Genomic DNA, 56,963 nt, shown 5'->3' with positions numbered 1-56,963 from the left:
TCTGCTAAACGCATGTTTTTGACTACGGAGTGATAATCTTGTTCATTCAAAAATCCAGTCAGTGGAGAAAATGCACCTACCGCAATTAGATCCAAATCAGATAAAGTCCAGGTGTTCACGGCAATCGCCTTATAATCACGTGCAAGCTGCAGTAATTCTTCTCTTTCTGTACCCTCTACTACACGGTTAACTAATGTTCCGCCATGCGGACGTATTGAAGTCATTATCGTCTCTCCTTCTGTGTTCTCACGGGGATAGGTCCTACTTGTGTAATCCGCACTCAGTCTTCTCTGATCCAGCCCAACGTCCAGCACGCGGATCTTCACCAGGCATAACCTGACGTGTACATTGCTCACAGCCGATACTTGGATAGTTACGGTCATGTAGAGGGTTATAAATTACATCATTTTCACGAATATAGTTCCATACATCTTCGGTTGTCCAATCCGCAATTGGATTAAACTTAACCAAACCAAATTTATAATCATACTCAACCTTTTTGGCATTAGCACGGGTAGGCGCTTGGTCACGACGAATGCCTGTAATCCAAGCTTCATATTGAGATAGGATACGAGTCAGCGGCTCTACTTTACGAATCCCACAGCATTGGTTAGGATCTACTGTCCATAACGCATCACCGTGTTGAAGTGCTTGCTCCTGCGGAGTGATTTGTGGAGACACTCGTACGAACTCCAGCCCGTATTTATCTGCCATCAAATCTCTGGTTTCATAGGTTTCCTTAAAATGATAATCTGTATCGAGATAAAAGACGTCTGTAGACGGACTAACTTTGTGAAGCATATCAACTAGCACTACATCTTCGGCACCAAAACTGCAGGCAAAAGTAATGTTAGGAAATGTTTCTACAGCCCAGCGGATAATTTCCTCGGGTGAAGCAGTTTCTAATTCTTCGGCCTTAACTTTGATTAAATCCTCTTTCTCGAGCAGGTTCATTAAGGTATTCCTCCATCCAAAATATTAATCGTATGAATAAATGAGGTAAAAGAAGTAATAAAACCAACTAATTCTATATGAAATAGTATATAACTTTTACTGAGGAAGTCAATGCGTTTCATCCGTTAGAATTAGTAAATAGATGCAAAAAAAGCCCATTTCTTGTGGAAAGAGGCAACAAAAAATAAAACCCTTGGCCATATGGCCAAGGGTTGAATTCTGTAAATATTAACGTTTCGAGAACTGAGGCGCACGACGTGCAGCCTTCAAGCCGTATTTCTTACGTTCCTTCATACGTGGGTCACGAGTCAGGAAGCCGGCTTTCTTCAATGCACCGCGATATTCAGGGTCAACTTTAAGCAATGCACGGGAGATACCGTGACGAATTGCTCCAGCTTGACCGGAAATGCCGCCACCATGTGCAAGAACGATTACATCGTAGTTGCCCAGTGTTTCAGTCAGGTTCAAAGGTTGTTTTACGATCATTTTCAGTGTTTCCACACCGAAATATTCGTCCATCTCACGTTTGTTAATGACAATGCGTCCTTCACCCGGTACAAGGCGAACACGTGCTACCGAATGTTTACGACGACCTGTCCCATAGTATTGTACTTGTGCCATGAAACTGTCCTCCTCTATTCTTATCCGCGAAGTTCGTAAACTTCAGGTTTTTGTGCTGCATGTGGATGCTCGGCGCCTGCATATACTTTCAATCTCAGCTTCATGTGGTCCCCTTGACGAGTCTTAGGAATCATACCATGAACCGCGAATTCAATTACGCGTTCTGGTTTAGTATTCAGCAGAGTTTCAGCATTAGTAACTTTCAAACCACCTGGGTGCATCGAGTGACGGTAGTATTTTTTGTTTTGCAATTTCTTACCGGTCAAGTGAATTTTCTCAGCGTTGATTACGATAACGAAATCTCCTGTATCAACGTGTGGAGTGAATTGCGGTTTGTGTTTGCCACGGATCAAAGCAGCGGCTTCGCTGGCCAAACGACCGAGTGTTTTGCCTTCGGCATCAATAATGTGCCAATTGCGTTCAACTTCGTTCGGCTTCGCCATATAGGTGGTACGCATGAATGTTTCCTCCTTGTTCTCGTACGAAAATCTTCTGTTTCGTATATCTTGTTTCTCATTGAATTACGATTATGTGAGTTAAGCAAAGCATTTTTTTGGCATTTTCTCGATCGGGGCTGTGGGATAGCCATCAAGAAAACACAACTTTTATATTACAGTATAAACATAACAAGTGCAAGTGATTTTTAAACATTTAGCCTATTAATCAGGAAGAAATTTATAGAAAAAACTATTCACTTTCAATCTCGTCATATTCAACACTCCACAAAGCTAACCCCATGGCCACAGCTGTTGGACCAGCATGTGATCGATCACATGCTGCCAATATTTCAGCAACCTTATCAGCAGGTATTTTACCTTCCCCCACATGGATCAAAGTCCCCATAATAATGCGAACCATGTGCTGAAGAAATCCACTACCCGTTATATAAGTATGGATAACTCCTTGATCTGATGAAGAGGGTCGGCACATACTGCGGTCTACTTCCATATGAGCTTCAAAGATCGTTCGTACATGAGAAGTCTTCGTAGACCGTCGTGATGCAAACGAAGTGAAGTCATGTGTCCCTATAATTTGCGTTAAGCCTTGCTGCATCGCAGGAATATCCAACTTCACTGGATGGTGAAGCTGCCAGCGCCGCTGAAACGGATCTGGAAACCTGTTGCCATTGATCGTGTATCGGTAAGTTTTACGCTTAGCCCCTCTACGAGAGTGAAACGTTAGCGGAACTTCCCTAGCCTCGGTAACCACGATGTCTTGTGGCAGCCGGGCATTAAGCGCTAGACACCAACGTTCAGTTGGGATTCGAGAGGAGGTTGTAAAGTTAAAAGGCTGGCCATAGGCATGTACTCCGGCATCTGTGCGGCCTGAAGCAGTAATCTTAAGCTTCTCACCTGTCAGATGGAGTATGGCTTGCTCCAGCCGATCCTGAATCGTATTGCCCTGAGGCTGGGTCTGAAAGCCATCATAATTCGTTCCGTCATAATTGACCTTCATCAATAGATTACGCATTCCGTTCTCCTTTTTAAACCGGTCAGCAGAACGTCGATCGAAGCACTGTCTGATCTTCTATTTGAAGAAATGGCTTCGCCGTCCCTAGAAGGACGGCATCCATTTTTCATATATAGAACTACAAGTCCTATAGGATCCTTAATTTCAAAAAAAAGAGCCCCTGCGGGAGCTCCTTCAATTGAACCAAGGTGATTCCCACGGTTATTAGTACAGCAGAGTCTTGCGCCTCTGCAGCACAATAACGCTGATATTTCCCCCATCTTTACTCCAAAGAGGGCTGGATGAAAGGGAAGCATCGGAAATCAATACTTGTGATACTACGCGCGGTCTACCAATTCAAGATAAACCATAGGCGCAGCGTCGCCACGACGAGGTCCTAGTTTAAGGATACGAGTGTATCCACCTGGACGCTCAGTGTAACGAGGAGCGATGTCAGAGAACAATTTTTGAATTGCATCTTGTTCACCATCAACAGTCTCGCGGCGAACAAATGCAGCTACTTGACGACGAGCATGAAGATCACCTTTTTTAGCTTTAGTGATCAGCTTTTCAGCGATAGAACGAACTTCTTTCGCTTTAGCTTCCGTTGTTTGGATGCGCTCGTATAAAAACAGATCCGTTACCATGTCGCGAAATAACGCTTTACGCGCACTGGAATCACGGCCCAATTTTTGGTATGCCATTGTGTTTTCCCTCCTTTACTAAAGCAATCTGCAGCTATTCTTCTGTGCGGAGACCCAAACCAAGTTCCTCAAGCTTTTCCTGAACTTCTTCCAAAGATTTGCGACCAAGGTTACGCACCTTCATCATATCTTCTTCAGTCTTCGTGGTAAGCTCTTGTACGGTATTAATACCAGCACGTTTGAGGCAGTTGTAGGAACGAACAGAAAGATCAAGCTCTTCGATTGTCATCTCAAGTACTTTTTCTTTTTTGTCTTCTTCTTTTTCAACCATAATTTCGGCGTCTTTCGCTTCGTCCGTAAGACCTACGAACAGAACGAGGTGCTCGTTCAAAATTTTGGCTCCGAGGCTTACAGCCTCTTCCGGTCTGATACTTCCATCCGTCCAAATTTCAAGCGTCAATTTGTCATAGTTAGTCACTTGACCAACACGTGTATTGTCTATGCCGTAGTTAACGCGTGAAATTGGAGTGTAGATGGAGTCAACTGGAATAACACCAATTGGCTGATCGTCACGTTTGTTCCGGTCCGCTTGGACATAGCCGCGACCACGGCCTGCAAAAATACGCATATGAAGTCTCGCACCAGGTCCCAGCGTTGCAATGTGAAGATCCGGATTGAGGATCTCAACATCGCTGTCCGCACGGATATCACCTGCGGTAACGATGCCTTCCCCTTCAGCATCAATCTCGAACACTTTTTCCTCGTCTGAATGAATCTTCAGAGACAAGGCTTTAAGGTTCAGAATGATTTCCGTCACATCTTCCATTACGCCTGGAACGGTCGAGAACTCATGCAGAACGCCGTCAATTTGGACCGAAGTCACTGCGGCTCCTGGAAGCGAAGAAAGCAATATCCGGCGAAGCGAGTTCCCCAGAGTCGTGCCATACCCACGTTCCAGCGGTTCAACTACGAATTTCCCATAGGTACCTTCATCATTAGCTTCTACGGTCTCAATCTTCGGCTTTTCGATTTCTATCACGAGTTTACCCCTCCTTCAACGTCGCTCCTATATGAAACTGTCACCCCATCAGGTGCATCATGTAGTATGCCTAAACACCTATTATTAGCAGATGCGTCAGAATTATACCACATTCACAATACTGATTTCACTATACGCGACGACGCTTAGGCGGACGGCATCCATTGTGAGGAACCGGAGTTACGTCTTTAATAAGGTTAACTTCAAGCCCTGCAGCTTGAAGGGAACGGATGGCTGCTTCGCGGCCCGCGCCCGGTCCTTTAACCATAACCTCAACCGACTTCATGCCGTGCTCCATAGCTGCTTTAGCTGCTGATTCAGCTGCCATTTGCGCTGCGAATGGAGTGGACTTACGGGAACCTTTAAATCCTTGGCCGCCGGAGCTTGCCCAGGAAATTGCATTTCCGTGAGGATCCGTGATGGTAACGATGGTGTTGTTGAACGTGGAACGAATATGTGCCACGCCGGATTCGATATTTTTACGGTCGCGACGTTTGGTACGTACGACTTTTTTCGGTTTAGCCATTGTCTCTTATCCCCCCTTATTATTTCTTTTTGTTTGCTACCGTACGACGCGGGCCTTTCCGGGTACGGGCATTCGTTTTAGTACGTTGACCGCGAACAGGCAATCCACGACGGTGGCGAACACCGCGGTAACAGCCGATCTCAGTAAGACGTTTAATATTTAAGGAAATTTCACGACGCAGGTCACCTTCAACCTTAACCGTTTTGTCGATCGTTTCACGCAGTTTGCTGACTTCATCTTCCGTCAAATCACGGACACGTGTATTAGCGCTAATGCCTGTTTCATTAAGAATTTTCTGAGAAGTCGTTTTACCGATTCCGAAAATATAAGTCAAGGCGATCTCAACGCGTTTGTCACGTGGCAAATCCACTCCAGCTATACGAGCCATTTTACGCTACACCCCCTTCTTAACCTTGTTTTTGTTTGTGTTTCGGATTTTCGCAAATCACCATAACAGTCCCTTTGCGGCGGATTACTTTACATTTCTCGCAAATGGGCTTTACAGAAGGTCTTACCTTCATGTTAATTACCTCCTCAAAGTTTTGCGAAGCAAAACTTTTTTCGTAGTTCCCATCTATTTACGGTAAGTTATACGACCTTTTGATAAATCATAAGGCGATAACTGCACGACCACTTTGTCTCCGGTCAAAATACGGATAAAGTGCATCCGCAATTTACCGGATACATGGGCAAGTATTTGATGACCGTTCTCAAGCTCAACCTTAAACGTTGCGTTTGGCAACGGTTCAAGGACAGTACCTTCTACTTCAATGACATCTTCCTTAGCCACAGTTAGTCTCCTTTCTCATCAGCACTTATTCCGGTGGGTCCAGCATACTTCATGACTGCGAATCGCAGCTTTCCGTTTGTTACCCGCCCAGTTTCCTTCAAACTGTCCACAACCTCACTGCTGATGAAGGGTATGAGCTCAAGATGAAGAATATTCTTCTTCTTTGGCCCATCAAACTTACGTTTGTCTCCATCTGCAATGTATACAAATCTGCTATCAACAACTGCGATAACAACGGCTGCCTCTCCGGCATCTTTGCCTTTGAGAATTCTCACTAATTGACCAACCTGCGGGCTGCTCACAGTATTCAAGTGGAGATCACCTACGCATTCAGTTTTGTGAAAATTTCCATGCCGTCCGGAGTAACTGCTACTGTATGCTCGAAGTGAGCACATAGTGAGCCATCAACCGTAACGACAGTCCAGTTATCTTCCAGTGTTCTGACATGTCTCTTTCCTGCGTTTACCATCGGCTCAATCGCGAGCACCATACCCGGTTTCAGACGTGGTCCGCGGTCCGCTATGCCATAATTCGGAATTTGCGGTTCTTCATGCAGTTTTGCCCCAATACCATGACCAACATACTCACGTACGACTGAGAAACCAGCCTCTTCGATGTATTGCTGAATAGCATGGGAGATTGTAAACAAGCGCACATCCGGCTTAACTAACGCCAGTCCCGCGTACAAGGAGCCTTCCGTAACGTCCAGCAAACGCTGAGCCTCTTCGGAAATGCTGCCCACACCGTAGGTCCAGGCGGAATCACCGTGATAACCGCGGTACTCTGCACCGATATCCAGCGTAACAATATCGCCTTCGATCAGTTTACGTTTACCAGGAAATCCATGCACTAATTGTTCGTTGACTGAAGCGCAAATGCTGGCAGGAAAACCGTTGTAGCCTTTGAAAGACGGCACAGCATCTTGACTGCGAATGTATTGATCGGCGATTCTGTCGAGCTCACCCGTTGTAATGCCAGGCTCAATGGCCTGAGCAATAAGACGGTGACTCTCGGCAACAATTCGACCAGCTTCCCTCATAAAGGCAAGTTCCTGTTCGGATTTACAAATGATCATTACATTAACCCCGCATTAAAGACACGATTTCAGAAGTAACGACATTAATTTCGTTTTCCCCGTTTACCTGACGCAAAAGACCTTTATTATCATAAAACGCAAGCAGCGGCGCTGTTTTATTATCATACTCATCCAGGCGCTTGCCTACACTTTCTTCGTTGTCATCCGGACGTTGATATAATTCACCGCCATCAATGTCGCAAATGCCATCTTGCTTCGGCGGGTTGAAGATTAAATGGTAGGATGCTCCGCAAACGCTGCAGATACGACGTCCAGTAAGACGCGCCATTAGCAATCCACGGTCAACATTCAAGTTGATGACATGATCCAAAGAAGTGTTCAAACGGCTAAGAATATCATCCAGCGCTTCCGCTTGCGAAAGAGTTCTTGGAAAACCATCCAATAGAAATCCTTTTTCGCAATCGGACTGCTGCAACCGTTCTTCGACTATCCCAATGGTCACATCATCTGGTACAAGCAAACCTTGATCTATAAATGATTTGGCCTTCAATCCTACCGGAGTTTCCTGTTTGATTGCCAAACGGAAAGCATCTCCTGTCGAAATATGAGGAATACCAAATTCTTTAACGATTTCTGCCGCTTGTGTTCCCTTGCCTGCCCCAGGAGGGCCCATGAATAAAATGTTCACGATTTCTCTCTCCCCCCAAAAGTTCGCCACCAAGCAAGAAACAGCATAATAGGTGCCGGGAAGAATAAAAACTTAAGCTTCACCGGAACCTATCACCTATTTATTGATGAAGCCTTTGTAATGGCGTTTGATCAATTGGCTCTCGATCTGCTTCATAGTATCCAATGCCACACCGATTACGATCAGCAGTGATGTACCGCCAATACGAACTTCTTTAGGCAATCCAGATAAAGCACCGAAGAACATCGGCAGAACAGAGATCAAAGCTAGGAACAAAGCGCCGGACATAGTCAGACGAGACATTACTCTAGTCAGATATTTCTCTGTAGCTTTACCAGGACGGATACCTGGAATGTAACCACCATTCTTCTTCATGTTATCGGCCATCTGCTGAGGATTCATCTGCACGAACGTATAGAAGAACGTGAACCCGATGATCATCACTACATACAGAAGCATACCAAGTGGAGCATCGGTTGCTAAATACTTAGCAATCCATTGAGCCCAGGCATGTGTTGACCAGAAACTGGAGAGAACAACTGGGAACTGAAGCAATGATACGGCGAAGATTACCGGAATTACACCTGCCGCATTAATTTTCAATGGGATATGTGTATTCTGTCCACCGTACATTTTATTGCCGACTACGCGTTTAGCGTATTGAACAGGAATCTTCCGAATACCTTGCTGTACGAAGATAACTGCTGTAATAATCGCTACAATCACAATCAGCACGATAACGACTTTAAGAATATTCAGGAACACCTGATCCGGCTGAATAAAACTTGAGTTAGCCGTACTTGTGATATATCCCGGAATGGCGGCGACGATTCCCGCAAAAATCAGGATCGAAATCCCGTTCCCGATTCCCTTTTCGGTAATCTGTTCACCAAGCCACATCAAGAAAGAAGTACCCGCCGTCAAGATAATGGCAACCAGCAAGTAATCAGCAAATGTCGCATTCGGCATCATTTGAGTTCCATAAATCCGGTTAAACCCTATCGACGTAGCAAAACCTTGGATCAGGGCTAATATCACTGTACCGTAACGAGTGATTTGCGCCAATTGTTTTTTCCCGTGCTCCCCTTGTTTAGCCCATTCAGCAAACTTGGGAACAACATCCATCGACAGCAATTGCACGATGATGGATGCTGTAATGTACGGGTAAATACTGATCGCAAATATCGAGAAGTTTTTGAGCGCTCCGCCCGAAAAGGTGTTCAAGAGTCCCATCAAAGCGTCACCGCTCTGATTTGCTGTTTGCAGTACATCTTTGTTCACACCAGGAACCGGAACAAACGAACCGATACGGTAGATAATCAGAATGAACAAGGTAAACAGGATCTTTTTGCGCAAATCTTCAACATGCCAGATATTCTTAAGCGTCTTGAACATTAGATCACCTCGGTTTTACCGCCGGCAGCCTCGATTTTCTCTACCGCAGATTGAGAGAACTTATTTGCTTGTACAGTCAATTTTACGGTCAACTCACCGTTGCCGAGAATCTTGATGCCGCTTTTGGAATTCTTGACAACACCAGTTTCAAGCAACAACTGCGGAGTCACTTCAGTTCCTTCTGCAAAGCTATTCAGATCTTCCAGGTTCACAATCGCATACTCTTTACGGGTAGGATTGACGAAACCACGTTTAGGCAGACGACGATAGAGCGGATTTTGTCCACCCTCGAAGCCCGGACGAACACCACCGCCAGAACGTGAGTTTTGACCTTTGTGACCGCGACCGGAAGTTTTACCATTTCCGCTACTAGGACCACGACCAACGCGATTGCGTTCTTTGCGGGAACCAGGAGCTGGAGCAAGTTCATGTAACTTCATCGTTTGCACCTCCTTATGTTTGTTAATTTATGCGAGGCGTTTAGCCTTCAATTTCAGTTACAGATAGCAAGTGACTCACTTTATTGATCATTCCGCGAATTGCAGGACTGTCATTGTGAACCACTGTCGTGTTGAGTTTACGCAGGCCGAGCGTCTTAACAGTAACACGTTGTGTTTCTGGACGTCCGATTACACTACGTACGAGGGTAATTTGCAATTTTGCCATTGACGTTCCCCTCCTTAACCGCGCAATTCTTCGACAGATTTGCCGCGAAGTTTCGCGACCTCTTCAATGCGTTTCAGACGGGAAAGTCCCTCCAAAGTTGCATTGACCATGTTCATGGAATTCGAAGAACCCAGTGATTTTGTCAAAATGTCGCCAACGCCTGCCAATTCCAATACCGCACGAACTGGACCGCCAGCGATAACGCCAGTACCCTCTGATGCTGGTTTCAACAACACGCGTCCTGCGCCGAAGTGTCCAGTAACGAGATGGGGAATCGAAGTTCCTACGATTGGGATGTGAATCAGGTTTTTCTTGGCGTCTTCAATGCCTTTACGGATGGCATCCGGAACTTCGCCGGCTTTACCGATACCAGCACCGACGTAGCCGTTGCCGTCGCCCACAACAACAAGTGCACTAAAGCTGAAACGGCGTCCGCCTTTTACAACTTTTGCAACACGGTTAATGTGTACAACTCTTTCTGTCAGTTCTAAACTGTTCGGATCTACACGCAAGTCGTTAACCTCCTTTTAAGAATTATTCTAGAATTCAAGACCAGCTTCACGAGCTGCATCAGCCAATGCTTGAATCCGTCCATGGTACAAGTAACCTCCGCGGTCGAATACGACCACTGCATATCCTTTTTCTTTGGCACGCTCAGCGACCAATTGGCCAACTTTCGCTGCAGCTTCAACGCTACCGCCATTACCGATATTAGCGCTCAGATCTTTATCAAGTGTAGAAGCGGATACGATAGTAACCCCTTTAACATCATCGATCAGTTGAGCGTAGATGTGTTTCGAAGAACGGAATACGTTCAAACGTGGACGCTCAGTAGTTCCCTGGATCTTCTTACGAACACGCAGGTGTCTTTTGAGACGAGCCTTGTTTTTATCTTCTTTTGTAATCATGACTTCCCTTTCACTCCCTTCAGTTTGCCGTAAACAGCTTCACTTTAAGATGCACGGGGTATCTTACAATTAAGTTTAAACTGGTTATTTCTTCTTACCAGCTTTACCTTCTTTGCGGATGATACGCTCGCCTTCATATTTGATACCTTTACCTTTATACGGTTCTGGTTCACGAACGGAACGGATTTTAGCAGCGTATGCGCCAACGCGTTCTTTATCGATACCTTTAACGATGATCTTCGTGTTCGCAGGAACTTCGAACTCGATACCAGCTTCCGGTGTAATTTCAACCGGGTGGGAATAACCAACGTTCAGAACGATTTTATCTCCGGATTTGCTTGCACGATATCCGACCCCAACCAGTTCCAGAGATTTCGAGAAACCTTCAGTCACACCTGCTACCATGTTGTTGACAACGGAGCGGGTTGTGCCGTGAAGTGAACGATGCAATTTGTTATCCGACGGGCGAACAACGGTAATTTCGTTATTTTCAACTGTAACCTTCATGTCTTTATGAAGCTCACGAGTCAAAGAACCTTTTGGACCTTTTACTGTAATAACGGCGTTGTCCAAAGTGACATCTACACCGCTAGGTACTGCGATTGGTTTGCGACCAATACGAGACATGTGTTGCACCTCCTTATCTTGTGACGTTTATTACCAAATGTAGCAGACAACTTCTCCGCCAGATTTTGATTGACGAGCTTCTTTGTCGGTCATAACTCCCTTAGATGTGGAGATAATCGCGATTCCTAGACCACCGAGTACACGAGGCACTTCATTGCTCTTCGTGTATACGCGAAGGCCTGGTTTACTGATTCTTTTCAAACCAGAAATAACACGCTCTTGGTTAGGGCCGTATTTCAAGAAGATACGGATAATCCCTTGTTTGCTATCTTCAACGAATTCCGCATCGCGGATGAAACCTTCACGCTTCAAAATGTCAGCGATTTGTTTCTTCATAGTAGAAGCAGGCATTTCTACCGTCTCGTGACGCACAATGTTAGCGTTACGAATACGAGTAAGCATATCTGCAATAGGATCAGACATAGTCATGTGTGTAAACCTCCTTCCCGTTTATAAACTTCTTACCAACTTGCTTTTTTCACGCCAGGGATCTGGCCTTTATAAGCTAATTCACGGAAACAAATTCTGCAAATTTTGAACTTTTGCAGTACCGAATGTGGACGACCACAACGTTCGCAACGTGTATATGCACGTACTTTAAACTTAGGCGTACGTTGTTGTTTAACTTTCATCGAAGTTTTTGCCACTTAGCCTGACACCTCCTAAACATTTTCGGAGAAAATGGATTAACCGACTTTATTTTGCGAAAGGCATTCCCAGCTGACCCAGCAGCTCGCGGGATTCCTCGTCCGTCTTAGCAGTCGTTACAATAACGATGTCCATACCGCGGACTTTATCCACTTTGTCATATTCGATCTCGGGGAAGATCAATTGTTCTTTAAGACCAAGTGTGTAGTTACCACGGCCATCAAAGGCTTTAGTGGAAACACCACGGAAGTCACGTACACGTGGAAGTGTTACGTTGAACAATTTGTCCAAGAAGTAATACATACGCTCTCCGCGCAGTGTTACTTTAACCCCAATCGGCATATTTTCGCGTAGTTTGAAACCAGCGATGGATTTTTTAGCTTTAGTGATTACTGGTTTTTGACCAGCGATCAACTGCATGTCATTAACTGCAGCATCAAGTACTTTGGAGTTTTGAACAGCGTCACCCACACCCATGTTGATGACAACCTTCTCGATCTTAGGCACTTGCATAACAGTTGTATAGTTAAACTTCTGCATCAAAGCAGGTGTAATTTCGTTAAGAAAACGTTCTTTCATTCTTGCTGCCATGAAGATTTAACCTCCTTTCTTAAGGGCTAGATTAGTCGATAATCTCTCCGGATCTTTTAGCAATCCGAACTTTTTTACCATTGTCCAAAACTTTGTAACCGATACGGGTTACTTTGCCGGTCTTCGGATCGATGTGCATTACGTTGGACACATGAATCGAAGCTTCCTGCTCAATAATTCCACCCTGTGGATTCAGCTGGTTCGGCTTTTGGTGTTTTTTCACCATATTGACGCCTTCTACCAGAACGCGGTTTTCACGAGGATAAGCAGCGATGACACGGCCTTTTTTGCCTTTGTCTTTACCACTGATCACAAGCACCACGTCATCTTTCTTCACGTGCAGTTTATTGTTATGGGATTCCAGAACTTTTTTCACTCTAGGCATTTATTACACCTCCTATAACTAACCTTCAACTTATTGGTGCCGTGTTTATTAGATAACTTCCGGTGCCAAGGAAACGATCTTCATGTAGTCTTTATCGCGAAGTTCGCGAGCAACTGGTCCAAAGATACGTGTTCCACGAGGGCTTCTGTCGTCTTTAACAACAACAGCTGCATTTTCGTCGAATGCGATGTAAGATCCATCTTTACGACGAACGGAACGTTTCGTACGAACAACTACCGCTCTAACAACATCACCTTTTTTGACAACGCCGCCTGGTGTTGCTTGTTTAACGGAACAAACGATCAAATCACCGATTGCTGCTGTACGGCGTCCAGTACCACCCAGTACGCGGATACACATCAGTTCCTTCGCACCAGAGTTGTCAGCCACATGCAAACGTGTAAATGGTTGAATCATTATAATTTCCTCCTTCCGGAAAAACTCTCTTGATTATCTTAGATGATAACCGCTGCTTCTACCACTTCAACTAGTCTCCAACGTTTGTCCTTAGACAACGGACGAGTTTCCATGAGTTTTACGGTATCGCCAATCTTTGCAACATTTCCCTCATCATGTGCTTTGAATTTCTTCGTAGACTTGATGCGTTTGTGGTACAAATTGTGTTTCTTATAGGTTTCAACAGCAACTACGATGGTTTTATCCATTTTATCACTGACCACTTTACCGATTAGCACTTTACGTGCATTACGTTCTTCACTCATTAGTTAGCCTCCTTCCTGAATACGGATCTGCGATCCGTCTCACTTAACTAATCCCAAGCACTCTTTGATGGATCACGGTTTTAGCACGAGCTATTTCCTTACGCACGTCACGAATCCGAGTTGGGTTGTCCAATTGGCCAGTTGCCAATTGAAAACGGAGATTAAAAAGTTCCTCTTTGAATCCAGCGATCTTTTGTTCAATCTCAGCAGTGGTTAAGTTGCGAAGTTCATTAGCTTTCATTTGCTTCACCACCCAATTCTTCACGTTTCACAAACTTAGTCTTTACAGGCAGCTTGTGAGCGGCAAGACGCATCGCTTCACGAGCGATTTCTTCCGACACGCCTCCGAGTTCGAACATAATCTTGCCCGGTTTAACTACGGCTACCCATTTCTCAACGTTACCTTTACCACTACCCATACGAACCTCGAGAGGCTTTTGAGTAATAGGTTTATCTGGGAAAATCTTGATCCAAACTTGACCGCCACGTTTGATATAACGTGTCATCGCGATACGAGCAGCTTCGATCTGACGGTTAGTGATCCAAGACGGTTCAAGTGCAACCAGGCCGAATTCGCCGAAGTTCAATTCAGTACCGCCTTTTGCCATACCCTTCATGTGTCCGCGTTGTTGCTTGCGGTGTTTTACGCGTTTTGGTACCAACATGATTAGTTGCCTCCTTCCTGAGCAGCTTGTTTCTTAGCTGGGGGAAGAACTTCTCCACGGTAGATCCATACTTTTACGCCGATAAGACCGTAAGTTGTATGTGCTTCAGCCGTTCCGTAATCGATATCGGCACGAAGCGTATGAAGTGGAACTGTTCCTTCGCTATAACCTTCTGAACGAGCAATCTCAGCTCCGCCAAGACGTCCGCCCACTTGAGTTTTAATCCCTTTTGCGCCAGAACGCATAGTTCTTTGAATCGCTTGTTTGAGGGCACGACGGAACGATACACGACGTTCCAATTGTTGAGCAATGCTCTCAGCTACAAGAATTGCATCCAATTCAGGGTGCTTGATTTCATTGATGTTGATGTGTACTTTTTTGCCACCAGCGATTGCTGTAACTGCGCTGCGAAGTACTTCTACTTCTGCTCCGCCTTTACCAATAACCATACCTGGTTTAGCTGTATGAATTGTAACGTTCACGCGGCTAGCCGCTCTTTCGATCTCGATATGGGAAACAGCGGAATCCTTCAATTTGCCTTTAAGGTATTCCCGGATTTTGACGTCTTCCATCAGAAGAGTACCGAAATCTTTTCCTGCATACCATTTAGATTCCCAATCGCGAATAATACCGATTCGGAGTCCGATTGGATTTACCTTTTGACCCACGTGTTATCCCTCCTTATTTCTCAGATACCACCAGTGTAATGTGGCTCGTGCGTTTATTGATCCGACTTGCGCGGCCCATGGCGCGCGGACGGAAACGTTTCATAGTAGGTCCTTGGTTAACGAAAACCTCGCTAACGAACAAACTGTTCACGTCCAAAGAATAGTTATGCTCAGCATTCGCAATTGCCGAATTAAGCAACTTTTCAACGACCGGAGAAGCGGATTTCGGAGTGTGGCGAAGAATAGCAATTGCTTCCCCCACTTGCTTACCACGAATCAAGTCAACAACCAGTTTCGCTTTACGAGCGGAAATTCGCACCGATCTTGCATGTGCTTTTGCTTCCATTGTTTAACCTCCTTTCAAACAGAGACCTTATTATTATCTTCTTGTTTTCTTATCGTCACCCGCGTGGCCTTTGTAAGTACGTGTTGGCGCGAACTCGCCCAACTTGTGACCTACCATATCTTCTGTTACGTATACAGGCACGTGTTTACGGCCGTCATATACACCAAACGTATGTCCGATAAACTGAGGGAAAATGGTTGAGCGACGGGACCAAGTTTTAACAACAACCTTTTTCTCAGCCTCGTTCAGTTCCTCAACTTTTTTAAGCAGGTAGCCATCGATAAACGGCCCCTTCTTTAAACTGCGACCCATGTGTGAATCCTCCCTTCATCCGGTTCTTCAAACCGCGAATCGACGCTTCGCGCTTTATTAACTTGCCAGAAGCGTCTTATTTAGTGCGGCGGCGAACGATATATTTATCAGATGCCTTGTTTTTCTTACGCGTTTTGTAACCAAGGGTTGGTTTGCCCCATGGAGACATTGGCGATTTACGTCCGATTGGAGCGCGACCTTCACCACCACCGTGTGGGTGATCGTTAGGGTTCATTACTACCCCGCGAACTTCAGGACGACGGCCGAGCCAGCGACTACGTCCAGCTTTACCGATTTTGATCAATTCGTGATCTTCGTTACCTACGGAACCGATAGTTGCACGGCATACGCTAAGGATTTTACGAACCTCACCGGATGACAAGCGAACGGAACAGTATTTTTCTTCTTTACCAAGCAATTGAGCTTCTGTACCAGCTGCACGAACCAATTGTCCGCCTTTACCTGGTTTCAACTCAATGTTGTGGATAACTGTACCTACTGGAATGTTCTCCAGTGGAAGACTGTTACCAATTTTGATGTCGGCCGCAGGACCGGACTCTACTTTATCCCCAACTCTTAGACCTTTAGGAGCGATGATATAACGTTTCTCTCCATCAGCATAGTGGATCAAAGCAATATTAGATGTGCGGTTCGGGTCATACTCGATTGTAGCAACGCTACCTGGTATGCCGTCTTTAGTCCGCTTGAAGTCGATAATACGGTATTTACGTTTGTGTCCGCCGCCATGGTGACGAACCGTAATTTTACCTTGGTTGTTGCGTCCCGCATGTTTGAACAGCGGAGAAAGCAACGATTTCTCTGGCTGGTTTGTTGTAATTTCTTCAAACGTAGACACGGACATAGCGCGTCTTGCCGGAGAGGTCGGTTTGTACTTTTTGATTGGCACTGTAGTTCCCTCCTTACTTCAACAGAGTATTATTCTACCGCTTCAAAAAATTCAAGCGGTTTGCTGTCCGGGCTAAGCTTAACGATGGCTTTTTTCCACTCTGGAGTGTAACCAGAATATTTACCATAACGTTTCAGTTTGCCAGGTACGCGCATTGTGTTCACATTAGTTACTTTTACTTTGAAAATAGCCTCGACAGCTTTTTTGATTTCGGTTTTGTTAGCACGGATATCCACTTCAAAAGCGTATTTCATTTCGCTCATGTAGTCGGAAGTACGTTCCGTAATCACCGGACGTTTGATAATATCACGAGGATCTTTCATTACGCGAACACCTCCTCTACCTTCAGAACTGCTTCTTTAGTGATGATCAGTTTGTCGTACGTCAGTACGTCAAGAACATTAATGCCGTCAGCCGCTACGAATTTCACCCCAGGGATGTTACGAGCGGAAAGTGCTACGTTATCATCATAGCTAGTAGCTACGATCAACGCTTTACGATCTACTTTCAGGTTGTTCAAGATTGCTGCGAATTCTTTCGTCTTCGGAGCATTCATTGTCAAGCTATCCAATACGATAATGTCATTCTCGAGTACTTTCGAGGACAAAGCGGATTTGATCGCCAAACGACGAACCTTCTTAGGCAGTTTCCAGGAATAGCTACGTGGTGTTGGTCCGAAGACAACGCCGCCGCCTTTCCATTGTGGAGAACGAATGGAGCCTTGACGAGCGCGACCTGTACCTTTTTGTTTCCAAGGTTTACGTCCACCGCCACGAACTTCAGAACGTCCTTTTACTTTGTGTGTACCACGACGTAGGGAAGCTCTTTGCATAAGCGCAGCTTCATGTAGAACGTGCTCATTCGGTTCAATACCGAATACTGTATCGCTCAGTTCCACTTCACCAACTTCGTTGCCACTAATATTAAAAAGTGTTACTTTTGGCATTTCATGTTCCTCCTTTCTTCAATAATTATTTCTTAACGGTTTGTTTAACTTTCACGAAGCTGTTTTTAGGACCTGGGATAGCGCCTTTAACCAGCAATACGTTACGTTCAACATCAACCTTGATAATTTCAAGCTTTTGAACCGTAATAGTCGTGTGACCCATATGTCCTGGAAGGCGTTTGCCCTTAGGAACACGGTTAGCTTGGATAGAACCCATGGAACCCGGTCTTCTGTGGTAACGCGATCCGTGTGCCATTGGTCCGCGGCTTTGTCCCCAACGTTTGATGTTACCTTGGAAACCTTTACCTTTAGATGTACCAGTTACGTCAACAAATTCGCCCTCAGCAAAGATATCAGCCTTCAGCTCTTGTCCAACCTCGAGAGACCCGAGATCAACACCGCGAATTTCACGAACGTAGCGCTTAGGTGTTGCATTTGCCTTTTTGGCGTGACCCTGTTCAGGCTTATTGGAACGTTTTTCTTTTTTATCAGAAAAGCCCAATTGCACTGCTTCATATCCGTCGATATTCAGGTCTTTCTTTTGCAGTACTACACAAGGTCCTGCTTCGATAACAGTAACAGGAATTACGTTACCTTCTGGAGTAAACACTTGAGTCATACCGAGTTTTTTTCCTAAGATACCTTTCAATGTTGACACCTCTTTTCTTTTCCTAAATTACTTAAAATAGAATTACAATTTGATTTCGATATCTACACCGGACGGTAGATCCAAGCGCATCAAGGCATCCACAGTTTGTGGTGTTGGGTTCACAATATCGATCAAACGTTTGTGAGTCCGTTGTTCAAACTGTTCACGGGAATCCTTGTACTTGTGTACCGCACGGAGAATAGTAATGATTTGCTTCTCAGTTGGTAACGGAATCGGCCCGGACACACCTGCACCCGAACGTTTTGCTGTTTCAACAATCTTCTCAGCGGATTGATCAAGAATTCTGTGGTCGTATGCTTTCAAGCGAATACGAATTTTTTGCTTTGCCATTTTAGTCCCTCCTTCTATCGCCCAATTTGGTATCGGACATACTCCGTGAAAATTTTCTGACCTCGTCCCCATGGCAAAGGGGCCGGGTGTGTCAGTAACCTCTCACATCATCGCAACGTCTCAGAACAACATTTATTATTATATATAATAGGCAGCAGTATTGCAAGCGAAAATAGAAAAACAACGCATATTTTTTTCATGCGCTGTTCTTCTACTATATATATGTTAAAGATTCTCTGTGGCAGACTTAAAAAACTCTGCGGAGGAAGCAGTCTGAGCCGTTGCTGTTCCGATCCCCTCGATGGTTTGGATTAAGGTTCTTATTTCTTCTTCCACTATTACAATCTCCTGTGTACTGCTACGCATAGCGTCTACAATATCAGAGAACAAAAGACTAGTCTCAACCGATTGGTGCTTCCCATTCTTAGTTAACTCCTGCACCTTACGAATCTCTTCTACAACCTGCTGAGTGAGTAGACCTGATTTATTTGTTAGCTCTACGATCTGAATTACAGTACTCTTAGTATCCTCTGCAAGCCGGCTAACTTCTTGAGCAACCACACTAAAACCTCTACCATGCTCACCGGCTCTAGCGGCTTCAATCGTTGCATTAAGTGAGAGGATTTTAGTCTGATCGGCAATTTCCCTTACTGAGTTCACAATTTTTTGAATTTGCTTAGAGGAATCGCTTAACTCAATGATCGAGTCTTCCATCTCACTGGTGGTCTGATATATAAGATTAATTTGCTCAGTCAAATCACCCAAGTGTTCATGCCCATCTGTAGCTAATCCCTGTGACTCCAGAGCGGATGCAGCCGTACGTTGGAATGTTCTACTTACTTCATTGCTGCTTGCCACTAGCTGCTTCACAGCAGCATTAGTATCGATGCTATAATCTATCAATTCAACGCTAAACTCTGAAATTTTTTGTTTTAATTCATTTTTCACCAATAGATATTGCTCTTCCTTCTCTTTTATGTTCTCCTTCTCATATTCTTCTAGAACCAGCTGCTGCTCAAGGTTAAGGAGCTTGGTCACGGTCTGAACCACTCGAAGGCGTGTATTATCATCGTTTGTTTCATTATATATAACGCGTATAAATACGTTCTGAAGATTCTGAAAAGCAGATAAATACCATTTAGGCTCAAGCCCTACTTTTTTATGAATATTAGCGATCATTAGACGCTTTGCTATGTACTCATCATCAACCTTTCCATTAAAAATCTCTAGAATATGACCACGAAGAGTAGTTTTCAACCTCTCTATACTGCTATGCTCTAAAATAATAGCTTCAAGTTTATTTACGCCTAATACCGAATTGTAAAATTGATCAATGATATAGTCTATATTCTGCTCAACAACAGGTTTCACCCTGCGTAGTAAGTTCAAATCTGCTTCAGTTAGATCAATCATTCTCATCTGCTCGTTAAGCTCACCATGTCCCTCCAGCTTATGAAAAGACTCTGCCACAGAATGATTCTGATCCTTGAAGTCTAAGGAATGAGAGGCAGGAGAATCTACATTATTATTACGTGCATTTAACGCATGCATGAAGGAAAAAGGACATTTCCCCATATTACCACTCCCCCACAATTCCTATTATTTTACATTATTATTCCTCCTTCATTTTACTCTATCATTAGTATAATTGTAAACAATTGATTGTTGTAATTTGACGAATTATGTAGAAAAAGATCATATTGTTATGCTTTATTATCAATTGGTGTCGAATATTAAATCTTTCTCAGAAAAAAACAAAAAAAGCCCCTGATTCTCCGCAAGAAGAATCAGGGGTGTTTGTAATTCGGAATCTACCCGCAGATAGAAGTCGAATTATTATTTTTGGATAGAAGCTACGCTACCAGCACCAACTGTACGGCCACCTTCGCGAATGGAGAATTTAGTACCTTCTTCAATAGCGATTGGGGAGATCAGTTGTACGGTTACGGAGATGTTATCACCAGGCATAACCATTTCAGTACCTTCTGGCAAGTTGATGATACCAGTTACGTCAGTTGTACGGAAGTAGAACTGTGGACGGTATCCAGTGAAGAAAGGCTTGTGACGGCCACCTTCTTCTTTTGTCAGAACGTAAATTTGAGCAGTGAACTCAGTGTGTGGTTTAACGGAGTTCGGCTTAGCCAATACTTGGCCACGCTCGATCATGTTACGGTCAACACCACGAAGCAATGCTCCGATGTTGTCCCCAGCTTGAGCGGAATCCAGCAATTTACGGAACATTTCTACGCCCGTAACTACGGATTTCTTAGTATCTTCGTGAATACCAACGATTTCGATTTCTTCTCCGACTTTAACTGTTCCGCGTTCTACGCGACCAGTTGCCACAGTACCGCGGCCAGTGATGGAGAATACATCTTCGACAGGCATCAAGAAAGGCTTGTCAGTTTGACGCTCAGGAAGTGGAATGTACTCATCGATTGTTTCAAACATTTCGATGATTTTTTTAGCGTAATCGCCATCTGGGTTTTGCAGAGCTTCACGAGCAGAACCACGGATGATTGGAGTATCGTCGCCTGGGAAGTCATACTCGCTAAGCAAGTCACGAACTTCCATTTCAACCAATTCCAACAACTCTTCGTCTTCAACCATGTCGCATTTGTTCAAGAAGACAACGATGTAAGGAACGCCTACTTGACGGGACAACAGGATGTGCTCGCGAGTTTGTGGCATTGGGCCATCAGCTGCGGATACAACCAGGATAGCTCCGTCCATTTGCGCTGCGCCAGTGATCATGTTTTTAACATAGTCGGCGTGACCAGGGCAGTCTACGTGAGCGTAGTGACGGTTAGGAGTTTCATATTCAACGTGGGAAGTGGAGATTGTGATACCACGTTCGCGCTCTTCAGGAGCTTTGTCGATTTGATCGAATGCGATAGCTGCGCCACCGTAAGTTTTGGACAATACAGTAGTGATTGCAGCAGTCAGAGTCGTTTTACCATGGTCGACGTGACCAATAGTACCGATGTTAACGTGCGGTTTGTTACGTTCAAACTTTGCCTTTGCCATTTGAACAGTTCCTCCTTAATGTGGGGTTCCTTATATTTGAGCCGCCCGCATACGTGTAATCTTAGATGACTGAGTGTTTATACCCGGGACGGCAAGTTAAAACTGGTAATTATTCAGCGCCTTTGTTCTTTGCAGCGATCTCTTCCGCAATGGATTTAGGAACTTCTTCATAGTGAGAAAGCTCCATTGAGAATACGCCACGTCCTTGTGTACCAGAACGAAGTGTTGTAGAGTATCCGAACATTTCGGAAAGAGGCACCTTAGCACGGATAATTTGCGCTCCACCACGGGAATCCATACCTTCGATACGGCCACGGCGGGAGTTCAGCATACCCATTACATCACCCATATATTCCTCAGGAACAGTTACTTCTACTTTCATGATTGGCTCAAGCAGGACAGGCTTACACTTGTCTTTAGCTGCTTTGAGTGCCATCGAACCGGCAATTTTAAATGCCATTTCGTTGGAATCGACATCATGATAAGAACCATCTACGATGGTAGCTTTAACGTCTACTAGCGGGAAGCCAGCAAGTACGCCGTTTTTCATTTGTTCTTCAATACCCGCAAGTGCAGGAGCGATGTACTCTCTAGGAACCGAGCCACCAACAACTTTACTTTCGAATTTGCTACCAGTACCTGGTTCGAGGGGTTCAAACTCAACCCATACGTGACCGTATTGACCACGACCACCAGATTGGCGTACAAATTTACCTTCGACGCGAGCAGGTGCCTTGAACGTTTCGCGGTAAGCAACCTGTGGTTTACCCACATTGGTTTCTACTTTGAACTCACGACGCATACGGTCGATGATGATGTCCAAGTGAAGTTCACCCATACCAGCCAGGATTGTTTGGCCTGTTTCTTCATCAGTGTGAGCACGAAGAGTTGGATCCTCTTCAGTCAACTTTCCGAGAGCAACGCCCATTTTATCTTGGTCAGCTTTAGTTTTTGGTTCAACAGCGATCTCGATAACTGGATCAGGGAAGTTCATTGATTCCAGAATTACTGGATTCTTCTCATCACACAGTGTATCACCTGTACTGGTATCTTTCAAACCAACAGCAGCTGCGATGTCGCCAGAATACACGATGGAAATTTCTTGACGGCTGTTCGCATGCATTTGAAGGATACGACCAATACGTTCACGCTTGTTCTTAGTTGCATTAACTACGTATGATCCAGACTCAAGTACGCCTGAGTAAACACGGAAGAACGTAAGTTTACCAACATAAGGGTCTGTCATGATTTTAAATGCCAAAGCTGCAAACGGCTCTTCATCCGAAGAGTGACGAACAGCTTCTGTACCGTCATCAAGATGTCCAGTAATAGCTGGAACGTCAAGAGGAGATGGCAAGTAATCAACAACAGCATCCAGCATAAGCTGAATCCCTTTGTTTCGGTAGGAAGATCCAGCAATTACAGGGAACAATTTAACTTCAACTACGCCTTTGCGAATTGCAGCTTTAATTTCCGGAATTGTAATTTCTTCGCCTTCCAAATACTTCATAGTCAGATCCTCATCAAGTTCAGCAACTTTCTCGATCAACTCGAGACGCAGCTCCTCAACTTTGGCCAAATATTCTTCCGGAATATCCGTTACTTCGATGTTTTGGCCCAGATCATCTCTGAACATGTGTGCTTTTTGCTCAACTAGGTCGATAATACCAGTGAAATCACTTTCTGCACCAATTGGCAATTGAATAGCAACTGCATTGGCTTGAAGGCGATCACGCATAGTTTCGATTACGTTAAGGAAATCCGCACCGATAATGTCCATTTTGTTTACATATGCAATCCGGGGAACGTTATAACGGTCAGCCTGTCTCCATACGGTTTCAGACTGAGGCTCAACGCCCTCTTTTGCACTAAATACACCAACTGCCCCATCCAATACACGCAGGGAACGTTCAACTTCAACAGTGAAGTCAACGTGTCCTGGGGTATCAATGATATTGATGCGGTGACCTTTCCACGCAGCAGTCGTAGCAGCGGACGTAATCGTGATTCCGCGCTCTTGTTCTTGCTCCATCCAGTCCATTGTAGCAGCACCCTCGTGAACTTCACCGATTTTGTGCGTACGGCCTGTATAGAAAAGAATCCGCTCTGTGGTAGTTGTTTTACCAGCATCAATATGCGCCATGATCCCGATGTTACGTGTATTTTTTAAGGAGAACTCTCTAGCCATGAAATGGATCTCCCTTCAAAATATAAGTTATTTGAATGACCTTTATCCTACCAACGGTAGTGAGCGAACGCTTTGTTTGCTTCAGCCATTTTGTGTGTATCTTCACGTTTCTTAACAGAAGCGCCTGTGTTGTTGGAAGCGTCGATGATCTCAGCCGCCAAACGCTCTTCCATAGTCTTCTCACCGCGGTTGCGAGAGTAGTTTACGAGCCAACGTAATCCCAGAGCAGTACGTCTCTCTGGTTTAACCTCGATAGGTACTTGATAGTTAGCACCACCGACACGACGAGCTTTGACTTCCAAAACCGGCATGATATTCTTGATGGCAGCTTCGAAAACTTCCATCGGATCTTTACCCGTACGTTCTTCAATCAATTTGAATGAATTGTACAGAATGCTTTGAGCGACACCTCTTTTACCACCCAGCATAATGCGGTTAATCAAACGAGTAACCAACTTGCTATTATACAACGGATCTGGCAATACGTCTCTCTTTGTAACTGGACCTTTGCGTGGCATGGATATCCCCCTTTCTTAAATGTTTATTATTCAGATATTGTTATCTTACTTCTTAGCTTTAGGACGTTTTGCACCGTATTTAGAACGAGCTTGCATCCGGTTAGCTACACCTGCTGTATCCAAAGCACCACGAACGATATGGTAACGAACCCCTGCAAGGTCCTTTACTTTACCTCCGCGAAGTAATACAACACTGTGCTCTTGTAAGTTATGTCCGATACCCGGGATATAAGCTGTTACCTCGAGACGGTTCGTCAAACGAACACGGGCATATTTACGAAGCGCTGAGTTTGGTTTACGTGGAGTCATTGTGCCTACACGAGTGCACACACCGCGTTTTTGCGGAGCGCTCAAATTTGTAGCCTCACGCTTGAGGGCGTTATACCCTTTTTGAAGAGCGGGAGATTTAGATTTTTCGATTTTGGCTTGACGGCCTTTACGAACCAATTGGTTAATTGTTGGCATGTTGTTGCCACCCCCTTCCTGAAATGATAGTCGATTTAAGAACTCTAAGCCCACAGACCCAGGCGGTTCATAAAAAGACAAATGAAAAGTTCTTGCCGCTGGTGTTCACCCCAGTACAAAAACATTTCTGTAGCTATTGTTTTAAGACGGCTGCCATCGCAGCGCCAACTTCTATTCCGCAGGCCTTGCCCAAATTCAGCATCGTATCCACATATGTGATCTTAACACCTTGTTTGTTACAAAGCAAAACTATCCTGGAAGTAAGCCTTTGATCTCCGTCCTCTGCCACATAGACTTCTGCGGCTAGGCCCAACTCTACCGCCTTGACGGTTTGTTTGGTACCGATCTTGACCTGAGCATCCTGTAGTCCTCTATCATCAGTCATTCTCTTTACCTCCAATGAACAAGGATAACATGGCTACTCACGCACCTTAGACATTTTAGCATTATCAATAGATGGTGTCAAGAAATTCAGCAACAATTTTTATAGAAATTATACACAGCAGAACACTCATGCCACACCTATGAGTAGGTATGACATGAGCACACTACCATGATTGCTAATTTATTCAGCAGGAACCGTCTCTAAAGATTCAAGTTCGCTTTCTGCATTTGGATCACTTAGCTTAACGTTACGGTAACGGTTCATCCCAGTACCTGCAGGAATCAACTTACCGATAATAACATTTTCTTTAAGTCCAAGCAACTTATCTACTTTACCTTTGATAGCAGCGTCTGTTAGGACACGAGTAGTTTCTTGGAATGATGCAGCTGACAAGAAGGAATCAGTTTCAAGAGACGCCTTGGTAATACCGAGCAAGACTGGTTTAGCAACAGCAGGCTCTTTACCAGACAAGATAGCTTCCTTGTTAGCACCTTCGTACTCATGAATATCCGCAAATGCACCTGGCAACAGACTTGTGTCACCTGCGTCAATGATACGGATCTTCCGAAGCATTTGCTTGATCATAACTTCAATGTGCTTATCATTGATCTCAACGCCTTGGTTACGGTATACACGCTGTACTTCTTGCAGAATGTAGTTTTGTACCCCACGGATCCCTTTGATACGCAGCATTTCTTTAGGGTCAATCGAACCGTCTGTCAGCTCATCGCCGGCTTCTATTTCTTGGCCTTCGCTAACACGTAGACGTGAACCATAAGTAATGGAATAAGTCTTGGATTCTGCTTCACCTTGAACCTCGATTTCGCGACGGTCTTTGGTTTCACGGATTTCCTTAATTACGCCATCGATCTCACTGATTGTAGCTTGACCTTTAGGGTTACGAGCTTCAAACAACTCCTGAATACGCGGCAAACCTTGAGTGATGTCATCACCAGCAACACCGCCGGTATGGAACGTACGCATTGTAAGCTGGGTTCCTGGTTCACCGATAGATTGTGCGGCAATAATACCAACTGCTTCACCAATCTCAACGTGTTTACCAGTTGCCAAGTTACGTCCGTAACATTTCTTACAAACACCATGACGGGCACGGCAGCTCAGTACAGAACGAATTTGCAGCTTAGTTACACCTGCGTTTACAATTGCCTCCGCTTTATCGGAGTCAATCAAATCATTGCGGTGAACAATGATTTCGCCTGTTTCTGGGTGACGAACAGTTTCGAAGCAGTAACGACCTTCAATACGGTCATACAGATCTTCGATAACTTCTTTACCATCCTGAATACGACTAACTGTGAAGCCTTTATCGGTTCCACAATCTTCTTCACGGACAATAACGTCCTGGGCAACGTCAACAAGACGACGAGTCAGATACCCTGAGTCAGCGGTACGAAGTGCGGTATCGGCAAGACCTTTACGCGCTCCGTGAGTGGAGATAAAGTACTCCAAGACGGTAAGACCTTCACGGAAGTTCGCCTTGATTGGCAATTCGAAAATCCGACCTGAAGGTGTTGCCATCAGACCACGCATCCCACCCAGCTGAGTGATCTGCGATTTGTTACCACGCGCTTTAGAGTCAACCATGAGCATGATAGAGTTGAAACGGTCCATCGACTTAAGCAGGATGTTCGTAAGATCATCCTTAGTCTTCGACCAGATCTCAATAACACGGTCATACCGTTCGTCATTGGTGATCAAACCACGGCGATATTGGTTAGCAACCACATCAACCTTAGCTTCAGACTCTTTCAGGATGGTAACTTTCTCCTCAGGGACAATAACGTCCGACACGGCAACTGTAACACCAGAACGTGTGGAGTAAGTGAATCCGAGTTGTTTAATTTTATCCAAAATCATAGAAGTTTTGGTTGTGTGATAAGTTTCAAAACAACGAGCAATAATCAGACCCAGATATTCTTTACCTACAGCACTGGCTTCTGGAGCGGATTCAATCAGCTCACGAATGTTCGCGCCTTTTTCGTAGATAAAGTATTTCTCTGGTGTGCCGTGCAGCAAGTTAGTTTTGGTTGCTTCGTTGATATAAGGGAAACTACTTGGGTAGATTTCATTAAAAATGATCTTACCGACCGTAGTAATCAACATTGCATTTTGTTGTTCTTCCGTAAAGCATGTTTTGCCAAGTGCTTTAGCCGGAATAGCAACACGAGCATGAAGTCCTGCAGTTCCGCGTTGGTAAGCTGATACAGCTTCGTTAACCGTACGCAGAATCATACCACTACCCTTTTCTTCTTTGTTATCCATGGTCAAGTAGAAAGTACCAAGGACCATATCCTGGGAAGGTGTTACAACTGGCTTACCGTCTTTAGGGTTCAAGATATTACCAGATGCAAGCATAAGAATGCGTGCTTCCGCTTGAGCTTCTGCAGACAGAGGAACGTGCACCGCCATTTGGTCACCGTCAAAGTCGGCATTGTACGCCGTACATACGAGTGGGTGAAGACGAATAGCGTGACCTTCCACCAAGATCGGTTCAAATGCTTGAATACCGAGACGGTGAAGTGTTGGTGCGCGGTTTAGAAGTACTGGGTGTTCTCTAATTACTTCTTCGAGTACATCCCAAACTTCAGGACTTACGCGTTCAACTTTACGTTTCGCGCTCTTTATGTTGTGGGCAAGGCCCTTATTAACCAATTCTTTCATAACAAAAGGCTTGAACAATTCTAACGCCATTTTCTTAGGAAGTCCGCACTGATACATCTTGAGGTACGGTCCTACTACGATAACGGAACGTCCAGAGTAGTCAACCCGTTTACCGAGCAAGTTCTGGCGGAAACGTCCTTGTTTACCTTTCAGCATATGGCTGAGCGATTTAAGCGGACGGTTACCAGGACCGGTTACCGGACGTCCCCGACGGCCGTTATCGATGAGAGCATCGACAGCTTCCTGGAGCATCCGTTTTTCGTTCTGCACGATAATGTCAGGAGCACCGAGATCAAGCAGTCTTTTCAGACGGTTGTTCCGGTTAATAACACGGCGATAGAGATCATTCAAATCAGACGTAGCAAAACGGCCACCATCCAACTGAACCATCGGACGAAGCTCCGGAGGAATAACCGGAAGAACATCCATGATCATCCAATCAGGCTTGTTGCCGGAGTTACGGAATGCTTCAATGACTTCCAGACGTTTGATCGCCCGGTTACGGCGTTGGCCTTGGGCCGTACGCAGTTCTTCTTTGAGGAATTCCAGCTCTTTATCAATGTCGATATCTTGAAGAAGCTTTTTAACAGCTTCAGCACCCATGCCGGCTTGGAAACCATAACCGTATTTTTCACGGTAGCTACGATATTCTTTCTCGGACAGAAGTTGTTTCTTTTCCAGTGGAGTTTCACCTGGATCCGTTACAACATAAGATGCGAAATAGATAATTTCTTCAAGTGATCTTGGAGACATATCTAGTGCAAGCCCCATGCGGCTTGGGATACCTTTGAAATACCAGATATGAGATACCGGAGCAGCCAATTCAATGTGACCCATACGTTCACGACGAACTTTAGCACGGGTAACCTCAACGCCACAACGGTCGCAGACTACGCCCTTATAACGGACACGTTTGTATTTACCGCAATGACATTCCCAGTCTTTTTGTGGTCCAAAGATACGCTCACAGAAAAGACCCTCTTTTTCCGGTTTCAATGTACGATAGTTAATGGTTTCCGGTTTCTTAACTTCTCCGCGGGACCATGAACGAATCTTCTCCGGAGAAGCGAGTCCGATTTTCATAAATTCAAAATTGTTAACGTCCAACAAGGAGCAACCCTCCTTAACCTAATCCTGATTTAGTACCGCTTTGCCCTCTTCTGACTGTTACATCAAAAGAGGGCGTGCGGTCCTTTATAAAATGGAACTTTTAAGCTCCAGCTTGATTATTCTACTCCGACTTCTGAACCTTCTAAATTGAGGCTTAGTTTGTCGCCTGACGTCTCGTCCTCATCGTCCAATTCTCTCATTTCAATTTCCTGCTCGTCACCGCTAAGAATCTTAACATCCATACCCAGGGACTGCAGTTCTTTGATCAATACCTTGAACGACTCAGGAACACCTGGTTCCGGTACATTTTCACCTTTGACAATAGATTCGTACGTCTTCACGCGACCAACCACGTCATCGGATTTCACGGTCAAAATTTCTTGCAATGTATATGCAGCACCGTAAGCTTCAAGCGCCCACACTTCCATCTCCCCGAAACGCTGTCCACCAAATTGAGCTTTACCACCCAATGGTTGCTGCGTAACTAGTGAGTAAGGTCCTGTTGAACGGGCGTGAATCTTATCATCAACCATGTGCGCCAGTTTGATCATGTGCATGACACCAACAGTAACTTCACGTTCGAAGCGTTCACCTGTACGGCCATCATACAGCACGGTTTTACCATTACGCTGCATACCTGCTTCTTCCATCGTATCAAACACGTCGTACTCACGCGCTCCGTCGAATACCGGCGTTGCAATGTGAATTCCCAGACGCAATGCGGCCATACCAATATGGACCTCAAGCACCTGTCCGATGTTCATACGAGAAGGAACGCCCAGAGGGTTAAGAACAACCTGTACTGGCGTACCGTCCGGAAGGAACGGCATATCTTCTTCTGGCAGGATACGGGCAACGACACCCTTGTTACCGTGACGTCCGGCCATCTTGTCACCCTCAGAGATCTTACGTTTCTGAGCGATGTAGACACGAACCAATTGATTTACACCAGGAGGCAGCTCATCGCCGTTCTCACGTGTAAAGACTTTAACGTCCACGATAATACCATCACTACCATGAGGAACGCGTAAAGAGGTATCCCGTACTTCACGAGCTTTCTCACCAAAGATAGCGTGCAGGAGACGTTCTTCTGCTGTCAGTTCAGTTACACCCTTAGGAGTAACCTTACCCACCAGAATGTCACCAGCGCTGATTTCCGCACCGATGCGGATGATTCCGCGCTCATCAAGATTGCGCAGAGCTTCTTCGCCGACGTTCGGAATATCGCGCGTAATTTCTTCAGGTCCCAATTTAGTGTCGCGAGCTTCAGATTCGTATTCTTCGATATGAATCGAAGTATATACATCTTCCTTAACCAGCTTTTCACTTAACAGGATCGCATCCTCGTAGTTGTAACCTTCCCAAGTCATGAACGCAACGACTACGTTACGGCCAAGAGCAAGTTCGCCCATTTCTGTGGAAGGACCGTCTGCCAGGATATCACCCTTCTTAACAATGTCCCCTCTTTTAGCTAGAGGACGTTGGTTAATACAGGTACCTTGGTTAGAACGCATAAATTTGTGTAATTTATATTTAACGATATCGCCTTTAACTTCCTTGCCTTCGACAGTCTCAACGCGACGCAGCCAAATTTCATTAGCTGAAGAACGTTCGATAATACCGTCATACTTGGAAACGATACATACGCCAGAATCCTTAGCGGATTTATGTTCCATCCCTGTTCCGACCAGCGGAGCTTTTGGAATTAGAAGCGGAACAGCTTGACGTTGCATGTTAGATCCCATCAGTGCGCGGTTGGAGTCATCGTTCTCAAGGAACGGAATGAGCGCCGTAGCGACAGATACAACCTGTTTAGGCGAAACGTCCATGTAATCGACACGATTACTTGGCATCGTTGTAATGTTGTCTGAGTCTTTGTTGTAACGAACGATTACCATGTCTTCTTTAAAGGTGCCATCTTCTTCGATCAACACGTTAGCCTGAGCAACTACATAATTATCTTCCTCATCAGCAGTCAGATAGTCAATTTGCTCAGTCACCTTACCAGTCTTCGGATCCACCCAACGATACGGAGCTTCAATAAAGCCGTATTCATTGATGCGGGCAAAGGTAGACAAGGAGTTGATCAACCCGATGTTTGGACCTTCCGGCGTTTCAATTGGACACATCCGACCGTAGTGACTGTGATGGACGTCACGAACTTCAAAGCCCGCGCGTTCACGTGTCAAACCACCAGGTCCGAGGGCGGACAGACGACGTTTATGCGTAAGTTCCGCAAGCGGGTTCGTCTGATCCATAAATTGAGACAGCTGGGAGCTACCGAAGAACTCTTTAATAGACGCGATGACCGGACGAATATTGATCAGAGCCTGAGGCGTAATCGCATTAGCATCCTGAATCGACATTCTTTCACGTACAACACGTTCCATCCGGGACAAACCGATACGGAACTGATTCTGCAAGAGTTCACCTACAGAACGCAGACGACGGTTACCCAAGTGGTCAATATCATCGGTATTGCCAATTCCGTGAAGCAAATTAATAAAGTAGCTGATTGAGGATATAATATCAGCTTGAGTAATATGCTTAACAGATTTGTCGATATTGCCGTTAGCGATCAGCTTAATAACCCGGCCTTCTTCAATTGGCGAGAATACGTCAATTGTTTGAAGAGGAATATCTTCGCTGTCCATAACTCCACCAGTAACACGGTAGTTTTTAAAGGCAACATTCTTTTCGAAATATGGAATCAATTCATCAAGCAGTCTACGATCGACCATTTGGCCGGATTCTGCCAGGATTTCTCCAGTAGAGTCGTCAACCAAAGGCTGAGCAAGACGTTGATTGAAAAGACGGTTCTTAATGTGTAACTTTTTATTGATTTTGTAACGGCCTACATTAGCTAGGTCGTAGCGTTTTGGATCAAAGAAACGCGCAACCAGCAAACTTTTGGCATTGTCTAGTGTCGGCGGTTCGCCCGGACGCAAACGCTCATAAATTTCAATAAGCGCCTTCTCCGTGGAGTCCGTGTTGTCTTTATCCAGCGTATTGCGAATATATTCATCATTGCCAAGCAATTCCAGAATTTCGGCATCACTACCGAAACCGAGAGCACGCAAAAGTACGGTAACAGGAATTTTACGAGTCCGATCGATACGAACATACATAATGTCCTTAGCATCGGTTTCAAGTTCCAACCAGGCTCCGCGGTTCGGGATTACTGTGGCGGTGTAGGTTTTTTTGCCGTTCTTATCCACTTTTGTGCTGAAATAGACGCTTGGAGAGCGAACCAACTGGCTGACAATAACCCGTTCCGCACCATTAATAATAAAAGTGCCGGTCTCCGTCATCAGCGGGAAATCTCCCATGAACACTTCCTGCTCTTTAACCTCACCGGTCTCTTTATTAATGAGCCGCACCTTTACACGCAGAGGAGCCGCATACGTTACGTCCCGCTCTTTAGCGTCGTCAACCGTATATTTCGGTTCACCCAGGCTGTAATCAATGAACTCTAGTACCAAATTACCTGTGAAATCCTGGATCGGCGAGATGTCCTGAAACATTTCCCGCAATCCTTCCTCCAAAAACCAATCATAAGATTTTTGTTGGATCTCGATCAGGTTCGGGACCTCGAGTACCTCGTTAATTCTCGCATAGCTCCGCCGAGTGCGTCGACCATACTGAACAAGATGTCCTGCCAACTTTACTCACCCCTCATGTCTACTCACTTAAAAATTGATTGCGAACCCTTGTTTGGAACCGTATAATGGAACCATACTACAAGGATTCAGTCATAAATAAAAGAAAAGCCCTTATCGAAATCTTCGAAAAAAGAGCGCATTTATCCATGACCAAAATACTCCTTATCAAGTAGATTTGCCCAAAACGTACATATTATACGTCACCAAGCAATAGTTTATGCGCTATTATCTATTACCACGCAGCATTTGCTACGTTAGAGCATAGACAACCAACTCGCAAAAACTTGCCGTGCGGCATGCGCTAGCCGGGCGACAATATATTGCTTGACATTTCAGCAAACTAAAGACATGGAGCCTATCTTAATACTGACATTTTATAATAATACCATTATCACTATCACATGTCAATAACCTATTGTATTTTATTTTTGCGCTTTAATAATACGATAGCCTTTGTCTTTCCCCACTTCTTCCACCATTGAGAACAAGCTTTCTAGTTTTGCCACTGCGGATGGAGCGCCCTGCTTCTTCTGAATCACAATCCACAGATAGCCACCCTCATTTAAATGTTCATACGCATCTTCAAAAATCTTATGCACTACAGCTTTTCCTGCACGAATCGGAGGATTAGTTAGAATCACATCGAACTTCTGCTGCTCATTCAATGCGCCGAGCACATCGCTTTCCATTATCGTAACATTCCGGATTCCATTGTGCTGAGCATTCTCACGCGCCAGTTCTACCGCACGACTGTTAATATCAATCATGGTTACATGTCCTTTGGGAGCTAGGTATGCTGCACTTAATCCAATCGGCCCATAACCACAACCTACATCAAGCACCGCTGAACCGTCCGGAATTATCATAGCTTCAATAAGAACTCGGCTACCGTAATCGATGTCCCCTTTAGAGAATACACCGGCATCGCTCGTAAAACGAAAGCTTTTGCCTCTTAGTACGGTATCAATGCTACGTCTGTCATGACGTACTTCCGGCTGCTGCGAATAATAATGTTGCGACATCTCTTTCCTCCCTTTCCTATTATGTTAGCAGTTGGTATATACGCCCTACTAACTCTATTTATAAAACAAACCCCTTGAACAAGTTCAAGGGGTTTTCAGTAATAGAAGGAATTACTTCACTTCTACAGCTGCGCCTGCTTCTTCCAATTTTGCTTTAGTAGCTTCGGCTTCGTCTTTGCTTACTTTTTCTTTGATTGCTTTTGGTGCGTTGTCTACAAGATCTTTAGCTTCTTTCAAGCCAAGACCAGTGATTTCGCGAACGATTTTGATAACGTTGATTTTGGAAGCGCCAGCGCCTGTCAAAATTACGTCAAATTCGGATTGCTCTTCAGCTACTGCTGCTACTGCACCGCCAGCTGCTACTGGAGCTGCTGCAGTTACGCCGAATTCTTCTTCAATTGCTTTAACCAGGTCGTTCAGTTCCAATACGCTCATGCCTTTAATTGCTTCCAAGATTGCTTCTTTACTCATGATTGAACCTCCATTTTATATTTAAATTTATTTGTGGTATTGATTATGCTGCAAGAGTCAAAGGCTTACGCGCTTTGTTCTTCTTTTTCAGCAACAGCTTTAACTGCAAGCGCGAAGTTGCGCATTGGAGCTTGAAGTACGCTAAGCAGCATGGACAGCAAACCATCGCGGGATGGAAGCTCAGCCAGTGCTTTCAGTTGTTCCGCGTCAATGACACGACCTTCAACTACGCCGCCTTTCAATTTCAAAGCGTCGTTTTTCTTGGCGAAATCGTTCAAAATTTTAGCTGGTGCTACTGCATCAGTTGTGCTGAATGCGATAGCTGTTGGACCAGTCAAAACTTCATCCAATTCACTCAACTCAGCCGCAGCAGTTGCGCGACGTAGCAATGTGTTCTTCAGGACTTGAAACTCAACGCCAGCTTCACGAAGTTGCTTACGCAGTTCAGTCACTTGGGAAACGTTCAATCCACGGTAGTCAGCTACAACAGTCGAAAGACTGTTTTGCAGTTTTGCAGTAACGACGTCAACCGCGTCTTGTTTTGCTTGAATTACTTTTGCATTTGCCAATGTATACACCTCCTGAAAATTTATGTGTCGGCGTTCTTTCCAAGGAAAGCTTCACCGCTCCTACGCAGGCAGTAGAAAAGCCTCCGCAGAATCACGAAGGCTTGATAAAACGAAAGTTATACGAGCGAGCTCGTTACTTCTTGTTTCTATCACAACACCTCGGTAGGAAATTAAGCACTAAGGCACCTACTGTCTACGGTAAGCATATTCAAGGTTAAGATTGATACCTTAAGTTTCACAACTGTTATAGATTATCAAAATTGACTCAAAGAGTCAACCCTTAATTATCTGAAGACGGTTGTGTTCACACGAGCGCTAGGTCCCATTGTGGAAGAAATCGAGATGCCTTTAAGGTATACACCTTTAGCAGCAGCTGGTTTCGCACGGTTCAAAGCGTCGATAAGAGCTTTAAGGTTATCGTTCAATTGTGCAGCATCAAAGGACACTTTGCCGATTGGCGCGTGAATTTGACCTGCTTTGTCGAGACGGTATTCGATTTTACCGGCTTTGATTTCTTGCACAGCCTTGGAAACATCGAATGTAACTGTGCCAGCTTTAGGGTTAGGCATAAGACCTTTACCACCAAGCAGACGACCCAGTTTACCGACTTCACTCATCATATCAGGTGTAGCTACGCAGACATCAAATTCAAACCAGCCTTGTTGAATTTTGTTGATCATGTCTTGATCACCAACAAAATCAGCGCCAGCAGCTTCAGCCTCTTTCGCTTTTTCACCTTTTGCAAATACAAGCACGCGTTGTGTTTTACCAGTGCCGTGAGGCAGGACAACAACACCACGAACTGCTTGGTCTTGTTTACGTGGGTCTACACCCAGACGAACTGCTGCTTCAACGGTTTCGTCGAACTTAGCAGTCGCTGCCTTTTTCACAAGCTCTACAGCTTCTGAAGGCTCGTAAGTTGCTTCGCTGTTGATCAGCTTAGCAGCTTCTTGGTATTTCTTACCATGTTTAGCCATGAAAATGTTCCTCCTTTGTGGTGTTAGCGGAAATTCCTCCCACATACTTGCGGGTCACGAATGACCGATTCTTCGAAAACTACTAGTCTTCGATTGTGATACCCATACTGCGGGCAGTACCTTCAACCATACGCATTGCAGCTTCAACAGTTGCAGCGTTAAGGTCAGGCATTTTTGTTTCAGCAATTTCACGTACCGCAGCGCGGCCGATTTTTGCTACTTTTTTCTTGTTTGGTTCGCCGGATCCTTTTTCTACTTTAGCAGCGATGCGAAGCAGAACAGCAGCCGGAGGAGTTTTAGTGATGAAAGTAAAGGAACGGTCTTCAAATACTGTAATTTCAACCGGAATGATCAAGCCAGCCTGGTCGGCAGTACGAGCATTAAATTCCTTACAGAATGCCATGATGTTGACACCTGCTTGACCTAACGCCGGACCTACTGGAGGCGCTGGATTCGCTTTCCCTGCAGGAATCTGCAGTTTCACCATTTTAATAACTTTTTTAGCCATGAGTGACACCTCCTTGCAAAAATAGTGGTCTTCGAACGCCAATAGCGCTCTCCCACAAGAAACCCTAGCTTATGTTATATTTTCTCCACTTGAGTGAAATCCAACTCTAGCGGGGTTTCCCGTCCAAACATGTTAACATGCACTTTGATCTTGCTCTTGTCAGCCAAAATTTCTTCCACGGAGCCCACAAAATTCGCAAACGGACCAACCATAATACGTACGGATTCCTTGATTTCGAAATCAATCTTCGCTTTAGGTTCAACCATGCCCATATGCTTCAGAATTTGTTCTACCTCTTCCGGAAGCAAAGCTGTTGGTTTAGACCCTGAGCCTGTCGAACCAACAAATCCAGTAACGCCCGGAGTATTGCGGACAACATACCAGGAATCATCAGTCTGAACCATTTCCACCAAAACATATCCGGGGTAAACTTTACGCATAACGGTTTTTTTCTTACCGTCTTTGTTTACGATTTCTTCTTCCATAGGAACAAGAACGCGGAATATTTTGTCTTCCATGCCCATGGACTCAACGCGCTTTTCCAAATTGGCTTTGACCTTATTCTCATACCCAGAATAGGTATGAACGACATACCATCTTTTTTCCATATCAAGCCACCTGGGACCTCTCTAAATAATCGCTTCAATCACAGCGGAAATACCGATGTCCAGAACCCAGAAGTAAATAGCGACAACTACAATCGTACCGAGAACGATCAATGTATAGTTGGTCAATTCTTTACGACTTGGCCAGCGAACCTTTTTGAGTTCACTCCAGCTCTCAGTGAAAAAGGAAAACATAGACTTGAAACTACGTTTCATGCCGACTACACCTCCACAGACTATCTGGTTTCGCGATGAGGAGTTTGCGAGTTACAATACTTGCAAAATTTCTTCATCTCCATGCGGTCGGGGTGATTTCGCTTGTTTTTGGTAGTCGCATAGTTTCTTTGTTTGCAACTTGTACAAGCCAAAGTGATAATTACCCGCATGATGTGCACCTCCCGAGACGTCCTTCTAATTCACATTAGAAGACGCAAATATTGATCCTAAAAAAAAGCCGCGAATTTAGGCCTACCTAAAACACTTTAGCATAATGTCAAGGTCTGTGTCAACGAAAGAATTCCGTTCTGCACTGGGTAATTCCGGGTTTAGTAGTCATATGGCCGTACCCTGTCTTTGGGTCTATCTCTTCCTCACACTTCGCTGTCTTCCTTACCATTATGGGGTATTCCGTCTGTGTATAAACCTACCTTCAACGGCAACGACTAAAATCGGCTCAAATAGTAATTTATGGTGCAAGCACCTAATTCTATCCGAGTGATTTCAAAAAGACTAAAAAAAAGAACTCGATGTCCGAGCCCTCTCTTGTTCATTATATCATCAATTGTCACGTACTTCTAGATATCTTTCTAATTTCCTTTTTACTCGTTGTAGAGCGTTATCAATAGACTTTACATGCCGCTTAAGATCTTCAGCAATCTCTTGATAGGATCTTCCGTCTAAATACAACATCAGAACCTTGCGCTCCAAGTCACTTAGAATCTCCGCCATCTTATCTTCAAGACCAATGAATTCTTCTTGATTAATAATTAGCTCTTCTGGATCTAGAACCTGTGTTCCACAAATGACATCCATAAGTGTTCTATCAGAATCTTCGTCATAAATGGGCTTGTCCAAGGAAACATAAGAGTTCAGCGGAATATGTTTCTGACGAGTGGCCGTCTTAATAGCCGTTATAATCTGTCGTGTAATGCAGAGCTCAGCAAAAGCCTTGAATGAAGAGAGCTTGTCACCTTTAAAGTCACGAATAGCCTTGTATAGACCAATCATTCCTTCTTGTACAATATCTTCACGGTCTGCCCCGATCAAGAAATAAGAGCGGGCTTTAGCACGTACAAAGTTACGGTATTTATTAATCAAGTGTTCTAATGCGCCACTGTCGCCACCACGGAAAGCCTCGACAATATCTTCATCACTTATGAAATCATACTCAGACAGCATTATTTCCTTGAGGTCGACACTCACCAAGAATCCCCCCGGCTGCAACGCAAGACACATCGTTACTTCGCGAAATATAGGATCAGTATATATTATGTTACCTTCCACCGTCAACCGGAGTTTGTCCAAAATCAATCTAGAATAGCATAAATTGGAATAAAATATTTCCTGATTCTTCCTCGATCTCACTGTCTGCGCCATTTTTCCAACTTACTGCGCACATCGGGAGGCAGTTTGTCTTCCAAAGAATGACGAGTAGAACTGACACCGCCAGGTTCAATAGCTTTTTTTACTTGTTTCTGATTCTCTTCAATTTCCAGATGCAATTCCCTTGCCGAAATTCGCAATGCACCTTGTGCAAAAATAATATGCTGCTCTATAAAATCACTCGTAGCCACATAGATCTGCCGGCGCCGATTGCTATATTCCCCAACCAGTCGCTCAATGCATTCATCTGCGGTTTCTTTTTCCTTGGTGAAGTACACCTGGACCTTACCCTGGACAAAAGACCTTCCCAACCCCGGAACACGGTATGCATCAAAAACAGCAATAACTCTTCGTCCAGAGAAAGCCTGGTAATCTGCCAGCAAATCCATCAAGCGGTCGCGTGCTTCCTGCATACCAATCTGGGACAGTGCCACAAGTTCCGGCCAGCCACCGATCATGTTATATCCATCCACAAGCAGCACATCGCGCCAGTCGGCCATAGCTATCCCTGCTGTTGCCGGCGGCGTATCACTTCATACATAATGACTCCTGCGGCGACAGAGGCATTTAATGAATTGATCTTTCCGGCCATCGGCAGTTTAAGAAGTACATCACATTTTTCACGAATCAGGCGTCCCATTCCTTTATTCTCATTGCCAATTACAACAGCTACCGGACCCGTGAAAATATCGGATTGGTATAGATTCTGATCGGTATCCACGTCTGTTCCTACTACCCAGACTCCCTGCTCTTTTAGACGGTCAATGGTCTGACCCAGGTTTGTAACCCGGGCAACCGGAACATACTCCACAGCACCCGCGGATGTTTTGGACACGGTCGCAGTTATCTGAGCCGAACGGCGTTTAGGTACGATTACCCCATGTACTCCAGTACAATCTGCCGTCCGCAGAATCGAGCCCAGGTTATGAGGATCTTCAATTTCATCAAGCAAAATAAGGAATGCCGGTTCTCCTTTGGCTTCTGCTATAGCTAACAGATCATCCACTTCAACATAGGCAAATGGTGCTGCTTGTGCAACCACCCCTTGATGCTGCACGCCTGGTGCCAATTGATCCAGCTTACGCTTGTCCACATGCTGAATGACAATTCCCGCTTTCCGGGCTTCGGCAACGATGGGTGCTGTCAGATGCTTCTGGGCTGTCTCTGCAATCCAAATTTTATTTAATGTACGACCAGCACGAAGCGCTTCAAGCACAGAATGCTTCCCTGCCAATATTTCCTCTTCAGTCTTCAATTCTTCTTCCATGTTCACTTCTCCTATTTTCTATTTCGCCAAAGCCTATCACGGCTGTTTCAACATAAACTGTATACCCTTGTGCACAATTTCTTCTATTCTCTCCTGTTGCCCTGTGTAGTACAAGTGACCAATCAAGCACTCAAAAGCTGTAGCATGACGGTATTCAAGCACATCCGCATTCTTAGGAACACTTCCCGATTTCGCATTTCTTCCCTGACGGGCGACATCCTTCTCTTCTTCCGTGAGACTAGGCTCCAAAAAGTTCAGAATTGCACACTGTGCTTTAGCGGATACCAGCCCTGTAGCAGAACGATGCAAATGGTTCGGACGCAAATTAGGAAGAGATACTAAATACTGGCGAACAGCCACCTCATAGATAGCATCTCCTACATAAGCTAGAACAATAGGCGAAAGTAGTCGCGCAGGTTTGGAAGGCTCATAAGGAAACCATGCGTTATTAAACTTGCGTTCCTCACTCATTTACGACGCCACCGCATTCCTTGTGGAGTATCCTCAAGCAATATGCCCAAGCGGCCTAATTCATCACGGATCTCGTCAGACCGGCTCCAATTCTTATTCTTACGAGCTTCAACCCGCTCGGCGATCAACCGTTCAACTTCTTCACTTGCAATTTCCTCTTCCAGTTCAGGCGTCAAACGCAGCACAGCATTCATTTCGCCAAAAGCTTGCAGTAATGCAGCAAAATCAGCAGGAGCAGCCTCGTTATTCGCAAGCGTATGGTTTGCCAGGCTCACCCAATCGAACATAGCCGTGATCGCATCAGGCGTATTAAAGTCATCCTGCATTCTAGCATGGAAATTGGCCACTATAGCCGACAGCTTATCATTAATCTCTGAGTTGACCTCACCTTGAGCACCATCAGCAGCGAGTTCAAGCCGATGTTTAACGTTACTCTCTGCAAGCGTGATCCGTTCAACGCTCTTTTCGGCGGAAGTCATAGATTCCTCTGAGAAATTCAGCGGGTTACGGTAATGGGTCGATAGCATGAAATAGCGGATAGCTCCTGCTTTAAAACGCTCACGGATGTCTTTTACAAGCCAGCCATTACCGAGCGATTTCGACATTTTCTCGTCTCCGATGTTGATGAATCCATTATGCATCCAGTAATTAGAGAGTGGTTTACCAGTCAGAGCTTCGGTCTGAGCGCATTCACATTCATGATGCGGGAACTGCAAATCTTGTCCACCACCATGGATATCAATCGTATCTCCCAAGAACTCGCGCGCCATAGCCGAGCATTCAATATGCCAGCCGGGACGTCCGTCTCCCCAAGGGCTACTCCAGTGCACTTCACCAGGTTTGGCTGCTTTCCAAAGCACAAAATCCTCCGGTTTTTCCTTACGTGAGTCCACCTCAACACGGATACCAAACTGCAGCTCATCCAGATTCTGACGAGATAATTTACCGTAGTCTTCAAATTTTGAAGTGCGGTAATATACATCGCCGCCGCTTTCGTATGCGTATCCTTTTTCCTCAAGCTCTTTAATAAATCCAATGATCAGCTCCATGCTTTCCGTTACACGGGGATTCAAGGTTGCCGGTTTAACACCAAGCCCTTCCAGATCCTCACGGTAAGCAGCAATGAAAGTTTCCGCTACCTCTGCTACAGTAGTGTTCATTTCTTCGGCTTTGCGAATCAGTTTATCATCGACATCCGTGAAATTCGTAACATACCGCACCTCATTACCTAACTGCTCCAAGTAATTCCGGACCATATCAAAAACAATTATAGGTCTAGCATTTCCGATATGCATATATCCATAAACGGTTGGACCACACACATACATCTTAACTTTGCCCGGCTCCTGGGGCACAAACTGCTCCTTGCTGCGTGTCATTGTGTTATATATTTGTAAAGCCATCCTTATTCCAGCCCTTTCTGTTCTTCCGGATTCCTTCATACCGGGATGCTTAAATTTCGTAGTCACCAATATACTGCTGAGCTTCTGCTATCCGCTGTGCGGTTTTTTGTTTATCTTCTGCGCCAAGCTTTTCCCTAATTTCTTCGATTTCTTTCTGCAAAAACCGCAGTGAATCGACAAGCGGGTCAGGCATCTTCGTATGATCGAGCCGATCGGATACCCGTTCTCCATTACGTTTTACCACACGACCTGGATTCCCTACTACTGTACTGTTGTTAGGCACTTCACGCAACACAACTGCATTCGAACCTATATTTGAATTGTCACCAATACGAAAAGATCCTAAAACCTTCGCACCGGAACCAATAACTACATTGTTGCCGACCGTGGGATGTCGCTTACCTTTTTCTTTTCCTGTTCCTCCAAGCGTAACCCCTTGATAGATTATAACATCATCACCGATTTCGCAGGTTTCTCCAATAACAATCCCCATACCATGGTCGATAAACAGCCTATTTCCGATGACAGCTCCAGGATGGATCTCAACACCAGTCATAAATCTGCTAAACTGCGAAACCATACGAGCCATTGTATACCAGCGGCGTTTGAAAAAAGAGTGGGCGATCCGGTGACCCCAAATGGCGTGCAAGCCGGCATATGTGAAGACAACCTCGAACCAGCTGCGGGCAGCAGGATCGTTATCAAATACCGCCCGAATGTCCGACTTAATATGCTTAAACATCACGGTTCCTCTCTTCTTAACTTCCTTATCTCCTGTTTACAGGTACACAAGAAAGGTATTGTCTCCAGGCCCATCATCCTTATCATACATATGCGGTGAGTGTTCGCTTGGTTTGTTATCTCGTAGAAATATAAGACAAAGAGTATTGTATGAAAATTATTTTTGCTTATATTTAGACAAAAAACGCCCCTGCAGCATAATGCTGCAGAGACGTTTAACCGCGGTTCCACTCTGCTTGAACGAATCAAATGAGCCGCTATTGTAACAAACGGCAGAATTTCTTCGTTCCACTTGGCATCATTAACGGCGACGTTCCCGGCGCGATCTAATGAGCCTTAAAAAGGTCATTCAACCGTGCAGCTCACAGGCGCATGTTCTGCCCCGGACAAATGAATAACTCCCAGCCCGAAAGGGTGTCCCTTTCTCGGTTATTCTCTCTGGCAATTGTCTTCAATGGACGTACTTTTCCTGATCACAGCTATTATCATATAATTCTATCTTAGCGCAAAAGACAAGATACTGACAAGGGGGTTTAGTCGTATGAAATACGACCTTAAGCGCCCTTAATTTGTGATTTCAAACGTTCTATGACCCGGTTTTTGCCGAGCAAAGCAATGGTTATATTAAGATCACGTCCGTGCGTTTGTCCGGTCAGAGCCACACGAATTGGCATAAAGAGTGCTTTGCCCTTATGACCTGTTTCTTTCTGTACTTCCTTAATCAGAACAGCCATGTTGCTTGCACTGAAATCCTGACAGGCTTCAACCTTAGCCAGAAAAGCAGACAATACCTCAGGAACTTGGCTTTCAGCCAGAACCTGTGCTGCTTCCGTTTCTAATTCTAGGTGACTGCGGAAGAACAGTTCCGATAGCGCCACGATGTCAGAAGCTGCAGTCATCTGCTCTTGATACAACGCGACAAGGCTTTCCGCCCATGCTTGTTGCTCTTCGTTCAGCTCAGCAGGTATTTTACCCGCTTTTTGCAGATGTGGAATAGCTAGCGCAGAGATCCGTTTAGGATCAGCATGCTTAATATAATGATTATTCAGATGCGCCAGCTTGTTTTTATCGAATACAGCCGGGCTTTTGGACAAACGGTCCGCATCAAAAATAGAAATAAGTTCTTCTTTACTGAAGATCTCTTCTTCTCCCTCTGGAGACCAGCCAAGCAGAGAAATGAAGTTAACCAGAGCCTCAGGCAAGTAACCCAATTCATCATATTGCTCGATAAACTGAATAACGGATTCATCCCGTTTGCTGAGCTTCTTGTGGTTGTCGCCAACAATAAGCGTCATGTGACCAAATAAAGGTGGCTCCCAGCCAAGCGCTTCATAGATCATAAGCTGGCGGGGTGTGTTGGAAATATGGTCTTCTCCACGCAATACGTGAGTAATAGCCATCAGATGATCGTCAACAGCTACCGCGAAGTTATAGGTCGGAATTCCGTCCTTCTTCACAATAACAAAGTCACCCATTTCTTTTGTGTCAAAAGAAATACTGCCTTTTACGAGATCATCAAACGCATACGTACGATCTTCTGGCACACGGAAGCGAATGCTAGCCACTCGTCCCTCAGCTTCAAAAGCTAAACGTTGCTCTTCAGTCAGATCACGGTGTTTGCCAGAATAACGAGGCGTTTCTCCGCGAGCAGTCTGTTCTTCACGTTCCGCTTCCAGCTCTTCCTCTGTGCAATAGCAGCGGTAAGCCAAACCTCTGTCCAGCAAATCCTGCCAATGTACACGATATAAGTCAAGACGTTCTGTCTGACGGTAAGGTCCGTACTCTCCGCCAACATCAACGCTCTCATCCCAATCCATACCCAGCCATTTCAAATACTTAAGCTGGCTCTCTTCACCACCAGCGACATTGCGCTTTACGTCTGTATCTTCAATTCTGATAATGAATTTACCGCCTTTATTACGGGCGAACAGATAGTTAAACAGCGCCGTTCTGGCGTTACCTATATGTAAATGTCCCGTAGGGCTCGGTGCGTAACGCACCCGGACTTCATCCGTCATTGTATTCCCTCCGCTTCATATGGTTGAACTTAATTTACTACTTAGACCATCTCAAGATGATATCACATCTTGGAGTAGACAGACAATAGATTGTGCGGCAATTCCTTCGCCGCGTCCGGCAAAACCAAGCTGCTCAGTTGTAGTAGCTTTAACATTCACCTTGGACGGGTCGGCATTAAGCGCACGTGCGATAATCTCGGTCATTTGTGGAATGTACGGAGCCATCTTAGGCTTTTGGGCGATAATCGTTGAATCGATATTTCCCAGCTTATATCCTCGCTCACGAGCAAGTGCCCATACCTCTTCTAATAACTTCAAGCTATCTGCGTCCTTAAAGGCTGGATCTGTATCCGGAAAATGTCTGCCAATATCACCAAGTCCAAGTGCGCCTAGAATCGCGTCACTAACTGCATGCAGCAGCACATCTGCATCGGAATGCCCAAGCAATCCTTTTTCGTAAGGAATCGTAACTCCCCCAATAATACAAGGCCTGCCCTCTACCAGCTGATGCACATCAAATCCTTGTCCTACAGCGATCATGATTGTCCCTCTCCCCTGTTTCTTTCTGTGAATTCTGCATAATCCAAATCATCAGGTGTCGTAATCTTAATATTTCTGTAGCTTCCCTCTACCACAGAAACCGGAATCCCCGCACGCTCCGCCAAGCTGGAGTCATCGGTGCCCAGAAAGCCATCCCGCTCCGCCGCTGCATAAGCCTCCAGCAAATCAGAAAGACGAAAAGTCTGCGGGGTTTGAATCGCCCACAGACTTCGCCGATCCGGCGTAGACAGTACTTGTCCTTCATTATCCACCTGTTTGATCGTATCCTTGACGGGTACAGCAAGAACCGAAGCACCCATCTGCTTCGCTCGTTCGTAGCAAGCCTCAATTTCATTTGGCTGTACAAACGGACGAACACCATCATGTACCATTACCCACTGTGTCGTAAGTTTCAACAACCCTTTATGTACGGAATGCTGACGCTCAGATCCACCAGTTACTATAGCCTTAACCTTGTCCAGCTTATAGAGCTGTATCCATTCCCGGCAGCGTTCAATATCCTCTTCACCGGTTACGAGCACGATTTCAGAGATCAATTCGTGCTGCTGGAATACCTCCAGCGTATGAACGATAATCGGCTTCCCCTGCAGTAACAAATATTGCTTGCTCTCCGCAGTTCCCATTCGCGTTCCTCTGCCTGCCGCCACAATGACGACGCCCACACTGTTTGACATTAATCTGGCTCCTGTCTTTCACGTATAATCCCATCATAACGTGTTTGGCGGGCATTTCCAACCCATAGGACAGTCCCCATACACTTTATCTTCACTTATTGCGCTTTTTCCAAAAGTTTTGGCTTAGCAAATATCATTCGGCCAGCCGAAGTTTGCAGCACGCTAGTGACCAGAACCTCCATCGTAGTCCCGATATATTCACGTCCGCCTTCTACAACAATCATCGTTCCATCGTCTAAGTAGGCTACCCCTTGCCCATGTTCTTTGCCATCCTTAATGACCTGAACTACGATTTCCTCACCAGGCAGCACTACAGGCTTCACAGCATTCGCCAGATCGTTAATATTCAGAACGGAAACACCCTGCAATTCGCAAACCTTATTTAAGTTGAAATCATTAGTGACTACTTTACCTTGCAATACCTTCGCTAACTTCACTAACTTACTGTCAACCTCAGAGATTTCTTCAAAATCTCCCTCATAGATCAATACCTTCACATCAAGCTCTTTTTGAATTTTATTGAGAATATCAAGCCCACGCCGTCCCCGGTTCCGCTTCAACAGATCCGAAGAATCAGCAATATGCTGGAGCTCTTCAAGCACGAATTCAGGTATGACAATGGTTCCCTCAATAAATCCCGTCTTACAAATGTCAGCGATTCTTCCATCGATAATAACACTTGTGTCGAGGATTTTATGTTCCTCAAGCCCGCGCCCTTCCGGCTCAGCCGCTTGACCCCAGCGTCCAGATGTCCACAGTGCAGCTAGCTCCTCTTTTTTCTCCAAACCGATCCGCAGCCCCAGATATCCAAAAGCTAACGTAGCTGGCACTTGCAGCAGCTGCCCAGCTTTCCCAAGCCAGATCATTGCAGGGTATAACAGGAGAGATAACAGAAGCCCCCCTGTAAGCCCAGCTGCACTTGCAGCTAATTCATTCATTGGAATACGCGAACAGTAGTGAACCGCCTCCCGCAGTTTTGAACCTCCCCATTCCGCGCATAAAGACCCCGCAAACAAAAAAATAATGGCACCCAGCACCGTAAATAAAATGCTTCCTTCTACAGGTAAGCTTTCACCCAGCTTTTCCATCCCCTTGGGGAATCCTCTTTCGAGCGCATGGTATAGCGAAAAACCTGACCAAGCACCACATATTAAGGCAAAAGACAAAATCACTTTTTTCCACATAACCTAACGCACCTCCTTTTTATTCATCCTAAATGGATCTATTCCTCACCAGTATGTTCCAATTTTCAAGACGATAAACTTGGGGTAGCGCTGGAAATGCAAAAAGGCTTTGCCATCCCCCAGGGAAGACAAAACCTTTGGTCATAATTTATTCAGTTACCTTACCTTATGGACCGATTAACCGTTCTTGGAGTGATACACTTTATCCTCTGAACGGCTACGACGACGATGACGGCGTCTGGCTGTCAACCGATCAATATTTTGCTTAAAGCCGTATAATGCGTAAATTCCAAGTAAGACAAAGATCAGCTTAGCGATTTGCTCTGGGAACACTACAGCTACAGCCACTGCAACAACAATAACCACTGGCGCTCCAACCACCGCTTTTTTCGGCAATCCAATCTTTTTGAAGTTAGGATATTTAACAGTGCTGACCATCAAATAGGATAAGAGCAGTGTAGCAACGATCATAAACGGAGCCGAAACATCTTTATTAAAAAGAGCTAATGTGGCCAGTACACCACCTGCAGCAGGAATTGGCAAACCGATAAAATAACCCGGAACCCCCGGACGAACATTAAAACGGGCTAAGCGCAAAGCACCAAACACCGGAAAAATCGCAGTTACTGTCCAGCCTAATGCAGAGTTCAAATCCTGCAGGCTTGAGACGTACAAAATAACGGCCGGTGCGACTCCGAAAGAAACGACATCAGATAAGGAGTCCAACTCCTTGCCAAATTCGCTTTCGCATTTTAGAGCGCGAGCTACTCGACCATCTAAGCCGTCTAACAGCATAGCAATAATAACCATGATAGCGGCCATGCTAATCTTACCGTCAAACGCCATCATGATACCAAACATTCCGAGCATCAAATTACCTATCGTAAAAAGACTCGGAATTGATTTTTGTATCATTTCTTCACCTCAATTTTCTAACTTTGGCCTTTAACGTCCCCAATATTACGTGATTGTATGTTATTTACATTTGCCTGTCAATAAGAACTTGCTTCTGTAAACGTTTGAGCCCATCCTGAATATTACGGGCCCGCACCTCCCCAATTCCGTCCACTTCATCCAATTCAGCTATGCTTGCGGACATCAAATTAGGCAGCATTTCAAACCGCTCCACCAGATTGTGAATGATCACATTCGGAAGCCGCGGAATTTTGTTAAGCAGGCGATAACCACGTGGAGTCACCACTTCTTCAGAGGTAATTGCCGTAGAAGAATAACCCAATATACGGGCAATATGGTTGTCATCCATCAGATCATCATCGCTTATCCGTTTGAGACCAGCGATAATTTCACGGATTTTATCTTCCTGCTCTTCCTTAGCATAGTCTCTGTATAGAAGCCATGCTTCTTCCTCTGTATTTCCAACCAGTTCTTCCATCTGCATGCTGATCAGGCGTCCTTCGTTGCCCAATTCGTTGATATAGCGTTTGATCTCCATTTTTATGCGCAAAACCATCTCTACACGCTGGATAACGCCCACTACTTCAGCAACGGTAACAATGCCCTCATATTCTGAAGCTGACAAATTCGTCAGTCCTTGCGTGAGCACTGCTTTATACTTCTCGAGTGTCTGAATCGCTTGGTTAGCCTTTGCCAAAATAGCCCCGATCTCTTTGAGTGCATAACGTATCGAGCCTTGATAAAGCGTGATGATATTGCGGCGTTGTGAAATGGAAACCACCAGCTTACCCGTTTGCTTCGCTACCCGCTCCGCGGTCCGGTGACGGATCCCCGTCTCGATGGATGAGATAGAGGAATCCGGTATAAGTTGTGTATTAGCATACAATATACGCTTTAAATCCTCACTTAGAATAATAGCTCCGTCCATTTTAGCTAGCTCATATAAATAATTGGGCGAAAAATCGCAGTTAATGGAGAATCCGCCATCCACTACATCCATCACCTCAGGACTGTACCCTACGACAATAAGTGCCCCTGTCTTAGCGCGCAGCACATTCTCCAAACCTTCCCGAAAAGGTGTACCCGGTGCCGCCAGTCTGAGCAGATCATTCATATTCTCTAATTGGTTATATTCTTTCATATCCCTGTGCCCCCTAATCTAACGCGACCGATAGTGCATCTGCTACGGTACTGACGCCAATAATCTGGATATCTTGCGGGTGCTTCCATCCCTTCATGCTCTTTTCAGGCATAATCACCCGCCGGAAGCCAAGTTTTGCGGCCTCCTTAACGCGCATTTCCGCGCGCGAAACGCCTCTTACCTCACCGGTAAGTCCTACTTCTCCGAAGAAAACGTCGTAAGGTTTTGTTGAAATATCACGAAAACTGGAGGCGATACTAATTGCTACAGCTAGATCAATCGCCGGTTCATCCAGCTTTACTCCCCCGGCAACATTAAGGTATGCATCCTGATTCTGCAGGAACATGCCCATCCGTTTCTCGAGTACAGCGATAATAAGTGCCATCCGCTGGTGATCCATGCCTGTGCACATTCGCCGTGGGGAAGGGAAGTGGGTGGCAGCAACAAGTGCCTGAAGTTCTACAAGCACAGGTCTAGTTCCCTCCATACTAGCCACCACAGTAGAACCAGCCACGCCAAGCGGACGTTCCGATAAAAAGAGCTCCGATGGATTCTCTACTTCGGTAAGCCCCGCTTCACCCATTTCGAAAATGCCGATTTCATTCGTAGAGCCAAAGCGGTTTTTTACAGCCCGCAAAAGTCTATACGTATGATGCCGCTCACCCTCAAAATACAGCACGCAGTCCACCATATGTTCAAGCATCCGTGGTCCAGCAATAGCCCCTTCCTTGGTAACATGACCAACGAGAACTGTTGCAATTCCACGAATCTTAGCGATACGCATAAATCTTGTCGTACACTCCCGAACCTGGGTCACGCTGCCTGGCGCACTCGTTACTTCTGGCATAAATACGGTCTGAATAGAATCGATGACAAGAAATTGTGGCTGGATTTGTTCGATCGCTTCTTCTATGCTTTCCATATTTGTCTCACAAAGTACATAAAGCTCCGTTGACAACGCATCGAGGCGATCCGCGCGCAGTTTAGTTTGCCTTACCGATTCTTCGCCCGAGATATACAGTACTCGCAATCCCTGTGTTGTAAGGGCGTGCGAGGTCTGTAATAAGAGCGTAGATTTACCGATTCCTGGGTCTCCCCCTACTAGTACCAGCGATCCTGGTACGATCCCCCCACCGAGAACACGGTTAAGCTCACCTATACCTGTCAGTATGCGCGGTTCCTTGTCACTTTCTATACTTATGATCGACTGTGCCTTTTCTTTACTATGAAAAATAGGGGCATTCATTCCCTGTGTTTTGACTACGCTTTCCGTTTCCTCCACCATGGAGTTCCAAGCCTGGCACCCTGGGCATTTCCCGAACCATTTTGGCGATTCGTATCCACAGTCGGTGCAAAAAAATTTTGTTTTTGCTTTAGCCATTTGTTCTCCTTACGGTCCGAACTGTTTACAATTCGGATCATTTTCTTCTAATGAAAGTTTACCATTTCTACCCCTTTAACGAAAGGTCATTCGGTATTTGCATTAAATGTATATTTTAAATTGATCTATTTCCAATAAAAAAAGCTTCCGCTCCTCTATAAATAAGGAGCGAAAGCCTTGTTTATTTTATTCGGATTCTACTTCTTTTTCAAGCGCTGGCGCTACTGGAGCGTCCACTTTAGTCACCACAAGTTCTCCGCCGACCTCATCAATATTGAGGGAATCACCCTTTTGGATATTTCCTCTCAACAATTCCTCAGAAAGACGGTCCTCAATATGCTTCTGAATTGCCCGGCGCAATGGACGTGCACCAAAGGCTGGGTCATAACCTTCTTTAGCCAAGAAGGCCTTCGCTGCATCCGTGAGTACGAAATCAACATCATATTCACGCAGGCGCTTGCGCAGCTCATCAGACATCAACGTAACGATCTCAGCGATATGTTTCTCATCGAGTGAGTGGAAGACGATGATTTCGTCGATCCGGTTCAAGAACTCTGGACGGAAGCTCTTCTTGAGCTCTTCCATAACCTTGCCCTTCATATTGCCGTATTCTGCTCCTGCATCTTGCACAGCCGTGAATCCAAGCGTTGAATTCTTCTTGATTGCCTGTGCGCCTACGTTAGAGGTCAGAATGATAAGTGTATTGCGGAAGTCAACTACCCGGCCTTTGGAGTCGGTAAGGCGACCATCTTCAAGCACTTGCAGTAAAATGTTGAATACTTCCGGATGTGCTTTTTCAATTTCATCAAGCAGTACTACAGAGTATGGTTTACGACGTACCTTCTCTGTTAATTGGCCGCCTTCTTCATAGCCGACATATCCAGGAGGGGCACCAACTAAACGGGACGTGGAGTGCTTCTCCATGTATTCCGACATATCAATACGGATGACCGCATTCTCATCGCCGAACATGGCTTCAGCAAGCGCACGTGCCAACTCAGTTTTACCTACACCCGTAGGACCGAGGAAGATAAAGGAGCCCATTGGACGTTTCGGATCTTTAAGACCCGCACGCGCCCGGCGCAATGCCCGGCTGACAGCCTTAACAGCTTCGTCCTGACCAATCACTCGTTCATGCAGCAGAGCTTCCATGTTAAGCAGACGGTCGGTCTCTTCTTCCTTCAGCTTGCTTACAGGGATTCCCGTCCAGCTTGCAACAACCTGTGCGATATCTTCAGGTGTAACTTCAGAATCGGTGCGTCCTTGTTTTTCTTTCCACTGGTTCTTAGTCGTATCAAGCTCTTCACGGATTTTTTGCTCCGTATCACGCAGGGCAGCCGCTTTCTCAAACTCTTGGCTCTGAACAGCAGAATCCTTCTCCTTGCGGATATCATCCAAGCGCATTTCTAGTTCCTTCAGATTTGGCGGGATAGTGTAAGAGTGAAGCCTTACTTTAGACCCTGCTTCATCGATAAGGTCAATGGCTTTATCCGGCAGGAAACGATCCGGAATGTAACGATCAGACAGCTTTACAGCTTCCACGATAGCTTCATCCGTAATTTTCACACGGTGATGTGCTTCATAACGATCGCGAAGTCCAAATAAAATTTGTACCGCTTCTTCTGGAGATGGCTGATCCACCGTAATCGGTTGGAAACGGCGCTCCAAAGCTGCATCTTTTTCAATATATTTACGATATTCATCCAGCGTAGTCGCACCGATGCACTGAAGTTCTCCGCGGGCTAAAGCCGGCTTAAGAATGTTGGAAGCATCAATAGCACCTTCTGCGCCACCAGCACCGATCAGCGTATGAAGCTCATCGATAAAGAGTACGATATTCCCCGCTTGGCGAATCTCATCCATGATTTTCTTGAGGCGGTCTTCAAACTCACCGCGATATTTAGTACCAGCCACTACAGAGCCCATATCGAGCGTCATTACGCGTTTGTCGCGCAGTGTTTCTGGAATTTCATTATTAATGATTTTTTGGGCCAAGCCTTCAGCAATAGCTGTTTTACCAACCCCAGGTTCACCTATCAACACCGGGTTGTTCTTCGTCCGGCGGCTCAGTACCTGAATAACACGTTCAATTTCCTTGCTACGACCGATAACTGGATCCAGGTTGCCATCCTTGGCATAAGCCGTCAAATCGCGTGCTAGGCCGTCTAGAGTAGGTGTGCTGACATTAGCAGGTGTTCCGCTATGACTGGATGCAGCCTCGCTGCTTCCCAGAAGCTGAAGCACTTGCTGACGAGCTTTGTTCAAGCTGATGCCGAGGTTATTAAGCACACGAGCCGCGACACCTTCTCCTTCACGAATAAGTCCTAGCAGAATATGCTCAGTGCCGACATACGTATGTCCCAGCTTGCGGGCTTCGTCCATCGACAACTCGATTACTTTTTTGGCGCGAGGAGTATAAGCAATGTTCGTAGGTTGTTCTTGGCCTCTGCCAATCAGTGTCTCCACTTCGTCCTGGATTTTCTCAAGACCCAGACCCAAAGCGATTAATGCTTTAGCAGCAATGCCGTCTCCTTCACGAATAAGTCCTAGCAAAATATGTTCTGTGCCAATATTGTTGTGTCCTAAACGAACAGCTTCTTCCTGCGCTAGCGCTAGCACTTTTTGTGCGCGTTCCGTAAATCTTCCAAACATCATATCTCCTGCACCTCCATGAATAATAAATATCTATATTAATGTTGTGTTCCCAGTGTTTCTCGGAGCAGTTTCGCCCGATACATATCCCGTTCAGTGGCGTTCATCTCGTCACCGAACATTTTTTGCAGAAATCCTGGCTGTGTCTTAACGTTAAGCTCATTAAGCACGGAAATCGAAGGGCCTTCCAGTATGCCAAGGTCAACCCCAAGTCTCACATCAGACAGCCGTTGTGCGGATTCTTTAAGCTCCATTAGAGCTGCATAACACAAAATCCCATAAGATCTTTTCACTCGGTCTGTAATTCTTAAAGCGGAATCTACAAGCAGCCTTTCACGGGCATTTCGTTCATGCTCTATAATCTGGGTGACTACACTGTGAAGGTTCTCGATGATTTCACTTTCTGTTTGACCGAGAGTAATCTGATTGGAAATTTGAAAGATGTTCCCTACTGCTTCGCTGCCCTCACCATAAATTCCTCTTACAGTCAATCCCACTTGGTTCACTGCTGACAATATGCGATTGATCTGTTGGGTCATTACTAGTGCTGGCAAATGCAGCATTACTGAGGCACGCAGCCCTGTACCCACATTGGTGGGACAACTGGTCAAGTATCCTCTTTTATCATCAAAAGCGTAATTCACAGCCGATTCGAAGATATCATCGATGGCTGTCGCACGTTCCCATGCTTCTCTTACCTGAAGACCCGGGAACAGACATTGGATCCGCAGATGGTCTTCTTCGTTAATCATGATGCTAACCGACTCATCTTCATTTAATATCACAGCTGCGCCACGTGAATCATTAGCCAGATTAGGACTGATGAGATGTTTCTCGACCAATACCTTTTTATCCAGTTCATTCACTTCAGCAAGCTTTATTAGTTGAAAAGATCCGAATTCGGCAGCAGTTTCCCCATGAAACACAGGGGCCAGCAGCTCTAATACTTCTTCCGATTGCTCTAAGGAAGCAAGCATAGGGAATGGAAGATGCTCTAAATTACGTGCAATACGCATACGGCTGCTAATTACAATCTCGGAGTGACTGCCTCCCGAGCGCATCCAATCACTAAGCGCTTGTTCAGTAAATCGGAGACTTGACATGTCATATCCCCCCTATATATCAAAGACTTTACTCTTGTGCCATTTCTTTTTCAAGTTGGCGAATTTGATCCCGCAGCTCTGCCGCAGTTTCGAATTCCTCCTGTGCGATACTTTGCTGTAATTCCAGCTTCAATTCATCAATTTGCCGCTTGAACACAATTTGTGCTCCAGCACGTTTAGGAATCTTGCCTACATGCGAAGTGCTGCCATGCACCCGTTTAAAGAGCGGGTCCAGTGCACTGTTAAAATATTTATAACAGGAGCTGCAGCCAAAACGACCCAATTTGCTAAACTGCGAGTACGTCATTCCACAATTCTCACATTGCAGACTCTGCGTAGTCTTCGTAGCAGCCGTCTTTTCCTTACCGGCCCCTTCAAGATCAAGCAGACCGGACAGCAAGCTGTGAATGGAGAATCCTCCAGCAGTTCCCGGGATCAGTTCACCCTTCTCCCGCGCACAGCTCTCGCAGATATGAAATTCTGTCTTCTCTCCATTCACGATCTTGGTGAAATGGAGTGTTGCTGGCTTGACGCCACATTCCTGACATTGCATAAGCGAAAGCCCCTCCCTTATGATTGACAATTATTTGCCTAACAAAGAGATTAACATCGCCTTCATAATCTTGGCCCGAATCTCATCCCGATATGGAATCTTAACCGTTAGGCAATCCCGAGAAACAGCAGCGCGCATAAGACACGCCTCACGCTTGCTTAGAAAACCAGCTTCCTCCAGTTGATAAATCAACCCTTCGGCAGCGTTCTGATCTATCCCGCCACCTATAGTATGGTTTAAATGGGCATGCAGTGCCACGTTGGGCGGCAATTCAAAACGTTGAATACGAATATATCCCCCGCCACCACGCTTACTTTCCACCACATAGCCTTTTTCCAGTGTAAAGCGTGTACTAATAACATAATTGATCTGTGACGGTACGCATGAGAACTGGTCCGCCAGGTCATTTCGCTGGATTTCCACCGTACCTTCGGGACTTTCATGCAAAATATTCTTCAGATATTGTTCAATAATATCAGAGATATTGCGCATCACTCATCCTCCAGTGCTCTTTAAAGCTTCATAATATCGCTTACGGCCCGCATCCTTAATGACATTCATTAGTGAACTTCATTCATATAAGTCTGAAGAAAACTTCACAAATTCAGAGGATCGCACTGTATGTCATCAGGTGCGTTGACTTTGACTTTCTTTGACTTTTTAATATTATAACATATTCTGTGCTAATTCCAAGAGGATTCTCTTATTTTTCACTTTTTTCAGCGAATGTATTCGGAAATAAAGAACTCTCCCAGCATCTTTCGAAGGGGAGAGCCTAATTATTTTCTAAAAATGATCAAAAAGTGCAGTTTCAGCTTGCGGTATGATTTCTTCGAGCCATTCCAGAGCCCTCGGATTACCAGTCACACGTCCATAACGAGCCAGCTCTGCCGGGCGTTTATATCCAAACATTAGAATCGTCAGTGAACCAATATCACAGCTTAAGTCAGCTGCATCCCGTTCACCCTCTATACGCAAGAAAGCTGCTGCTCCCTTTTCGGAGACAGTCCATTCCCACAACCCGTCATTCCATGGGGCGTATTTATCTTCAATATAGATAACCTGTTTCTTCGGACTGTTATGACGCTTAAAAGAATAACTCTCCACGAATGCTTTAGCATTAACAATACGCGCCATAAAATAAGGATAATTCTCCTGCTCTATACGCGGATCAGGCAGCAAAAAGGGTAACATATCATCGGATGGCACCAGTTTTAGCGATGCACCGGTCACCATCGAATCGTGATTCGCAAGAAATGTCCACAGCCCCTGCCGGGCCTGTTCGTTCAAAAACACAAATTCATCAATGACCAGCTCTCTATTTTCTATCTTATATAGTACGTATCCTTCAGGTTCCCCAAGCTGTGAATAAAATACCGCAGTCTGACCTTCATCATCCAGAACAGAGTTTTCCCACCAGTCCAAATCACGCTTAAGTGTTCCGTTATATCTAACTGCAAAACGATTGTATAAGTTGTCCAATACTTCGATATCGTTAACACCACGTCTTACCTTGCCCTCAACTTCAACCTTCTTGGGAAACTTGGCAACAGGAATGGAGTATTTCTTATATTCACAATAAACTTCCCAACCAAATTTGCGATAAAAGGGGATCAAGAACGGATGCAGAAAAGATAATGTCTGCCCCGCCTCATTCATCGTTTGCAGCGTATGCGCCAGGAGCTTTGCCACATGCCCCTGTCTGCGATTCTCTGGCCATGTCGCTACCCCTGCGAGCCCTCCCATAGGTACTAATCTACCTTGTATGTACACTTCGAACGGAAGAAGAGTAAGTTTAGCTTCCAAAGTACCTTCTTCAAAAGCACCCCATACGCGTTCTGCTTTAAATCTTTCCTTAGCATTCGCCCTTTTCTCACTAGGCAGCTTGTATTGAAAAGCATATTCAGATAAATCCATGCTTAGATCAAACTCTTCTGAGTGCAACTGTCTGATATCCACAAAACTCACCTCATCATTTATGAATTTACTTTTATGGTTAGTATAACAAGAGAGTGTATTGTGTGCGAATTATAAGGATATTTTTCGAACTTTTTTTAGTTATCCACAGCCTTAGGCAGTTTTAAAAATAGTCTTGTAATCTTGTTCTATTCAAGTTAAAATAATTATCCACTTATCAATCCCTCTATCCACATAAATATGACTATATCCACAGCAACCCGTGTATTACTTAGGTTTTCTGTTGACAGATCTACATAAATTTGTACTTAATCCACACCATCCGGTGATTTTTTGCCTTTTAATCATCTATCCACATGTGCGTAAGTTTTCTGCAAATTCCAATGAATTATCCACAAGTTTTCCACAATCTATAATAGACGCAAAAAAGCCACTGTCGAGTTATCAACAGTGGTCTATTTGTGCTTGGCAACGTCCTACTCTCCCAGGACCCTTCGGTCCAAGTACCATCGGCGCTGGAGGGCTTAACGGTCGTGTTCGGGATGGGTACGTGTGGAACCCCTCCGCTATCGCCACCAAACATGCGTCTGTGAAACAGACGCTGCCGCGTGAAATTCGGTTCATCACCAGAAGTGAGAATGAATTTCTAAGCGTATTT

The 56,963-nt window shown here is 45.2% G+C and carries 70 protein-coding genes, 1 rRNA gene and 1 other annotated feature (1 of these 72 running past the window's edge); all 71 genes read right to left on the bottom strand.

Translation table 11 applies throughout. The features are described from left to right. Positions 1-224: the start of a sulfate adenylyltransferase gene (gene sat, locus MHH63_RS00355; RefSeq protein WP_076305238.1), read on the bottom strand. The gene continues 946 nt to the left of window position 1, outside the view; only the first 224 of its 1,170 coding nucleotides appear in the window; it begins with the start codon at positions 222-224; its stop codon lies beyond the left edge, outside the window. A 37-nt stretch (positions 225-261) separates the two neighbouring features. After that, entirely contained in the window at positions 262-954 is a 693-nt protein-coding gene (locus MHH63_RS00350; RefSeq protein ID WP_036680616.1) for a phosphoadenylyl-sulfate reductase, read from the bottom strand. Positions 955-1,182: 228 nt separating this feature from the next. Continuing rightward, positions 1,183-1,575, bottom strand: a complete 393-nt coding sequence (rpsI, locus tag MHH63_RS00345) for a 30S ribosomal protein S9 (protein WP_025706574.1) — start codon at positions 1,573-1,575, stop codon at positions 1,183-1,185. A gap of 20 nt (positions 1,576-1,595) precedes the next feature. Continuing rightward, positions 1,596-2,033 (bottom strand): 50S ribosomal protein L13, encoded by a 438-nt coding sequence (gene rplM, locus MHH63_RS00340; protein WP_036680589.1) that lies wholly within the window; start codon positions 2,031-2,033, stop codon positions 1,596-1,598. A gap of 229 nt (positions 2,034-2,262) precedes the next feature. After that, positions 2,263-3,045, bottom strand: a complete 783-nt coding sequence (gene truA / locus MHH63_RS00335) for a tRNA pseudouridine(38-40) synthase TruA (protein WP_036680587.1) — start codon at positions 3,043-3,045, stop codon at positions 2,263-2,265. A gap of 317 nt (positions 3,046-3,362) precedes the next feature. Beyond that, a complete protein-coding gene (rplQ, locus tag MHH63_RS00330; protein ID WP_019908254.1) occupies positions 3,363-3,728 on the bottom strand; it encodes a 50S ribosomal protein L17 in 366 nt (121 codons plus the stop codon). A gap of 34 nt (positions 3,729-3,762) precedes the next feature. Beyond that, a complete protein-coding gene (locus tag MHH63_RS00325; RefSeq protein WP_036680585.1) occupies positions 3,763-4,707 on the bottom strand; it encodes a DNA-directed RNA polymerase subunit alpha in 945 nt (314 codons plus the stop codon). Between the two features lie 130 nt (positions 4,708-4,837). Then, positions 4,838-5,233, bottom strand: coding sequence for a 30S ribosomal protein S11 (gene rpsK / locus MHH63_RS00320; protein WP_019908251.1), 396 nt, complete (start codon positions 5,231-5,233; stop codon positions 4,838-4,840). Positions 5,234-5,252: 19 nt separating this feature from the next. After that, positions 5,253-5,621 carry a 30S ribosomal protein S13 gene (gene rpsM, locus MHH63_RS00315; protein WP_036680583.1) on the bottom strand — a complete coding sequence of 123 codons (369 nt, stop codon included), beginning with the start codon at positions 5,619-5,621 and terminating at the stop codon, positions 5,253-5,255. A 19-nt stretch (positions 5,622-5,640) separates the two neighbouring features. Next, positions 5,641-5,754 (bottom strand): 50S ribosomal protein L36, encoded by a 114-nt coding sequence (rpmJ, locus tag MHH63_RS00310; RefSeq protein ID WP_003322638.1) that lies wholly within the window; start codon positions 5,752-5,754, stop codon positions 5,641-5,643. Positions 5,755-5,807: 53 nt separating this feature from the next. Then, entirely contained in the window at positions 5,808-6,023 is a 216-nt protein-coding gene (gene infA, locus MHH63_RS00305) for a translation initiation factor IF-1 (RefSeq protein WP_036652996.1), read from the bottom strand. 2 nt (positions 6,024-6,025) lie between these two features. Further along, entirely contained in the window at positions 6,026-6,334 is a 309-nt protein-coding gene (locus MHH63_RS00300; RefSeq protein WP_036680581.1) for a KOW domain-containing RNA-binding protein, read from the bottom strand. A gap of 11 nt (positions 6,335-6,345) precedes the next feature. Beyond that, positions 6,346-7,098 carry a type I methionyl aminopeptidase gene (gene map / locus MHH63_RS00295; protein WP_038573450.1) on the bottom strand — a complete coding sequence of 251 codons (753 nt, stop codon included), beginning with the start codon at positions 7,096-7,098 and terminating at the stop codon, positions 6,346-6,348. A gap of 4 nt (positions 7,099-7,102) precedes the next feature. Next, entirely contained in the window at positions 7,103-7,747 is a 645-nt protein-coding gene (locus tag MHH63_RS00290; RefSeq protein WP_038573451.1) for an adenylate kinase, read from the bottom strand. 96 nt (positions 7,748-7,843) lie between these two features. Then, the gene (gene secY, locus MHH63_RS00285; protein WP_076099614.1) at positions 7,844-9,142 is read right to left on the bottom strand and encodes a preprotein translocase subunit SecY; all 1,299 of its coding nucleotides are present in this window, start codon (positions 9,140-9,142) and stop codon (positions 7,844-7,846) included. Continuing rightward, positions 9,142-9,582, bottom strand: a complete 441-nt coding sequence (gene rplO / locus MHH63_RS00280; protein ID WP_036680569.1) for a 50S ribosomal protein L15 — start codon at positions 9,580-9,582, stop codon at positions 9,142-9,144. Before rplO ends, secY begins: the two co-directional genes overlap by 1 nt. A gap of 40 nt (positions 9,583-9,622) precedes the next feature. Further along, entirely contained in the window at positions 9,623-9,808 is a 186-nt protein-coding gene (gene rpmD, locus MHH63_RS00275) for a 50S ribosomal protein L30 (RefSeq protein ID WP_036680567.1), read from the bottom strand. A gap of 14 nt (positions 9,809-9,822) precedes the next feature. Beyond that, on the bottom strand, positions 9,823-10,320 hold the full coding sequence (gene rpsE, locus MHH63_RS00270; RefSeq protein WP_036652980.1) for a 30S ribosomal protein S5: 498 nt from the start codon (positions 10,318-10,320) through the stop codon (positions 9,823-9,825). 27 nt (positions 10,321-10,347) lie between these two features. Then, positions 10,348-10,716, bottom strand: a complete 369-nt coding sequence (gene rplR / locus MHH63_RS00265; protein ID WP_036680564.1) for a 50S ribosomal protein L18 — start codon at positions 10,714-10,716, stop codon at positions 10,348-10,350. A gap of 84 nt (positions 10,717-10,800) precedes the next feature. After that, the gene (gene rplF, locus MHH63_RS00260; RefSeq protein WP_036680562.1) at positions 10,801-11,343 is read right to left on the bottom strand and encodes a 50S ribosomal protein L6; all 543 of its coding nucleotides are present in this window, start codon (positions 11,341-11,343) and stop codon (positions 10,801-10,803) included. 30 nt (positions 11,344-11,373) lie between these two features. Then, complete coding sequence (gene rpsH / locus MHH63_RS00255) at positions 11,374-11,772, bottom strand: 30S ribosomal protein S8 (protein ID WP_036680560.1); 399 nt, start codon at positions 11,770-11,772, stop codon at positions 11,374-11,376. 32 nt (positions 11,773-11,804) lie between these two features. Beyond that, positions 11,805-11,990 carry a type Z 30S ribosomal protein S14 gene (locus MHH63_RS00250; protein WP_013312154.1) on the bottom strand — a complete coding sequence of 62 codons (186 nt, stop codon included), beginning with the start codon at positions 11,988-11,990 and terminating at the stop codon, positions 11,805-11,807. A gap of 49 nt (positions 11,991-12,039) precedes the next feature. After that, complete coding sequence (gene rplE, locus MHH63_RS00245) at positions 12,040-12,582, bottom strand: 50S ribosomal protein L5 (RefSeq protein ID WP_036680558.1); 543 nt, start codon at positions 12,580-12,582, stop codon at positions 12,040-12,042. A gap of 31 nt (positions 12,583-12,613) precedes the next feature. Beyond that, positions 12,614-12,967, bottom strand: a complete 354-nt coding sequence (gene rplX, locus MHH63_RS00240) for a 50S ribosomal protein L24 (protein ID WP_076099615.1) — start codon at positions 12,965-12,967, stop codon at positions 12,614-12,616. A 48-nt stretch (positions 12,968-13,015) separates the two neighbouring features. Further along, positions 13,016-13,384, bottom strand: a complete 369-nt coding sequence (gene rplN / locus MHH63_RS00235) for a 50S ribosomal protein L14 (RefSeq protein WP_036680556.1) — start codon at positions 13,382-13,384, stop codon at positions 13,016-13,018. A 38-nt stretch (positions 13,385-13,422) separates the two neighbouring features. Then, complete coding sequence (gene rpsQ, locus MHH63_RS00230; RefSeq protein WP_036680554.1) at positions 13,423-13,689, bottom strand: 30S ribosomal protein S17; 267 nt, start codon at positions 13,687-13,689, stop codon at positions 13,423-13,425. A gap of 43 nt (positions 13,690-13,732) precedes the next feature. Continuing rightward, the gene (gene rpmC / locus MHH63_RS00225) at positions 13,733-13,930 is read right to left on the bottom strand and encodes a 50S ribosomal protein L29 (protein ID WP_019908232.1); all 198 of its coding nucleotides are present in this window, start codon (positions 13,928-13,930) and stop codon (positions 13,733-13,735) included. Next, positions 13,920-14,354: a 50S ribosomal protein L16 gene (gene rplP, locus MHH63_RS00220; protein WP_036680552.1), complete on the bottom strand. Its 435-nt coding sequence runs from the start codon at positions 14,352-14,354 to the stop codon at positions 13,920-13,922. The genes rpmC and rplP overlap by 11 nt, the downstream gene beginning before the upstream one ends. A gap of 2 nt (positions 14,355-14,356) precedes the next feature. Beyond that, complete coding sequence (rpsC, locus tag MHH63_RS00215; protein WP_038573452.1) at positions 14,357-15,022, bottom strand: 30S ribosomal protein S3; 666 nt, start codon at positions 15,020-15,022, stop codon at positions 14,357-14,359. Between the two features lie 13 nt (positions 15,023-15,035). Beyond that, positions 15,036-15,368, bottom strand: coding sequence for a 50S ribosomal protein L22 (gene rplV, locus MHH63_RS00210; protein ID WP_036680546.1), 333 nt, complete (start codon positions 15,366-15,368; stop codon positions 15,036-15,038). 33 nt (positions 15,369-15,401) lie between these two features. Then, positions 15,402-15,680: a 30S ribosomal protein S19 gene (gene rpsS / locus MHH63_RS00205; RefSeq protein ID WP_036652940.1), complete on the bottom strand. Its 279-nt coding sequence runs from the start codon at positions 15,678-15,680 to the stop codon at positions 15,402-15,404. A gap of 76 nt (positions 15,681-15,756) precedes the next feature. Continuing rightward, entirely contained in the window at positions 15,757-16,587 is an 831-nt protein-coding gene (gene rplB / locus MHH63_RS00200) for a 50S ribosomal protein L2 (RefSeq protein ID WP_036680541.1), read from the bottom strand. 29 nt (positions 16,588-16,616) lie between these two features. After that, positions 16,617-16,910 (bottom strand): 50S ribosomal protein L23, encoded by a 294-nt coding sequence (gene rplW, locus MHH63_RS00195; protein ID WP_036680537.1) that lies wholly within the window; start codon positions 16,908-16,910, stop codon positions 16,617-16,619. Then, entirely contained in the window at positions 16,910-17,533 is a 624-nt protein-coding gene (rplD, locus tag MHH63_RS00190) for a 50S ribosomal protein L4 (protein WP_036680536.1), read from the bottom strand. Before rplD ends, rplW begins: the two co-directional genes overlap by 1 nt. Before the next feature lie 25 nt (positions 17,534-17,558). Continuing rightward, entirely contained in the window at positions 17,559-18,182 is a 624-nt protein-coding gene (gene rplC, locus MHH63_RS00185; RefSeq protein WP_036680532.1) for a 50S ribosomal protein L3, read from the bottom strand. Between the two features lie 42 nt (positions 18,183-18,224). Next, positions 18,225-18,533: a 30S ribosomal protein S10 gene (gene rpsJ, locus MHH63_RS00180; RefSeq protein WP_017692074.1), complete on the bottom strand. Its 309-nt coding sequence runs from the start codon at positions 18,531-18,533 to the stop codon at positions 18,225-18,227. Between the two features lie 225 nt (positions 18,534-18,758). Beyond that, positions 18,759-20,084 carry a globin-coupled sensor protein gene (locus MHH63_RS00175; RefSeq protein WP_232061467.1) on the bottom strand — a complete coding sequence of 442 codons (1,326 nt, stop codon included), beginning with the start codon at positions 20,082-20,084 and terminating at the stop codon, positions 18,759-18,761. Between the two features lie 285 nt (positions 20,085-20,369). Beyond that, the gene (gene tuf, locus MHH63_RS00170; RefSeq protein ID WP_036680523.1) at positions 20,370-21,560 is read right to left on the bottom strand and encodes an elongation factor Tu; all 1,191 of its coding nucleotides are present in this window, start codon (positions 21,558-21,560) and stop codon (positions 20,370-20,372) included. Between the two features lie 109 nt (positions 21,561-21,669). Continuing rightward, on the bottom strand, positions 21,670-23,748 hold the full coding sequence (gene fusA / locus MHH63_RS00165) for an elongation factor G (protein ID WP_036680521.1): 2,079 nt from the start codon (positions 23,746-23,748) through the stop codon (positions 21,670-21,672). Between the two features lie 47 nt (positions 23,749-23,795). Beyond that, positions 23,796-24,266: a 30S ribosomal protein S7 gene (rpsG, locus tag MHH63_RS00160; RefSeq protein ID WP_036680520.1), complete on the bottom strand. Its 471-nt coding sequence runs from the start codon at positions 24,264-24,266 to the stop codon at positions 23,796-23,798. A 45-nt stretch (positions 24,267-24,311) separates the two neighbouring features. Continuing rightward, entirely contained in the window at positions 24,312-24,731 is a 420-nt protein-coding gene (rpsL, locus tag MHH63_RS00155; protein WP_036680518.1) for a 30S ribosomal protein S12, read from the bottom strand. 133 nt (positions 24,732-24,864) lie between these two features. Beyond that, a complete protein-coding gene (locus tag MHH63_RS00150; protein WP_038573459.1) occupies positions 24,865-25,116 on the bottom strand; it encodes a ribosomal L7Ae/L30e/S12e/Gadd45 family protein in 252 nt (83 codons plus the stop codon). 180 nt (positions 25,117-25,296) lie between these two features. Next, complete coding sequence (gene rpoC / locus MHH63_RS00145; RefSeq protein ID WP_076130019.1) at positions 25,297-28,908, bottom strand: DNA-directed RNA polymerase subunit beta'; 3,612 nt, start codon at positions 28,906-28,908, stop codon at positions 25,297-25,299. Positions 28,909-29,024: 116 nt separating this feature from the next. After that, positions 29,025-32,570, bottom strand: a complete 3,546-nt coding sequence (gene rpoB / locus MHH63_RS00140; protein WP_038573461.1) for a DNA-directed RNA polymerase subunit beta — start codon at positions 32,568-32,570, stop codon at positions 29,025-29,027. A 422-nt stretch (positions 32,571-32,992) separates the two neighbouring features. Continuing rightward, positions 32,993-33,592 carry a class I SAM-dependent methyltransferase gene (locus MHH63_RS00135; protein ID WP_076186625.1) on the bottom strand — a complete coding sequence of 200 codons (600 nt, stop codon included), beginning with the start codon at positions 33,590-33,592 and terminating at the stop codon, positions 32,993-32,995. A 111-nt stretch (positions 33,593-33,703) separates the two neighbouring features. Beyond that, a complete protein-coding gene (rplL, locus tag MHH63_RS00130; RefSeq protein WP_036680508.1) occupies positions 33,704-34,063 on the bottom strand; it encodes a 50S ribosomal protein L7/L12 in 360 nt (119 codons plus the stop codon). A 65-nt stretch (positions 34,064-34,128) separates the two neighbouring features. Next, positions 34,129-34,632, bottom strand: a complete 504-nt coding sequence (gene rplJ, locus MHH63_RS00125) for a 50S ribosomal protein L10 (RefSeq protein WP_076099619.1) — start codon at positions 34,630-34,632, stop codon at positions 34,129-34,131. 64 nt (positions 34,633-34,696) lie between these two features. Next, positions 34,697-34,849 (bottom strand) — a sequence feature (ribosomal protein L10 leader region). A 67-nt stretch (positions 34,850-34,916) separates the two neighbouring features. Continuing rightward, positions 34,917-35,609, bottom strand: coding sequence for a 50S ribosomal protein L1 (gene rplA, locus MHH63_RS00120; protein WP_036680504.1), 693 nt, complete (start codon positions 35,607-35,609; stop codon positions 34,917-34,919). Between the two features lie 82 nt (positions 35,610-35,691). Next, positions 35,692-36,117 carry a 50S ribosomal protein L11 gene (gene rplK / locus MHH63_RS00115; RefSeq protein WP_036680502.1) on the bottom strand — a complete coding sequence of 142 codons (426 nt, stop codon included), beginning with the start codon at positions 36,115-36,117 and terminating at the stop codon, positions 35,692-35,694. A 74-nt stretch (positions 36,118-36,191) separates the two neighbouring features. Next, the gene (nusG, locus tag MHH63_RS00110; RefSeq protein ID WP_036680499.1) at positions 36,192-36,725 is read right to left on the bottom strand and encodes a transcription termination/antitermination protein NusG; all 534 of its coding nucleotides are present in this window, start codon (positions 36,723-36,725) and stop codon (positions 36,192-36,194) included. A gap of 21 nt (positions 36,726-36,746) precedes the next feature. Next, positions 36,747-36,938 carry a preprotein translocase subunit SecE gene (gene secE / locus MHH63_RS00105; RefSeq protein ID WP_036680497.1) on the bottom strand — a complete coding sequence of 64 codons (192 nt, stop codon included), beginning with the start codon at positions 36,936-36,938 and terminating at the stop codon, positions 36,747-36,749. A 20-nt stretch (positions 36,939-36,958) separates the two neighbouring features. Beyond that, positions 36,959-37,108 (bottom strand): 50S ribosomal protein L33, encoded by a 150-nt coding sequence (gene rpmG, locus MHH63_RS00100; RefSeq protein WP_076099620.1) that lies wholly within the window; start codon positions 37,106-37,108, stop codon positions 36,959-36,961. A 391-nt stretch (positions 37,109-37,499) separates the two neighbouring features. Then, positions 37,500-38,144 carry an RNA polymerase sporulation sigma factor SigH gene (gene sigH, locus MHH63_RS00095; RefSeq protein ID WP_036680496.1) on the bottom strand — a complete coding sequence of 215 codons (645 nt, stop codon included), beginning with the start codon at positions 38,142-38,144 and terminating at the stop codon, positions 37,500-37,502. 158 nt (positions 38,145-38,302) lie between these two features. Beyond that, positions 38,303-38,824: an NYN domain-containing protein gene (locus tag MHH63_RS00090; RefSeq protein WP_036680494.1), complete on the bottom strand. Its 522-nt coding sequence runs from the start codon at positions 38,822-38,824 to the stop codon at positions 38,303-38,305. Between the two features lie 2 nt (positions 38,825-38,826). Beyond that, a complete protein-coding gene (gene rlmB, locus MHH63_RS00085; protein ID WP_076105935.1) occupies positions 38,827-39,591 on the bottom strand; it encodes a 23S rRNA (guanosine(2251)-2'-O)-methyltransferase RlmB in 765 nt (254 codons plus the stop codon). Between the two features lie 36 nt (positions 39,592-39,627). Beyond that, positions 39,628-40,062, bottom strand: a complete 435-nt coding sequence (locus MHH63_RS00080; protein ID WP_341171105.1) for a Mini-ribonuclease 3 — start codon at positions 40,060-40,062, stop codon at positions 39,628-39,630. Further along, positions 40,059-41,465 (bottom strand): cysteine--tRNA ligase, encoded by a 1,407-nt coding sequence (gene cysS / locus MHH63_RS00075; protein WP_076099625.1) that lies wholly within the window; start codon positions 41,463-41,465, stop codon positions 40,059-40,061. The genes MHH63_RS00080 and cysS overlap by 4 nt, the downstream gene beginning before the upstream one ends. A 49-nt stretch (positions 41,466-41,514) precedes the next feature. Further along, a complete protein-coding gene (gene cysE / locus MHH63_RS00070; RefSeq protein ID WP_036680489.1) occupies positions 41,515-42,207 on the bottom strand; it encodes a serine O-acetyltransferase in 693 nt (230 codons plus the stop codon). Positions 42,208-42,760: 553 nt separating this feature from the next. After that, the gene (gene gltX / locus MHH63_RS00065; protein WP_036680487.1) at positions 42,761-44,224 is read right to left on the bottom strand and encodes a glutamate--tRNA ligase; all 1,464 of its coding nucleotides are present in this window, start codon (positions 44,222-44,224) and stop codon (positions 42,761-42,763) included. A 51-nt stretch (positions 44,225-44,275) separates the two neighbouring features. Then, positions 44,276-44,764: a 2-C-methyl-D-erythritol 2,4-cyclodiphosphate synthase gene (gene ispF, locus MHH63_RS00060; RefSeq protein WP_036680486.1), complete on the bottom strand. Its 489-nt coding sequence runs from the start codon at positions 44,762-44,764 to the stop codon at positions 44,276-44,278. Next, complete coding sequence (ispD, locus tag MHH63_RS00055; protein WP_076130021.1) at positions 44,761-45,459, bottom strand: 2-C-methyl-D-erythritol 4-phosphate cytidylyltransferase; 699 nt, start codon at positions 45,457-45,459, stop codon at positions 44,761-44,763. Before ispD ends, ispF begins: the two co-directional genes overlap by 4 nt. A gap of 95 nt (positions 45,460-45,554) precedes the next feature. Beyond that, the gene (locus MHH63_RS00050; protein WP_036680481.1) at positions 45,555-46,643 is read right to left on the bottom strand and encodes a PIN/TRAM domain-containing protein; all 1,089 of its coding nucleotides are present in this window, start codon (positions 46,641-46,643) and stop codon (positions 45,555-45,557) included. A 177-nt stretch (positions 46,644-46,820) separates the two neighbouring features. Then, positions 46,821-47,558, bottom strand: coding sequence for a CDP-diacylglycerol--serine O-phosphatidyltransferase (gene pssA, locus MHH63_RS00045; RefSeq protein ID WP_036680477.1), 738 nt, complete (start codon positions 47,556-47,558; stop codon positions 46,821-46,823). Positions 47,559-47,622: 64 nt separating this feature from the next. Then, positions 47,623-48,699: a DNA integrity scanning diadenylate cyclase DisA gene (gene disA / locus MHH63_RS00040; protein WP_036680475.1), complete on the bottom strand. Its 1,077-nt coding sequence runs from the start codon at positions 48,697-48,699 to the stop codon at positions 47,623-47,625. Between the two features lie 13 nt (positions 48,700-48,712). Further along, on the bottom strand, positions 48,713-50,080 hold the full coding sequence (radA, locus tag MHH63_RS00035; protein WP_036680472.1) for a DNA repair protein RadA: 1,368 nt from the start codon (positions 50,078-50,080) through the stop codon (positions 48,713-48,715). A 186-nt stretch (positions 50,081-50,266) separates the two neighbouring features. Further along, positions 50,267-52,735, bottom strand: a complete 2,469-nt coding sequence (clpC, locus tag MHH63_RS00030; RefSeq protein WP_036680471.1) for an ATP-dependent protease ATP-binding subunit ClpC — start codon at positions 52,733-52,735, stop codon at positions 50,267-50,269. Between the two features lie 35 nt (positions 52,736-52,770). Next, positions 52,771-53,835 carry a protein arginine kinase gene (locus tag MHH63_RS00025; protein ID WP_036680469.1) on the bottom strand — a complete coding sequence of 355 codons (1,065 nt, stop codon included), beginning with the start codon at positions 53,833-53,835 and terminating at the stop codon, positions 52,771-52,773. A gap of 28 nt (positions 53,836-53,863) precedes the next feature. Beyond that, a complete protein-coding gene (locus MHH63_RS00020) occupies positions 53,864-54,388 on the bottom strand; it encodes a UvrB/UvrC motif-containing protein (RefSeq protein WP_036680467.1) in 525 nt (174 codons plus the stop codon). A gap of 30 nt (positions 54,389-54,418) precedes the next feature. Then, on the bottom strand, positions 54,419-54,880 hold the full coding sequence (locus tag MHH63_RS00015; RefSeq protein ID WP_036680465.1) for a CtsR family transcriptional regulator: 462 nt from the start codon (positions 54,878-54,880) through the stop codon (positions 54,419-54,421). A 294-nt stretch (positions 54,881-55,174) separates the two neighbouring features. Beyond that, the gene (locus MHH63_RS00010; protein ID WP_076305242.1) at positions 55,175-56,347 is read right to left on the bottom strand and encodes a GNAT family N-acetyltransferase; all 1,173 of its coding nucleotides are present in this window, start codon (positions 56,345-56,347) and stop codon (positions 55,175-55,177) included. 421 nt (positions 56,348-56,768) lie between these two features. After that, a 5S ribosomal RNA gene (gene rrf / locus MHH63_RS00005) occupies positions 56,769-56,885 on the bottom strand. Positions 56,886-56,963 lie beyond the last annotated feature (78 nt).

The sequence above is a fragment of the Paenibacillus sp. FSL H3-0310 genome, assembly GCF_038002785.1.
Taxonomy (GTDB): Bacteria; Bacillota; Bacilli; order Paenibacillales; family Paenibacillaceae; genus Paenibacillus_AQ; species Paenibacillus_AQ odorifer.
The sequence above is the reverse complement of the archived record's forward strand: the minus strand, read 5'-3'. Positions and strand labels throughout refer to the sequence as shown.

Bases quoted from the DNA above. Each gene is read 5' to 3' on its own strand.
- MHH63_RS00350 (WP_036680616.1), bottom strand. From the start codon at position 954: ATGAACCTGCTCGAGAAAGAGGATTTAATCAAAGTTAAGGCCGAAGAA.
- rpsI (WP_025706574.1), bottom strand. From the start codon at position 1,575: ATGGCACAAGTACAATACTATGGGACAGGTCGTCGTAAACATTCGGTA.
- rplM (WP_036680589.1), bottom strand. From the start codon at position 2,033: ATGCGTACCACCTATATGGCGAAGCCGAACGAAGTTGAACGCAATTGG.
- truA (WP_036680587.1), bottom strand. From the start codon at position 3,045: ATGCGTAATCTATTGATGAAGGTCAATTATGACGGAACGAATTATGAT.
- rplQ (WP_019908254.1), bottom strand. From the start codon at position 3,728: ATGGCATACCAAAAATTGGGCCGTGATTCCAGTGCGCGTAAAGCGTTA.
- rpsK (WP_019908251.1), bottom strand. From the start codon at position 5,233: ATGGCTAAACCGAAAAAAGTCGTACGTACCAAACGTCGCGACCGTAAA.
- rpsM (WP_036680583.1), bottom strand. From the start codon at position 5,621: ATGGCTCGTATAGCTGGAGTGGATTTGCCACGTGACAAACGCGTTGAG.
- rpmJ (WP_003322638.1), bottom strand. From the start codon at position 5,754: ATGAAGGTAAGACCTTCTGTAAAGCCCATTTGCGAGAAATGTAAAGTA.
- map (WP_038573450.1), bottom strand. From the start codon at position 7,098: ATGATCATTTGTAAATCCGAACAGGAACTTGCCTTTATGAGGGAAGCT.
- secY (WP_076099614.1), bottom strand. From the start codon at position 9,142: ATGTTCAAGACGCTTAAGAATATCTGGCATGTTGAAGATTTGCGCAAA.
- rplO (WP_036680569.1), bottom strand. From the start codon at position 9,582: ATGAAGTTACATGAACTTGCTCCAGCTCCTGGTTCCCGCAAAGAACGC.
- rpmD (WP_036680567.1), bottom strand. From the start codon at position 9,808: ATGGCAAAATTGCAAATTACCCTCGTACGTAGTGTAATCGGACGTCCA.
- rplR (WP_036680564.1), bottom strand. From the start codon at position 10,716: ATGATTACAAAAGAAGATAAAAACAAGGCTCGTCTCAAAAGACACCTG.
- rplF (WP_036680562.1), bottom strand. From the start codon at position 11,343: ATGTCTCGTATTGGTCGCAAACCAATCGCAGTACCTAGCGGTGTAGAT.
- rpsH (WP_036680560.1), bottom strand. From the start codon at position 11,772: ATGACTATGTCTGATCCTATTGCAGATATGCTTACTCGTATTCGTAAC.
- rplE (WP_036680558.1), bottom strand. From the start codon at position 12,582: ATGGCAGCAAGAATGAAAGAACGTTTTCTTAACGAAATTACACCTGCT.
- rplX (WP_076099615.1), bottom strand. From the start codon at position 12,967: ATGCCTAGAGTGAAAAAAGTTCTGGAATCCCATAACAATAAACTGCAC.
- rplN (WP_036680556.1), bottom strand. From the start codon at position 13,384: ATGATTCAACCATTTACACGTTTGCATGTGGCTGACAACTCTGGTGCG.
- rpsQ (WP_036680554.1), bottom strand. From the start codon at position 13,689: ATGAGTGAAGAACGTAATGCACGTAAAGTGCTAATCGGTAAAGTGGTC.
- rpmC (WP_019908232.1), bottom strand. From the start codon at position 13,930: ATGAAAGCTAATGAACTTCGCAACTTAACCACTGCTGAGATTGAACAA.
- rplP (WP_036680552.1), bottom strand. From the start codon at position 14,354: ATGTTGGTACCAAAACGCGTAAAACACCGCAAGCAACAACGCGGACAC.
- rplV (WP_036680546.1), bottom strand. From the start codon at position 15,368: ATGGAAGCAAAAGCACATGCAAGATCGGTGCGAATTTCCGCTCGTAAA.
- rpsS (WP_036652940.1), bottom strand. From the start codon at position 15,680: ATGGGTCGCAGTTTAAAGAAGGGGCCGTTTATCGATGGCTACCTGCTT.
- rplW (WP_036680537.1), bottom strand. From the start codon at position 16,910: ATGAAAGATCCTCGTGATATTATCAAACGTCCGGTGATTACGGAACGT.
- rplD (WP_036680536.1), bottom strand. From the start codon at position 17,533: ATGCCAAAAGTAACACTTTTTAATATTAGTGGCAACGAAGTTGGTGAA.
- rpsJ (WP_017692074.1), bottom strand. From the start codon at position 18,533: ATGGCAAAGCAAAAAATTCGTATTCGCTTGAAAGCATACGACCACAGA.
- MHH63_RS00175 (WP_232061467.1), bottom strand. From the start codon at position 20,084: ATGCATGCGTTAAATGCACGTAATAATAATGTAGATTCTCCTGCCTCT.
- tuf (WP_036680523.1), bottom strand. From the start codon at position 21,560: ATGGCAAAGGCAAAGTTTGAACGTAACAAACCGCACGTTAACATCGGT.
- fusA (WP_036680521.1), bottom strand. From the start codon at position 23,748: ATGGCTAGAGAGTTCTCCTTAAAAAATACACGTAACATCGGGATCATG.
- rpsG (WP_036680520.1), bottom strand. From the start codon at position 24,266: ATGCCACGCAAAGGTCCAGTTACAAAGAGAGACGTATTGCCAGATCCG.
- rpsL (WP_036680518.1), bottom strand. From the start codon at position 24,731: ATGCCAACAATTAACCAATTGGTTCGTAAAGGCCGTCAAGCCAAAATC.
- MHH63_RS00150 (WP_038573459.1), bottom strand. From the start codon at position 25,116: ATGACTGATGATAGAGGACTACAGGATGCTCAGGTCAAGATCGGTACC.
- MHH63_RS00135 (WP_076186625.1), bottom strand. From the start codon at position 33,592: ATGTCGCAACATTATTATTCGCAGCAGCCGGAAGTACGTCATGACAGA.
- rplL (WP_036680508.1), bottom strand. From the start codon at position 34,063: ATGAGTAAAGAAGCAATCTTGGAAGCAATTAAAGGCATGAGCGTATTG.
- rplA (WP_036680504.1), bottom strand. From the start codon at position 35,609: ATGGCTAAACATGGTAAGAAATACCAAGAAGCTGCTAAGCTGATCAAC.
- rplK (WP_036680502.1), bottom strand. From the start codon at position 36,117: ATGGCTAAAAAAGTTATTAAAATGGTGAAACTGCAGATTCCTGCAGGG.
- nusG (WP_036680499.1), bottom strand. From the start codon at position 36,725: ATGGAAAAAAGATGGTATGTCGTTCATACCTATTCTGGGTATGAGAAT.
- secE (WP_036680497.1), bottom strand. From the start codon at position 36,938: ATGAAACGTAGTTTCAAGTCTATGTTTTCCTTTTTCACTGAGAGCTGG.
- rpmG (WP_076099620.1), bottom strand. From the start codon at position 37,108: ATGCGGGTAATTATCACTTTGGCTTGTACAAGTTGCAAACAAAGAAAC.
- MHH63_RS00090 (WP_036680494.1), bottom strand. From the start codon at position 38,824: ATGGCCGACTGGCGCGATGTGCTGCTTGTGGATGGATATAACATGATC.
- rlmB (WP_076105935.1), bottom strand. From the start codon at position 39,591: ATGGAAGAAGAATTGAAGACTGAAGAGGAAATATTGGCAGGGAAGCAT.
- MHH63_RS00080 (WP_341171105.1), bottom strand. From the start codon at position 40,062: ATGAGTGAGGAACGCAAGTTTAATAACGCATGGTTTCCTTATGAGCCT.
- cysS (WP_076099625.1), bottom strand. From the start codon at position 41,465: ATGGCTTTACAAATATATAACACAATGACACGCAGCAAGGAGCAGTTT.
- cysE (WP_036680489.1), bottom strand. From the start codon at position 42,207: ATGTTTAAGCATATTAAGTCGGACATTCGGGCGGTATTTGATAACGAT.
- gltX (WP_036680487.1), bottom strand. From the start codon at position 44,224: ATGACGGATGAAGTCCGGGTGCGTTACGCACCGAGCCCTACGGGACAT.
- ispF (WP_036680486.1), bottom strand. From the start codon at position 44,764: ATGATCGCTGTAGGACAAGGATTTGATGTGCATCAGCTGGTAGAGGGC.
- ispD (WP_076130021.1), bottom strand. From the start codon at position 45,459: ATGTCAAACAGTGTGGGCGTCGTCATTGTGGCGGCAGGCAGAGGAACG.
- MHH63_RS00050 (WP_036680481.1), bottom strand. From the start codon at position 46,643: ATGTGGAAAAAAGTGATTTTGTCTTTTGCCTTAATATGTGGTGCTTGG.
- pssA (WP_036680477.1), bottom strand. From the start codon at position 47,558: ATGATACAAAAATCAATTCCGAGTCTTTTTACGATAGGTAATTTGATG.
- disA (WP_036680475.1), bottom strand. From the start codon at position 48,699: ATGAAAGAATATAACCAATTAGAGAATATGAATGATCTGCTCAGACTG.
- radA (WP_036680472.1), bottom strand. From the start codon at position 50,080: ATGGCTAAAGCAAAAACAAAATTTTTTTGCACCGACTGTGGATACGAA.
- clpC (WP_036680471.1), bottom strand. From the start codon at position 52,735: ATGATGTTTGGAAGATTTACGGAACGCGCACAAAAAGTGCTAGCGCTA.
- MHH63_RS00025 (WP_036680469.1), bottom strand. From the start codon at position 53,835: ATGTCAAGTCTCCGATTTACTGAACAAGCGCTTAGTGATTGGATGCGC.
- MHH63_RS00020 (WP_036680467.1), bottom strand. From the start codon at position 54,388: ATGCAATGTCAGGAATGTGGCGTCAAGCCAGCAACACTCCATTTCACC.
- MHH63_RS00015 (WP_036680465.1), bottom strand. From the start codon at position 54,880: ATGCGCAATATCTCTGATATTATTGAACAATATCTGAAGAATATTTTG.